The organism is Thiocapsa marina 5811 (assembly GCF_000223985.1).
GTDB lineage: Bacteria > Pseudomonadota > Gammaproteobacteria > Chromatiales > Chromatiaceae > Thiocapsa > Thiocapsa marina.
The window spans coordinates 1-57,671 of the sequence record NZ_AFWV01000020.1 but is presented as its reverse complement, the minus strand read 5'-3'; the positions used below and the strand labels follow the sequence as shown (position 1 = coordinate 57,671).

The 57,671-nt window shown below is 67.7% G+C and carries 43 protein-coding genes and 1 pseudogene (1 of these 44 running past the window's edge); 24 read left to right on the top strand and 20 right to left on the bottom strand.

Annotated elements, in window-relative coordinates; all coding sequences use genetic code 11:
- From THIMADRAFT_RS22110 to THIMADRAFT_RS22045, 15 genes are all read right to left on the bottom strand, one after another.
- Window positions 1–116, bottom strand: partial view of a phosphodiester glycosidase family protein gene (locus THIMADRAFT_RS22110; protein ID WP_007195355.1) — the 5' end (the start) only. The gene continues 700 nt to the left of window position 1, outside the view; 116 of the gene's 816 nt are visible here — the first part of the coding sequence; its start codon is at window positions 114–116; the stop codon falls past the left edge of the window.
- A 58-nt stretch (window positions 117–174) separates the two neighbouring features.
- Window positions 175–699, bottom strand: coding sequence for a GNAT family N-acetyltransferase (locus THIMADRAFT_RS22105; protein ID WP_007195354.1), 525 nt, complete (start codon window positions 697–699; stop codon window positions 175–177).
- Window positions 696–965, bottom strand: a complete 270-nt coding sequence (locus tag THIMADRAFT_RS22100; protein ID WP_007195353.1) for a type II toxin -antitoxin system TacA 1-like antitoxin — start codon at window positions 963–965, stop codon at window positions 696–698. The genes THIMADRAFT_RS22105 and THIMADRAFT_RS22100 overlap by 4 nt, the downstream gene beginning before the upstream one ends.
- 69 nt (window positions 966–1,034) lie before the next feature.
- Window positions 1,035–3,794: a conjugal transfer protein TraN gene (gene traN, locus THIMADRAFT_RS22095; RefSeq protein WP_007195352.1), complete on the bottom strand. Its 2,760-nt coding sequence runs from the start codon at window positions 3,792–3,794 to the stop codon at window positions 1,035–1,037.
- A complete protein-coding gene (locus THIMADRAFT_RS22090) occupies window positions 3,781–4,812 on the bottom strand; it encodes a TraU family protein (protein WP_007195351.1) in 1,032 nt (343 codons plus the stop codon). Before THIMADRAFT_RS22090 ends, traN begins: the two co-directional genes overlap by 14 nt.
- Complete coding sequence (locus tag THIMADRAFT_RS22085) at window positions 4,809–6,005, bottom strand: TrbC family F-type conjugative pilus assembly protein (protein ID WP_007195350.1); 1,197 nt, start codon at window positions 6,003–6,005, stop codon at window positions 4,809–4,811. Before THIMADRAFT_RS22085 ends, THIMADRAFT_RS22090 begins: the two co-directional genes overlap by 4 nt.
- Entirely contained in the window at window positions 5,992–6,522 is a 531-nt protein-coding gene (gene lepB / locus THIMADRAFT_RS22080; RefSeq protein WP_007195349.1) for a signal peptidase I, read from the bottom strand. Before lepB ends, THIMADRAFT_RS22085 begins: the two co-directional genes overlap by 14 nt.
- On the bottom strand, window positions 6,519–6,893 hold the full coding sequence (locus THIMADRAFT_RS22075) for a hypothetical protein (protein WP_007195348.1): 375 nt from the start codon (window positions 6,891–6,893) through the stop codon (window positions 6,519–6,521). The genes lepB and THIMADRAFT_RS22075 overlap by 4 nt, the downstream gene beginning before the upstream one ends.
- Window positions 6,883–9,297, bottom strand: a complete 2,415-nt coding sequence (gene traC / locus THIMADRAFT_RS22070) for a type IV secretion system protein TraC (protein WP_007195347.1) — start codon at window positions 9,295–9,297, stop codon at window positions 6,883–6,885. The genes THIMADRAFT_RS22075 and traC overlap by 11 nt, the downstream gene beginning before the upstream one ends.
- The gene (locus tag THIMADRAFT_RS27575; RefSeq protein WP_007195346.1) at window positions 9,294–9,455 is read right to left on the bottom strand and encodes an RRXRR domain-containing protein; all 162 of its coding nucleotides are present in this window, start codon (window positions 9,453–9,455) and stop codon (window positions 9,294–9,296) included. Before THIMADRAFT_RS27575 ends, traC begins: the two co-directional genes overlap by 4 nt.
- On the bottom strand, window positions 9,452–10,369 hold the full coding sequence (locus tag THIMADRAFT_RS22065) for a hypothetical protein (protein ID WP_007195345.1): 918 nt from the start codon (window positions 10,367–10,369) through the stop codon (window positions 9,452–9,454). Before THIMADRAFT_RS22065 ends, THIMADRAFT_RS27575 begins: the two co-directional genes overlap by 4 nt.
- Window positions 10,370–10,454: 85 nt before the next feature.
- A complete protein-coding gene (gene traA, locus THIMADRAFT_RS22060) occupies window positions 10,455–10,787 on the bottom strand; it encodes a TraA family conjugative transfer protein (protein WP_007195344.1) in 333 nt (110 codons plus the stop codon).
- Window positions 10,788–10,875: 88 nt separating this feature from the next.
- Window positions 10,876–11,286 carry a TraV family lipoprotein gene (locus THIMADRAFT_RS22055; protein WP_007195343.1) on the bottom strand — a complete coding sequence of 137 codons (411 nt, stop codon included), beginning with the start codon at window positions 11,284–11,286 and terminating at the stop codon, window positions 10,876–10,878.
- A 9-nt stretch (window positions 11,287–11,295) separates the two neighbouring features.
- Entirely contained in the window at window positions 11,296–11,541 is a 246-nt protein-coding gene (locus tag THIMADRAFT_RS22050; protein ID WP_007195342.1) for a hypothetical protein, read from the bottom strand.
- Window positions 11,538–12,305 carry a DsbC family protein gene (locus THIMADRAFT_RS22045; RefSeq protein WP_007195341.1) on the bottom strand — a complete coding sequence of 256 codons (768 nt, stop codon included), beginning with the start codon at window positions 12,303–12,305 and terminating at the stop codon, window positions 11,538–11,540. The genes THIMADRAFT_RS22050 and THIMADRAFT_RS22045 overlap by 4 nt, the downstream gene beginning before the upstream one ends.
- 1,137 nt (window positions 12,306–13,442) lie before the next feature.
- Between THIMADRAFT_RS22045 and THIMADRAFT_RS28315 the strand changes: the two genes are divergently transcribed.
- The 8 genes from THIMADRAFT_RS28315 to THIMADRAFT_RS28310 all read left to right on the top strand — a co-directional run bounded on the left by THIMADRAFT_RS28315 (window position 13,443) and on the right by THIMADRAFT_RS28310 (window position 21,545).
- The gene (locus THIMADRAFT_RS28315) at window positions 13,443–13,577 is read left to right on the top strand and encodes a hypothetical protein (RefSeq protein WP_267878416.1); all 135 of its coding nucleotides are present in this window, start codon (window positions 13,443–13,445) and stop codon (window positions 13,575–13,577) included.
- Entirely contained in the window at window positions 13,562–13,738 is a 177-nt protein-coding gene (locus THIMADRAFT_RS27215) for a hypothetical protein (protein WP_158308410.1), read from the top strand. Before THIMADRAFT_RS28315 ends, THIMADRAFT_RS27215 begins: the two co-directional genes overlap by 16 nt.
- A gap of 268 nt (window positions 13,739–14,006) precedes the next feature.
- Window positions 14,007–14,963: a PEGA domain-containing protein gene (locus tag THIMADRAFT_RS22040; RefSeq protein WP_007195339.1), complete on the top strand. Its 957-nt coding sequence runs from the start codon at window positions 14,007–14,009 to the stop codon at window positions 14,961–14,963.
- Window positions 14,960–15,304: a DUF805 domain-containing protein gene (locus THIMADRAFT_RS28675; protein ID WP_083829362.1), complete on the top strand. Its 345-nt coding sequence runs from the start codon at window positions 14,960–14,962 to the stop codon at window positions 15,302–15,304. The genes THIMADRAFT_RS22040 and THIMADRAFT_RS28675 overlap by 4 nt, the downstream gene beginning before the upstream one ends.
- A gap of 33 nt (window positions 15,305–15,337) precedes the next feature.
- On the top strand, window positions 15,338–17,653 hold the full coding sequence (locus THIMADRAFT_RS25085; RefSeq protein ID WP_139052960.1) for an SUMF1/EgtB/PvdO family nonheme iron enzyme: 2,316 nt from the start codon (window positions 15,338–15,340) through the stop codon (window positions 17,651–17,653).
- A 153-nt stretch (window positions 17,654–17,806) separates the two neighbouring features.
- Window positions 17,807–18,175, top strand: coding sequence for a diversity-generating retroelement protein Avd (avd, locus tag THIMADRAFT_RS22025; protein ID WP_007195337.1), 369 nt, complete (start codon window positions 17,807–17,809; stop codon window positions 18,173–18,175).
- Window positions 18,172–18,954 carry an RNA-directed DNA polymerase gene (locus THIMADRAFT_RS22020; RefSeq protein WP_007195336.1) on the top strand — a complete coding sequence of 261 codons (783 nt, stop codon included), beginning with the start codon at window positions 18,172–18,174 and terminating at the stop codon, window positions 18,952–18,954. The genes avd and THIMADRAFT_RS22020 overlap by 4 nt, the downstream gene beginning before the upstream one ends.
- Before the next feature lie 338 nt (window positions 18,955–19,292).
- Window positions 19,293–21,545 carry an SUMF1/EgtB/PvdO family nonheme iron enzyme gene (locus THIMADRAFT_RS28310; protein WP_050799661.1) on the top strand — a complete coding sequence of 751 codons (2,253 nt, stop codon included), beginning with the start codon at window positions 19,293–19,295 and terminating at the stop codon, window positions 21,543–21,545.
- 333 nt (window positions 21,546–21,878) lie between these two features.
- Here the strand turns inward: THIMADRAFT_RS28310 and THIMADRAFT_RS22010 are convergent, their stop codons facing one another.
- Genes THIMADRAFT_RS22010 through THIMADRAFT_RS22000 form a run of 3 tightly spaced genes read right to left on the bottom strand, consistent with a single transcriptional unit; the run spans window position 21,879 to window position 24,346 of the window.
- Window positions 21,879–22,688: a hypothetical protein gene (locus THIMADRAFT_RS22010; protein ID WP_007195334.1), complete on the bottom strand. Its 810-nt coding sequence runs from the start codon at window positions 22,686–22,688 to the stop codon at window positions 21,879–21,881.
- Between the two features lie 3 nt (window positions 22,689–22,691).
- Entirely contained in the window at window positions 22,692–23,321 is a 630-nt protein-coding gene (locus THIMADRAFT_RS22005; RefSeq protein WP_007195333.1) for a hypothetical protein, read from the bottom strand.
- Window positions 23,321–24,346 carry a hypothetical protein gene (locus tag THIMADRAFT_RS22000; RefSeq protein WP_007195332.1) on the bottom strand — a complete coding sequence of 342 codons (1,026 nt, stop codon included), beginning with the start codon at window positions 24,344–24,346 and terminating at the stop codon, window positions 23,321–23,323. Before THIMADRAFT_RS22000 ends, THIMADRAFT_RS22005 begins: the two co-directional genes overlap by 1 nt.
- 287 nt (window positions 24,347–24,633) lie before the next feature.
- On the opposite strand from THIMADRAFT_RS22000, the gene THIMADRAFT_RS21995 reads away from it, so the two are divergent.
- From THIMADRAFT_RS21995 to THIMADRAFT_RS25075, 8 genes are all read left to right on the top strand, one after another.
- On the top strand, window positions 24,634–25,275 hold the full coding sequence (locus THIMADRAFT_RS21995; RefSeq protein WP_007195331.1) for a hypothetical protein: 642 nt from the start codon (window positions 24,634–24,636) through the stop codon (window positions 25,273–25,275).
- Window positions 25,193–25,918 (top strand): hypothetical protein, encoded by a 726-nt coding sequence (locus THIMADRAFT_RS21990; RefSeq protein ID WP_158308409.1) that lies wholly within the window; start codon window positions 25,193–25,195, stop codon window positions 25,916–25,918. Before THIMADRAFT_RS21995 ends, THIMADRAFT_RS21990 begins: the two co-directional genes overlap by 83 nt.
- A 283-nt stretch (window positions 25,919–26,201) precedes the next feature.
- Window positions 26,202–26,465: a hypothetical protein gene (locus THIMADRAFT_RS26885; RefSeq protein WP_139052958.1), complete on the top strand. Its 264-nt coding sequence runs from the start codon at window positions 26,202–26,204 to the stop codon at window positions 26,463–26,465.
- A gap of 114 nt (window positions 26,466–26,579) precedes the next feature.
- Complete coding sequence (locus tag THIMADRAFT_RS21980; RefSeq protein WP_007195328.1) at window positions 26,580–27,080, top strand: NUDIX hydrolase; 501 nt, start codon at window positions 26,580–26,582, stop codon at window positions 27,078–27,080.
- Window positions 27,081–27,127: 47 nt separating this feature from the next.
- Window positions 27,128–30,142, top strand: a complete 3,015-nt coding sequence (locus tag THIMADRAFT_RS21975) for a RyR domain-containing protein (protein ID WP_007195327.1) — start codon at window positions 27,128–27,130, stop codon at window positions 30,140–30,142.
- Window positions 30,143–30,410: 268 nt separating this feature from the next.
- Window positions 30,411–30,758, top strand: a complete 348-nt coding sequence (locus THIMADRAFT_RS26880; protein ID WP_139052957.1) for a hypothetical protein — start codon at window positions 30,411–30,413, stop codon at window positions 30,756–30,758.
- Between the two features lie 94 nt (window positions 30,759–30,852).
- Window positions 30,853–31,434, top strand: a complete 582-nt coding sequence (locus THIMADRAFT_RS21965; RefSeq protein ID WP_139052956.1) for a hypothetical protein — start codon at window positions 30,853–30,855, stop codon at window positions 31,432–31,434.
- 63 nt (window positions 31,435–31,497) lie between these two features.
- Window positions 31,498–34,077: a MotA/TolQ/ExbB proton channel family protein gene (locus tag THIMADRAFT_RS25075; protein ID WP_007195324.1), complete on the top strand. Its 2,580-nt coding sequence runs from the start codon at window positions 31,498–31,500 to the stop codon at window positions 34,075–34,077.
- A 156-nt stretch (window positions 34,078–34,233) separates the two neighbouring features.
- Here the strand turns inward: THIMADRAFT_RS25075 and THIMADRAFT_RS25070 are convergent, their stop codons facing one another.
- Window positions 34,234–36,927: an SUMF1/EgtB/PvdO family nonheme iron enzyme gene (locus THIMADRAFT_RS25070; protein WP_007195323.1), complete on the bottom strand. Its 2,694-nt coding sequence runs from the start codon at window positions 36,925–36,927 to the stop codon at window positions 34,234–34,236.
- A gap of 317 nt (window positions 36,928–37,244) precedes the next feature.
- Here THIMADRAFT_RS25070 and THIMADRAFT_RS21950 point away from each other — a divergent pair, with 317 nt between their 5' ends.
- The 7 genes and pseudogenes from THIMADRAFT_RS21950 to THIMADRAFT_RS25060 all read left to right on the top strand — a co-directional run bounded on the left by THIMADRAFT_RS21950 (window position 37,245) and on the right by THIMADRAFT_RS25060 (window position 51,462).
- Complete coding sequence (locus THIMADRAFT_RS21950; protein WP_007195322.1) at window positions 37,245–37,871, top strand: hypothetical protein; 627 nt, start codon at window positions 37,245–37,247, stop codon at window positions 37,869–37,871.
- 219 nt (window positions 37,872–38,090) lie between these two features.
- Entirely contained in the window at window positions 38,091–38,333 is a 243-nt protein-coding gene (locus THIMADRAFT_RS21945; RefSeq protein ID WP_007195321.1) for a hypothetical protein, read from the top strand.
- Window positions 38,330–40,636: an AAA family ATPase gene (locus THIMADRAFT_RS21940; RefSeq protein WP_007195320.1), complete on the top strand. Its 2,307-nt coding sequence runs from the start codon at window positions 38,330–38,332 to the stop codon at window positions 40,634–40,636. The genes THIMADRAFT_RS21945 and THIMADRAFT_RS21940 overlap by 4 nt, the downstream gene beginning before the upstream one ends.
- A gap of 208 nt (window positions 40,637–40,844) precedes the next feature.
- Window positions 40,845–43,364, top strand: coding sequence for an SUMF1/EgtB/PvdO family nonheme iron enzyme (locus tag THIMADRAFT_RS28305; RefSeq protein WP_007195319.1), 2,520 nt, complete (start codon window positions 40,845–40,847; stop codon window positions 43,362–43,364).
- Between the two features lie 1,110 nt (window positions 43,365–44,474).
- Window positions 44,475–47,033 (top strand): SUMF1/EgtB/PvdO family nonheme iron enzyme, encoded by a 2,559-nt coding sequence (locus THIMADRAFT_RS21930; RefSeq protein ID WP_007195318.1) that lies wholly within the window; start codon window positions 44,475–44,477, stop codon window positions 47,031–47,033.
- Window positions 47,030–47,701, top strand: a pseudogene (locus THIMADRAFT_RS21925) (formylglycine-generating enzyme family protein). The gene THIMADRAFT_RS21930 and the pseudogene THIMADRAFT_RS21925 overlap by 4 nt, the downstream one beginning before the upstream one ends.
- Window positions 47,702–47,952: 251 nt before the next feature.
- Window positions 47,953–51,462 carry a DUF4062 domain-containing protein gene (locus THIMADRAFT_RS25060; RefSeq protein ID WP_007195315.1) on the top strand — a complete coding sequence of 1,170 codons (3,510 nt, stop codon included), beginning with the start codon at window positions 47,953–47,955 and terminating at the stop codon, window positions 51,460–51,462.
- 139 nt (window positions 51,463–51,601) lie between these two features.
- Here the strand turns inward: THIMADRAFT_RS25060 and THIMADRAFT_RS21915 are convergent, their stop codons facing one another.
- Complete coding sequence (locus tag THIMADRAFT_RS21915) at window positions 51,602–56,821, bottom strand: RHS repeat domain-containing protein (RefSeq protein WP_007195314.1); 5,220 nt, start codon at window positions 56,819–56,821, stop codon at window positions 51,602–51,604.
- A 194-nt stretch (window positions 56,822–57,015) separates the two neighbouring features.
- Between THIMADRAFT_RS21915 and THIMADRAFT_RS21910 the strand changes: the two genes are divergently transcribed.
- The coding region (locus tag THIMADRAFT_RS21910) for an SUMF1/EgtB/PvdO family nonheme iron enzyme (RefSeq protein ID WP_007195313.1) at window positions 57,016–57,671 on the top strand (656 nt) is incomplete at its 3' end.

Sequence of the window (57,671 nt, the reverse complement as noted above, 5' to 3'; positions counted from 1 at the left end):
CGCTGCGACTCCCCGGCAGGCGTCCAGTCCGCGGCGAGCGCGTTCGAAGCCGGCAGCAGAAGGGCCAGGAGGAGAATGCGCGGCCACGCTGGACGGGCGTTGAACGACCTGCGCATGCGACCGGCTCGCTCTCGTCGGATCGGCGTCTTCATCGACCCGGCTGCCGGAATCCTTTCACTGGTCCTGCATCATGGCGTCGAGCTGCTTCCAACTCAGATAGAGGCGTTGCCGGTATCCCGGCAGCTCGCGGAAGTCCCAGCGCCGATAGAACGCCTTGGCCGGCGCGTCGATGCAGTCGAGGATGACCGCCACGACCGGAAAGATTCGGCTCGCCAGGTGACAATCCAAGAGCGCCTTCGCGAGCAGGCGGTGCCCGAGACCCAAACCTCGGTGACCCACGTCCACGCCGAGCCAGGCCAACACCGCCACCGGTAGATCCCGGCGGGGCAGGTGTCGGATGAGCTCCGGCGGCAGGTCGGAGAAGTCGACCTGAGCGGTTGCGAGCGTATAGAACCCGGCGATGTCGCCCGGTGCTGCGATCAGCGCCTTCGTTGCAGACAGACGCTTGTCCTGATTCTGCAGCGCCTTGGTGGCGAGCCAGTCGTCGACCTGTGCTTGGCCGCAGCGGAACGCCGAGCGCGGGTGGCTCTTGCGAAGGGGCTCGAGACGGTAGCCGTCCGGGAAACGGACGGCGTTCATTCGCCCCGCATCAAGGCACCGAGTGCGTGCTGCGCCTCGGTGAGCCGAGCCGGCTCGTCGAGCGCTTGCCAGAAGGCGAGCTGCTCGTCGGCGGTCAGGGCGATGACGCGCTGCCGGGCGGCGCTCAGCTCGCGTTGCGCCTGAGCGACGACGACCATACGCACGTAATCGCTGATACTGACGTGGCGCAGCTTCGCCGCCCGCGCAACGCTGTCCTTGCTGACGGCGTCGAGACGGACCATGAGACTGGTCGACGGGCTGTTCATCGGCATCCTCGGATCGATCATGGTGCCGGAAAACGTATAGCGCTCTGCAATACATGTCAAGAGTCCCGCCTACTCGGCCGGCAGAGCCGGAAGCGTCTCGCGCCACAGCTCGGACTCGGCCTCCTTGCGGACCTCCTCGCTGTCGAGTCCTTCGCTGCGTTGCGTGGTGCGCGTCGCAGCGTCCGCCCGGCCCTCGCTGCGGACGGTCAGCGCGCTGCCCGCGCCGGTCAGGTCCTCGACGGTGAGGGTCCCCGGGGTCGGGAAGTGCCCGGTCTCGTAGAGGATCGCCAGCCACTCGTCGAGATTCACCCGGGTCCAGTCGACCCGCGCGAAATCCCGGATGTCGATCCCCGAGCACTCCGGTGATTGCGCCTCGCCCCAGTCGCGCCCGAGCTGCGGGCGGATCTGCTGGTTGAGGATCCGCGCGAGCGGGGTGTTGAAGCAGCAATAGCTCTCGCGCTTCTCCACGCACCAGGTCAGCACCTCCTTCCTGCAGTAGGAGCCGACGCGATGGCAGGCGCGCAGCTCCCGCTTCGCACCCAGCTCGAACTCGCTCTGCTCGCAGGTCCAGATGATGCGGATCAGGATCATCACGACCGTGTAGATCATGTAGGCATACATCGCCCAGGCCATCGCCGTGCCGAGCCAGGCCGTGCCGCCGCCGAGCTGCAGCACCGAGCCTTCCGCCACCACGCCCCCGGTGACCGCGACCCCGCCGCTCGTGGTCGAGAAGAGCGCATTGACCGCGGCATCGCCGAAGAGCTGCGCGGCCCATTCCGCGGTCTGCTTCAGAAGCGCTTGTTTGACTGCATTCAGGCCGACCTCGGCCGCGGCGTCGCTGGCGGCCGCCGCGGTCTTGCCGGTGAAGCTGTTGGCGACGCTGACGAAGGACTCCTTCACCGCGCTCCAGGTCGCGGTGACCGGCTGGCGCAGCGTCTCCCAGGAGCCGCGGATCATCGCCCCTTTGTCGAGTCCCATGATCGCGGCATCGATCTTCCCGAGTGCGAAGATCAGGCTGACGTAGTCCGCCAGCGACACGCCTTGGGGTCGCGTGCAGCAGTTGACGATCCCCCCGACCGCGCGTTTGCACTGATGGGCGCTGCCCGAGAACACCCGACAGCTGCCGCCCGGCGTGCACTGCATGTCCGAGACCGCCATCTGCACGGTCTGCAACGCCCCGACCGCCTTGGCGAAGTCCGCGGATTGCTCCTCGGGAAACTCCGCGCAATCCGTGCCGAGGCAGCGCACCGGACCGGCACAGTCCAGCGTGCGGTTGCGGTTCAAAAACGGGATGGTGCGGGAGGTGCCGCAGTCCCAGGTCTCCTCGAACAGAAAACAGATGCCGCGGTTGTCGACGGCCCCCTCCACACACTCGGACTTGATGAAGCCGCAGGCGGGATCTTCCTCCAAGGCGATGCAGTCGGAGGGTTGATCGCCGTCGTTGTAGGGACACTGCACCTGTCCCTGCGGATCGGTCCAGCACGGCATCGGCCCTTGGTTGAACCCCGAGCAGCTCGCGGTCACCTTGATCTCGGTACAGAAGGGGTTTTGACCGGCCACGGGCGGGGCGGCCATGGCGTCCGGGCAGATCCGCACGTCGGCGTTCTCGTAGCAGCCGTCCGCGGCGAGCGAAGGCGAACCCAGACACTCGACCGTGCCGCTGCAGAAGTCGCTGCCGAGGGTCTCGAGCAGGTCGTAGCAGCCGTCGTTCGGACCCCAGACACTGCGCAGCGGCCGGGAGCTGTAACGGATCTCCACCTCGAGCCGGATCCCGCCGGTCCAGGCAGCGTCGTAGACCTGCGGTATGCACCAGGCGCAGCCCGGCTCGGGCAGGGTGCCGTCGCCGAAGGTCCAGACATGGGCGTGGCGCAGGGCGAAATCGCCCCCATTGCGCAGCGCCTGCGTCATCGGCTGCGCCGAATAACCGAACGCGGTGCTCTGCACACGGTTCACGCCCGGAAAGGTCGCCGCGTACCATCCCTGATAGTGCTCGAAGAAGAACCCTTCGTCGGGCTCGGCCGGCGCCGGGCGCTCCTCGAAGGCAAGGGTCACCCGAATGTCCGTCACCCGCGACGGATCGCTGACGCCGAAGCCGCCGTTCAACGGCGTCTGCAGGGCCAGCACCGCGGATCCATGCCAGGCCCCGGCGCGCTCGAGCACGACCCGCTTGCAGCCGGGTCCGCAGTCTTCGAGTGCAGCACTGCCCGTCACGGTGACGAGGCTGTCCGGCGCAGGCAGTTCGTAATCGTGATACCAGGAGCAGGAGCCGCCTTGCGGGGTCAACCGATCGCAGGTGCGCAGGTCCGGGACGTGGACCTCGCGGGTCCCGTTGTCGAAGGTCGTCTCGGTCTCACAGTGCCCGAAGGTCTCGGCGATCGCCTCGAAGTTGTCGAGCACGTCGTCGGTCTGCGCCCAGAGCGGGTCGATGCGCATATCGGCACGGGAGCGCTCGACCGAGCCGCGCAGGGTGCGGTAGGCCTCGCCGGTCGCCGAGCCCTCGGTGATCAGCGCACCTTGGGCCTGTTGGCCTTGGATCAGGGTGCCGTGGTGATTGCCGTAGAGTCCGGAGAAGCGCGCCGGGTCGCCGCCGGCGGCGCCGGGGAAGAGCGCGTCGAGACGCAGGTCCCCACCGGGCAGCGTCAGTGTCTCGCCGGAGAGTGCCGGGACCGTCAGCGCGCCGGCCGCCTCGCGACCTGTTTCCTTGCCGGCGTCGATGGCGTCGGCGAAGTCGTCGCCCCACACCAACGCCCACGGGGTCCAGACCAGGGCGATGCAGAGGAGGCCGGTCAGGACCCGGACGGGGAGGGGATACCGCTCAGAAGGTTGCACAGCAGTCGTTCCAGCGCCACAGCAGATAGAGATGGTCCTCCCCGACCGCGGGGATGTTGCGCCACTCCCCCCAGGTGAACGGGCTTTCGCCGATCACGTGGGCGCGCTGCGTCTCGGGCAGAGGGTAGAACATCGAGAGCTTGTACTGGCTCTTCGGGAGGAAGGGCGCCATCGGGGAGCCGCACAGCGCGTCGTTGCCCATCGTGCGGCGGCTGAGTCCGCGCCGATGCAGGGCCGCGAGCGACCGGGCCGAGGCCAGACTGGTTTCGCGCGCGCGCGAGCCGACGGTGGGACCGCGCCCGGTGAAGGGATAAAGGTTGCCCCAGGTCCCGGCACACCAGAAGAGCGCATCGATCGGGGTGCCCGCGGTCGCCGCGGCGGCATCGGCCAGGCAGGCGGCCAGGGCGACCGGATTGGCGAGCCAGGCGGCCTCCGGGTTGGTGAAGAAGGCCAGCTCGTCGTGGTTCCAGGTCGGATCCAGCTCGGAGAGATAGAGCAGGTCCAGATCGACATAGCCGTCCGGGTTGCAGCGGTCGTCCCAGAACAGATCCAGCAGGATCAGCAGCGGGAAGGCGTACCAGTGAAAGTTGTAGAAGGACGTATCGCTCGCGTCGTATTCGGCTTGCCCCGCGGTTCCGAGCAGACGGCGACTGCCGAGCGGCAGGCGGATCCCGCCCAAGGCCGGCGCGCAGCGCGGCGCATGGACCAGCTCGATCAGGCGCGCGGGCTCCCACATCCCGACGGTGAAGCCCGGATGCGGCACGCCGAGGCCATCGTTGCAGGCGCAGAAGGGGGCGGAGGCCGCACCCGCCGGTGCGGTTCCGCCGAACAGGGGCATGCCGGCGATGCGGATCGGAAACAGACAGGCCCAGCAGACATCGGTGATCAGTTTGCCCGAGAACAGCTCGGCGTCCGGGCAGGCGGGGTCGGCGGCATCGGCTGCGCCGAAGGGGGCCGCCAGAAGGGCCGCGAGGAGCAGGGCAGGGCCGGCGAGGCGTCGCAGGGTGGGTGTCTTCATCGGGGTTCCTCCGGCGGATGCTCGCGCACCAGGAAGACACGATCCGCGGACTCGACGCTTGCCGGCACGCGCTCCAGGGCGAAGCGTTCGCGCACGTCCGCGGTGAGCAGATAGACTGGCTCGTCGAGCGCATCCTCGAGCGCGTGAAAGCCCTCCCAGCCGGCCTCGCGATCCAAACGGGTCGCCAGATAGACCGGGCGCAGCGCCCCGGCGCTCTCGCCAAGACGACGGGCCGTGCGGATCTGGCCCGGCTCGGTCGGATCGAACACCACCAGACGCAGCCCGAACGCCAGGCGATCGAGCGGATTGAGCCGCTCGCCGGAGCGCACCAGCAGGGTTCCGTCCGGCAGGGCGATGTCGGCCTTCGCCTCGATGATGGGATCGATCACCCGCGTGCGGGGCTCCCGCGCGGCCGGCAGATGTTCGAAGACCGCGCTTCTCCAGTAGCGCGCGAGGGCCTGCTCGCGCAGTGCCGCGAGATCCAATGCGGCGACCCGGCGCGCGATCTCCTCGAGCATGTCCGGCTCGGAGATCGTCTCGACCGGTCCGCGTACCCCCAGATCCCCGGTCCGGCCGGCCGCCACCTGCGCCTGCAGCCAAGCGGGATCCGACAGGCCGGCGACCCGCGCGATCTCCCCGTCGGGTCCGGAGAGGATCATCAGCGGGACGGCCGCGGCGCCGGCCTCGCGAAAGGGTGTCGGGTCGAGCGCGACCGCGGGCATCGGATCGAGCCCCTCAAGCTCCGCGTGGATCCCGCGCATGAAGTCCATCAGCGGTTCGCCTTCGGCCACGCCGCGAAAGACCACCCGTACCTCGGGTCGGGCCGCGCTGGCGAAGATGTCGCGCAGCGCGGCCGCGCCCAGCGCGCGCGAGACCAGGAGCGTGATGGTCTGCGTCGGCGTTGCGGTCGCGGTCGCTTGCGCGTCGGGGAGGGCGGGCATCTGCGCGGTGGCCAGCCGGTGCATCCGTTCGCGCTCGGCCGCGCCGAGCGCCTCGCCCGCACCTGCGGAGGCGTCGGGCGGATTCCGGAGCCAGTCCGGGAGCGCCGTGCCGGAGACCGCCTCTTGGATTGCTCCGACCTGATCGCGCAGCGCACGCAGGTCGGCGCGCTCGCTTGACTGGGCGGATGCCGTCGGGGCGGATAGGAGCGCGAGGACGAGCAGGGCACGGAACCGACGCTCAGAGCAATGCATAGGCCCGCCCGATGATCTGATGACGGGGCAGCGGACCCCAATAACGCGAGTCGAAGCTGTCGCGGGTGGCGCCCATGATCCACACCGCATCGGCGGGGACCACGACCTCGCGGACGAACTGCGCCGCGGGCGTGCCGAGGGTGCCGGCCAGATCCAGTCCTTCGCCGACCGTTCGCCCTTCCACCCGAGTGGTCTGTTCAGTGACCGAGACCGTCTCTCCGGGCAGGCCGACGACCCGCTTGATGACCTGCATTTGCATCGGAAAGAAAGGCGCCATGCGCTCGCCGGCGAGGAAGGCGAAGAGGCCGTCGCGCTCGACTGTCCGGTCGTGCCGATCCACCAGAAAGACGGTATAGGGCGGCAGGCACTTGTCGACCTGATCGTCGATCGCGATGCGATAGCGCGTCCCGAGATACAGCATCAACCCCAGGACGAGGAGCAGCGCCGGCAGGCCGCGCCGGACGGTGCGCGCCAGGCGGGCCTCGGGGGAAGCGGCGATGTCCGCGCGTGCACTCATGGCTGCTTCCCCGACAACACATAGGCGTCCTGCGGTGCCGCGAGCACGGCCTGGGCGTCCAACACCAGAACGCCCCCGTCGGCGAGACGCGCCGCGGTTGAACGGAGGTTCGCAATCGCCTCGCCGACGTCCTCCGGCGCGACGCCCTCCAGGGCGCCGGCGACATCGACGATCAGCACCGGCGGGCGGGTGGCGATGGCGTCGCGCAGCGGTCGGGCCGCGAACTCGGTGCCGAGGTAACCGCCGGCAAGGGCCGAGAGGGGGATCGCCGCGAGCAGCAGGAATCCGCCCGCACCGAACCCCATCACCGGCCTGTCTCGGAGAACGATCGCGCTCGGGCGGGTCGCGTCGAGATTGGTCTCAGGCGGCATCGGACGCCTCCGCCTCTGCCCCCGCCAGCAGCCGGTTGATCGCCTGCTCGACGCTCATCCCGCGCTCGCGCAGGCGCCGGATTGCCGCGACGTCCGCGGGCTTGGTGGAGTAGAGCAGCTGACGAAAGGGGTCGACCATCAGCCGGCCGATCCCCGCGCCGCTGTCGGCGAGGGTCATGATCTCGGAGTAGGCACCGGGAACGGTGTGCACGGTCTTGAGCATCTCCGCGCCCGCGGCGGTCATCGGCAGACGGTGATCGGCCTTGAGCCGATCGATCGCGTGACCGGGCTGGGCGAGCAGCAGGGTGTGGGCGCTGTTGTCGGCAATCGCCCGCCCGGTGGGGTTGGCGTAGAGGTCGGCGAGGGACTGGGTGACGGTGATCGCGGCCCCGTTGTACTTGCGAAAGCGCCGGTAGCCGTGCTCGATGAAGGTCGCGACATCGCCCTGGGTGAGCAGATCCCAGGCCTCGTCGATCAGCACCAGCTTTTGGCGAGAACGCTCGCCCAGATACATCGCCTGCTGGATCTGGAAGATCAGCTGCAGCAGGATGACCTGCTGGAGGTGTTTGCGGCCTTTGAGCTCTTCGAGCTCCAGAACCACCAGGTCCGCGCTGAAGTCCATGGTGTTGCGCCCGTGGAACCAGCGTCCGTATTCCCCGCGCGAGGTGAAGGGGTAGAGCTGCACGCCGACGTCCTGCAGGCGCTCGTCCGCGCAGGCGAGCATGGCCGCGGCGATCAGATCGACATTCATTGCCGTGCCGTGGGTGTCCCACAGCTCGCGCAGGGCGCGCTTGAGACCGGCGGTACGGTAGTCGCCGAGCGGCTCGGTCGGGGCGGCCATCGCCGTGACCATGGCGGCGATCACGTCGGCGTCTTCTTCCCACGTCTGCAGCAGCTCGAAGGGATTCAGCACGATGTCCGAGTCGGCGGTGAAGGCGACGAACTGCCCGCCGAGGGACTCGCAGAGGTTGGCGTAGCTGCGCCCGACGTCGATCACCCAGCAGCGCCCCCCGACACTCAGGTTGGTCGAGAGCAGCTCGTTGGCGAGGAACGACTTGCCCGAGCCCGAGGAGGCGGCGATGACGGCGTTGTAGTTGGTCGCCGAATCGAAGAGGCTCAGATCCACGAGCTGACCGGTGCGCCCGATCAGGTTCAGCACCGGGGTGCCGGTGCCCTTCCAGTCGCCGAAGACCGGCATCAGCGCGACGGCATGGGCGGCGGAGAGGGTGCGGTAGCGAAAGCTGGTGCGGATCGCCCCGCGATCGACGCCGAACGGCAGGCAGTTGAGAAAGAGCGGCAGCACGAAGAAGCGGTCGGTCAAGACCTGAAAGCCGAGCTCGCGCCAGTAGGTGCGCAGATTCGAGGCCGCGCCCGCGGCCTCTTCCGGGGCGGTGAAGAGCACGATCCCCAGGTAGGCCTGCAGCGGGCGGTCGCCGTGATCCAGCCGGGCGAACAAGGCATCGAAATCGCGCTTGTTGTGGGCCAGACGCGGCATGTAGTGGGAAAGATTGCCGCTCACCTGATGGGCCGCCCACTGCGCACGCGAGGTGAGATTCACCCGCGTCGCCTCGGGGTCCGGGAAATGCAGGTTCAGGGTGATCAGCGCATTGTGGCGCACCCCGCGCGAGCCCGAGAAGGGATCCCCGAGGAAGCGCGCGGCGAGCCCGAAGCCGGCCCGGTCGGGAAAGCGTTTGACCGAGAAGGTCTGGATGCGTTGCTCCCCGAGCGTGATCCCCTTGGCGTCGACATCGATGCCGACGTCGTAGTCCAGATACTGATCGCGGACCGGGCGCCGGGCATCGCACTCGGGCGTGATGCGGTCGCGCCACCCCGCCTGCGGTCCCCAATTGAGCAGGGTCGTCATGATCCGCACGTGACGGTCGGCGGTGAGGCTCGCCGGGCGCATCCCGGCGGTGACCAGCACCTGCAGGGCGGTCGCCTGCAACTCGCGGGCATCGCGCAACTCGTGCGCGCTCGGCTGCGGGGCGGCGAGCGGCAGCTTGGCCGTGACCAACACCTGCAGCTCGCGCAGCCGCAGATCCCCGGCCGGGGAGAGCGGGGCGGTGCTGCCGGCGCGCAGATAGGCGGCGGTGCGGCGCGTGGATTCGCGCAACAGCGCGGTGGCGGTCTCGATGCGCAGCCCTTCCATGCGCGCGACGGTCTCCTCGATATCGGGCGAGGTCCAGAGCGCGACCTGCAGCAGGGTCTCGGGTGGCCAGTCGAGATTGCCGAGCACCAGCAGCCGGTCGGCGTTGGACTGATCGGCGGCGGACAGAGGCTCGCACAGATAGCCGAAGGCGAGCGACTGGTCGTCGAGCAGAAACAGATGGCTGTCCGGGTCGTAGGCCAGGGTCGGGAAGAGCGCGTTGGCGCGCGAGCCGGTGAACCGGCGCGGTGTCGTCATGAGGGCTTCTCGGTCAGGCGGATGATCGGGGGTGATGTCGAGATCCAGGTCGCGCGACCGCGGCGGACCAACTCCCGGGCGCGGCGGCGGGCGCAGTCGCTCAGGGGTTTGCCGGAGGGCGAGCGCACCTGGACCGGGGCGGTGCGGGAGCGGCTCATGGTCGTAGCCCCTGCGCACGGTCGAACAGGCGGGTCTCCGCGAGGCGGAGCATCGGGGTGGGATCGCTCGGGTCGGCAGGCAGGGCGCCGAGCGACACCAGGGTCGGGCCGTCGACGGCGGCGATTTCGCGCGTGACGATCAGCACATCGTCGATGGCCGACGGATGAAGCCGGAAGACGGCGGCGTGTGCGTCGAGCCCATCCTCGTCGGCCGAGGCCGGCGCGAAGACCGGTTGCGGGTGGTGTCGGATGTGCGCCGCGCTCCAGGCGAGCGGGTCGACCGCTTGGGCGGTGAACAGCGCGCGTCCGTCGGGGAGCAGGATGGCCAGGCCATGTGCGGTCGTGGCGACGGCGAGGCGTCCGGCACCGTCGCGTGCGTGCGCGGCCCGCGCTTCGCCGGTCGGTTCAATGCAGTATTCCGCTTCGCTGCAGAGCGCCGTCGGCCCGGATCCCGCGGAGGATCCGAGGTCGGCCTCCCGGCTCGGGGCACAGCGGGTGACGACGAGCGTTCGGGACCGGGACGGAGCGCCGTCGGCGTGGTGGCGTGCCATCCGGTAGGCGACCACGAAGAGACCGTCCGCGCCGTCCGCGGCGAGGGCGATCGCGCGATCGAGCACCGCGATGTCCGGATCCGTCGGATAGAGCAGATCGGCGGTGCCCGCGAGCCAAGCGTCGCGATGGGCGAGCGCGCCGTCGATGACCTGTCGCGCGCTCGCGCAGCCCGCCGAAGCGCGCGCGGGGATGCGCCGGCAGACGTGGACCTCGCCCGAACGCGGATAGACGACGAGATCGCCGACGCCGGGCAACGCGGCCATCAGGGATTCGGGAAGCCGCGGGAGGTCGTCGGCGTGCGCGACCGCGACCGCCAAGACGAGGGCCACGCCGGCGACGGCGCGCCTGTCGAATTCGACCATGAAGACCTCGCGTGAAAGGGGGTCCCGTGGTCGGGACCCGGCAATGGACCCGATGGTCGGGGTCCGGGCGATCGGAACGCTCCGATCAGAGGACGGGCAGGGTGGCGGTGACGACGCCGTCGACGATCGCCGGGGCGAGGAACATGCCCACGCCGGCGGCGATGCCCAGGACGAAACCCATGATCGACTGGCGTGCGGCACCGGCGATGACGCCGATGATGATGAAGATCACGGCCACCACGCGGCCCAGAAAGCCGGTCATCCAGCCGGTGAGCAGGGTGTAGAGGGCCGAGAACTCGGTCCCGGTGGTGCCGGCCGTGGCGCTCGCGGAGAGCGCCAGGGCGAGCAGGGTCGCGGCGAGGCCCGCGAACAGCAGGGTCCGGCGGTCGCGACCGGACAACGGGGGCGGGGACAACATGACAAGCTTCTCCTGAAGGTTGAGGACCGCACGCCGCGCGCGCGGGTTCGAGTGGGCCGATCGTCCGGTCTGCACCGGACCACGGTGTTCAGGCGCCGCGCTTGTCCGCCCGCGGCAGGTGCATCGGTGCGTGCGCCGGATCCGGCGGAACCGCATCCGGGGGCATGGCCGGCGGTGCTGCGTCGCGTGGTGCGGGCGAGCGCGGCTGCACCTGCAGCGGCCGCAGCACGGTCAAACGCCCGTGTGCAGCGCCGTCGTACTGCCAGTGCTCGCGCAGGACCTCGATGTACACCGTGGAGGGCGGGTACAGATCGCCGGTCGCATCCTCCCAAGGGGCGATCCAGGCCTGCATCGACGCGGCGGCGGCGCGTGTGGGTCGATACTCGGCGGGGCGTTGGTCTTGGGCCGCCAAGGCATCCGGAGCAGGCGCTCGGGTGGCGCAGCCGCTCAGGACGGCGAGCGCCGAGAGCACGAGCGGCAACGTGAGGCGTGAGGTCATGGCGGTCTCCTAATCCCGCAGGCGTGTGGTCCAGGCCCAACCGGACCCGCCGGCAAACCCGCTTTCGGTTTCGGCCGGCAGGGCGCGTGCGACGGACGCGGGCGGTGGCCCGGCCCCGTCGCTGAGGCTGTAGACGGCACTCGGCGGCAGACAGAGCGGTTTGCCCGGATAGCCGGGACAGGCGTACCCGGGGTTGCCCGAAGCGCAACCCCCGAGCAGGGCCGCGCACAGCAGCAGGGGTGTGGCGTGGATCATTCGGCGCGCTCCTCGACGCCGCCGAGCCAGGCCGCGAGGTCGTCGGGGCGACCTTGACGCAGGCGTCCGTCCGGCGCGATCAGGAAGGGCGTGCCGCGAATCCCGAGGATTTGAGCCGCGATCAGCGTGCGTTGCGCAACCGCCTCGCCGCATCCCGCCGCGGGTTCCGGGAGATCCGCCGTCAGCCCGCCGAGCAGCGCCTCGCGCGCCTGCTCGGGATCACTCCCGGACAGACACGCCAGCGCGAGCACGGCGCGCTGCGAGGGCTCACCCAGCACCGGAATCGGGACTAGCCGGAAGCGATAGGTCGCGCGCAGCGGCGCCAGATCGTCATACAGTGCGGTGCAATGGGGGCAGAAGGGATCGACGAAGACGACCACTTCGGGGCCTTCGCCGACGTCGATTGCCCCCAGATCGGCCACGTCGAGCTTCAGTCGCGCCAGATCGATCCGCCCGGCGAGGCGTTGGGTCTGATCGAATGCGGTGAGCTTGGCCCCGTGCCAGAGATCCACGGCACTGCCGCGCAGCACGTAGCGCCCGTTCTCCGAGAAGAACAGCAGCTCCCCGTCGGTGGTCTCCACCGCCTGCAGAGCGCCGGACGGCAGCTGCGCCATGCGCGCGATCGACGCGCTCGGCAACGGCTCGGCCATACCGGGGGTCGCCAGCGACGCCGCCGCCAATCCGAGGGCGGCCAGCGAGGCGGCGAGGTGTCGGGCCAGACGCCCCGGCGTCTCGTCGAAGGATGAATCGAGGTTCTGTCGCATGCCGCTGGCCTGTCCGTGAAGGTGCGGACAGAGTGCCGGCCGACGGACGTGACGGCGATGGCGCTAATCGCTCGAAAACGCGGCTTTACTTGCAGGTCTGTCGGAAGCTGCGCGGACGGCGCATCGGGGAGGTCGTCAAGGTGCCGACGGCCTTTTTGTTCACAATCCCTGTGATCGGTCGTGTGGATAACCTGTGCTCGAGCGGGTTAAGCGCCGGACAGGGCTGGGCGGAATGCCGGCCGGTCGAAGAATGCCCGGGTCCGGACGGTCCCGGCGAGACCCTGCGCGATCGAGCGCGGTGGATCCGGGGAGGGTGGCGTGTGCGTTGTGCGAGTGGCGGGTGCCGACCGGCCGAGTCGAGCCCTTGTCCGCGTGCCGAAGCGTCTGCAGGCGCTGGATGACGGTGACGTCCCGACACCTGCGGTGCGCTCCGGTGTCGGACCGGGAGGCGACGCGCTCCTGGACCCGGCCGGGTGCGATGTCTTCTCGGCGGCCCGAGTCGAGACCCCTCGCCGGGTTCCCGGTCGGCCGGAATCGGGTGCGCCGGTTCGGGTCTGCGTTTCGAGGTGTCATTCGACAAGCGGGGTTTCGCGCGCGACGACGTCGATTCACTGACGGTTCAATGACGGTTCATATGACGGTTCGGGGGGCATGACGCCCCTACTTCCGGGGGCGTGACGCCCCTGGTCCGGGGGCATGATGCCCCTCGTCGTGAGGTATGACGCCCCTACCTCCGGGGGCATGACGCCTCTACCTCCGGGGACGTGACGCCCCTGGTTTGGGGATCCGGCACCGGTGCAAATGGAAGGGCGCCTGGCATACGTGGCCTTCCCCTGCGCCAAAGACATCCCGCCCGACGAGCGCTTCGATGCGGCATGGAAGGGGCACGAGTGGCGAGGCCCCGGAATCCCGCGCACGCCGGCCAGCCGTTTCGTCGTCGAAGCGCGACCCCGGACCGCGGTCCCGCTCGGGGGGCTCCTTGTCGAAACGGCTCTCCGGAACCGATCCGGATGCCAAGCTCCCCGATGCACCCGCCGACGCGAGCGGCTTACTGAATCGGTATCTGGGGGCGGTCGGCATCCCCGAACGCTATGCCTATGCCGCGCCGAAAGCGCAACCCACGGTGTCGAAAGGGGAATGGCTGGGGAGGGCTCGCTGCGTTGGGCTGTCAACGATCGGATCTGCCATCGGGTGATCGGCGAGGGGCGCATCGTCCGCGTGCGCGACAAGAACGTCCTCGACATCGACTTCGCCGGTTGGTCTCGGACCTGACCACGCTGATAATCGCCTCGCGCTGCGACGTCGAGATGTTCGAAGCGTTGAACGACGTGCTGGTACCGTTGTTGTCCTGCGAAGGAGCGATGGCGTTTCACTGGGTGGTGGCTGACGGCGCGGTGCCGGCGGGGGCGAGCGGTCCGACGCGCGCGCTTTAAGGGCTGCGCCGGCCGTTTGTTGTTGACCAGGGACAACCGGCGCTGCTGATCGGCAAATATGAGGTGACCGCGTTGCAGCATGCCGCCACGCAAGTGGCGGGAGGGCCTTGTCGACGCTCGATATCGACCTCGCCGCACCGATGCTGCACGGCTCCCGATGTGCATCGGCGTCGGCCGGCGTCGTCGTAGTCGATGGTGAGGCGGACGCGCTCGCCGATCGTCACGGCGCCGGGACGGTCTTGGTCGTCGTAGCGGTAGGCGATCGAGAGTGTTGATCGGAAAGTACGAGGTCAGCGTGTTGCAGCAGTCCGCCATGCAGGCCGCGGCGGCCGGGCCTTGTCCGTCGGTCGATGCGGCCGGACGACAGGTGCAGGGCCGGGTGGCGTGGCAGGATGCGGCTCGGGCGGCGGCACACTGGAGTAACTGGCTGGAGCGTCACGCCGAGGCCGAGCATCTCAGTGCCGGCCGGCGCAACGAGGTGCCGCCCTATGGTCCCGAAGGGGTGATCCGCGCGCCCGACAACGGGTACCGGTTGGTGCTCGATCGCGCCCCCGGCGCGGTCGCTCCGGTGGCGCTGGCGAGCGGCCTGACGGCCCCCGGTGCAGCGCGGACCCTCGCCGGTCACCTGCAGATCAACGTCGATGTCGCCTCGGCGCTCAGCCTGGACGGCCGAGGGGTCGGCACTGCCGCGCCGGGGGCGCCGTTGGTGCTGACCAATCTGGCCGTGGGCGAGTACCGCCTCGAACTCCTGTCCGAAGGCTATACGCGGGTCCAAGAGAGCCACCGGGTGGACGCCGATCGCTGGACGCAGGTGACGGTGGCGATGCAGCCGCGCATGACGGGGCCTGAACCTCAACCTGAACCTGAACATCAACCCCCAACCGAGCAGTTCCCGGGCTCGGCCCCGGCGTCGGGAGCCGACGCTCGAACCGGGGGAGCGGTGTCCTTGATGGAGCTTTTAGGATCTGTTGTCGGAGTGGCTCTGATGATCTGGTTGGCCCTGATGATCTGGGGCTTCCGCTTGATGTACGTCGGACAGCGGGCGCAGTCGTTTTCGAATCCGACCAGGGCCCGGGCATCCGATTCGCCGGGATCCGAAGATTCGATGTGGTCGACGAACCGGCAGTACGCCCGACAGGAGGCACCAAGGCTGCGATCCTCGACCAAGCCTTGTGTGCCGAAGGTTGACCTGACGCTCGTCCTAAGCCGGTATATCGATGCGTGACGACAGTACGTGAGCTTCAAGGGGCGCGCCGATCGCACGGAGTAGTGGTCTTTCATCTTGATCAATCTGTCGCTGCTGGTCTTTCTTTCGGGTCCCGAGGGGGACTTGGATCAGCGCTTTTTCTGCTCGCGATCTTGCTCCCTTCTCTTTCCGTGACCGTGCGGCGCATGCACGACAGCAGTCATCGCGGTTGGTGGTTGCTCGTTGCCTTGATCCCCGAGATGGGAGCCGTCCTTCTCTTGTTGGCGCTCGCTTACTTCACGCTTCGCCCCGGCACCCCGGGTCCGAACCCTTTCGGAGCCGTGCCTTGCCGATCGACCGGCGTATCGGGTGCGGATTAAGATGGCGTGCACAGCCGCGACGGTGAACAGTGGATGACCATTGAAGGTGAAGGCCATGCAACGAGCGTGCGACAGGGAACCCGAGCGATGCACCCGACACGCCACCTGATGGCGCATCCCTTCCTCTCGGTCGCCTTGGCGGCGGTGTTGCCGATCCTCCTCGGTGTCCCCGTGCTCGGCACGCCGGCGGAGCCCGCGGCGCTGGCGATCAGCTGGGATCGGGATCTGTTCAATCCCAAGCCTGCCTATGACGACGTGCTGGTGCCCTTGCCCTGCGGCGGGGCGATGGCGATGCGGTGGGTGGCGGCGTCCGGTGTGGTGCCGGCGGAGGTGCGCGGGGCGAGCCGCGCGCTCTACGCTCTGGAGGGTCCCTTCACCCGTCGCGATCCCGTCACCGGGAGGGAAGACCGCGCGCTGCTGATCGGCAAATACGAGGTCAGCCAGATCCAATACGCCGCGCTGCGGCATCGTGCGGGCGACGCCTGTCCTTCGCTCGACGCCGGCGGGCGGCAGGTGCAGGGCGGGGTGGGCTGGACGGACACGATGGCGGCGGCCGCGCATTGGAGCGGCTGGCTCGGCGCGCAGGCCGACGGGCTGACCGATTGCGCCGGGGCCCCGCTGCTGTGTCTGCCGCGGGTCCCCGGTCGGCGGGTGGTGGCGCGTCTGCCGACGGAGGCGGAGTGGGAGTACGCCGCGCGCGGCGGGCGGGCGGTGAGCCTCGCGCAGTTCGACGCGCCCCTGTCTTCGATGCCCGGGGGCCTGTCCGCGCACGCCTGGTATTCGATCAACGCCGAGGGTCGGCCGCGCCCGATCGGCTTTCGGGCGGCCAACCCGCTCGGGTTGCATGACCTCTACGGCAACGTCGAAGAGCTGCAGCTCGGGTTATACCGCAACACCCGCTATCCCGGTCAGCTCGGGGATGCGGTGATTCGCGGCGGGAGCGTGCACAGTGCGGCGGCGGATCTGAGTGCCGGGCGGCGCAACGAGGCCCCCTTGTATGGTCCGAGCGGGGTCGTCCGCGGCCCCGACAACGGGTTTCGGCTGGTGCTCGATCTCGCCCCGGCCGCCCCGGGTGGGGTGCTGCCGGCGCTGGCCGCGCTGGCGCCGCCACGCGCGGAGCGCACCCCGCGCGGTCATCTGCAGATCAACGTCGACGTCCCCGCGCGGATCCGCCTGGACGGGACGCCGGTCGGCGAGGCCGCCCCCGGCGCCCCGCTGGCGCTGCGCGGACTCACCGCCGGGGCGCACCGCGTCGAGCTCGTCGCCGAGGGCTATCAAGAGGTGCGCGAGCAGCCCGTCGTCGCCGCCGATCAATGGACCCAGGTGGTGGTCGCGCTGCCGGTGCGCGCCACACCCTTGGCCTGGGCCGAGGCCCTGTTGGCGCGGCTCGCCGAGTCCGGTCCAACCGGCGGGTGGTTGCCCGCGGTGGCGGTGGTGCTGCTGCTCGGCGGGCTGACGGTGCTGCGACGGCGGTGGCACGCGCGCGCGGCGTCCACCCCCCGGTCGACACCGACCGCGGGCGCCGCGGCGCCCGTTCCGAGTGCGGTCCCGAGCGCGGTCGCTCCCCGCGACTCCGGCGCGGTGCGGGCGGTCGCGCAACTGAGGCTACTCAAGCCGACCTATCCCTTCGAGCCCGTGATGATCGCCCTGCCGGGCGGTGAGTTCTGGATGGGCTCGCCGGAGGACGAGCCGGGGCGCAAGTCCAATGAAGGTCCGCGCCATCGGGTGTCGATCCGCCCCTTTGCCATCGGCAAGACGGCGGTGACCTTCAAGCAATATGACGCCTTTTGCGAGGCGACCGGACGCGGGACACCGATCGGAGGCTGGGGTCGTGGCGAGCGTCCGGTGACCGGCGTGAGTTGGCATGAAGTGACGGCCTATGCGCACTGGCTGTCGACCCGGACGGGCAAGGCCTATCGGTTGCCGAGCGAAGCGGAATGGGAGTATGCGGCGCGCGCGGGCACGCAGACCCCGTTCTGGACCGGGCGTTGCGTCCACACGGATCAGGCCAACTACTGTGGTAAGTCCGATTACAACGGCTGCGGTGCGAAGACGGGTGTTTTCAGGTGGAAGACCGTCCCGGTGGGCAGCTTACCCGCCAATCCGTGGGGTCTCCATGAGGTGCACGGCAACGTCGATGAGTGGGTGCAGGACTGCTGGCATGGGAATTATGTTGGCGCCCCGGCGGACGGTTCCGCATGGCAGGAAAACTGCGTTCACGCTGGCCGGGTGTTGCGCGGTGGTTCCTGGAGCAACGATCCGAGGTACCTGCGTGTGTCGAACCGTCACTGGGCCAACCCCGGCCTCCGTGGCGACAGCTCCGGCGTGCGTCTTGCCCAGGACCTTTGACCTTTTTCCGTTGAGGCTTTCACCCTTTATCTCTTTTTTCTTTTGTGTTTTTTCCCGTCCGAATCGCCGGGGCATCGGGCTGGGCCCGCCGACGCCCGCACCGCATCGGGGATCCGGACCGAGCGCCACATCACATTAGGAGTGAGCACGAGGATGTCTGAGTGTCCGCGACCCGGGGCGCCGACGACGGCCGGTGTTGTCGAGTCCTGCCACGCCCTCTTGACCTGGATCATCCCGCGTCTGGATGACTTTCCGCGCGCCAGACGCTTCTCCTTGGGGGCGCAACTGGAGCAAGGCGTGCTGGAGCTGCTCCGCGTGCTGGTGCAGGCCGCCTATACGCGTGACAAGGACCCGTTGCTGCGCCGCGCCAATCGGGATCTGGAGGTCCTCCGCCTCTGGCGTGCCGCCCATGAGTTGCGTGTGATCGGGATGCGCCAGTACGAGCATGGCGCGCGGCTGATGGACGACGTGGGCCGCCAGATCGGCGGCTGGCTGCGCAGCCGGCAGGCGAGCGCGTCATGAAGCGGCTGGGTGGGGTCTGGCCGCGCCTGGTGTCGTTTGAGAATCTGCACGCGGCCGTCGACCGCTATCAGGGGTGGGCGCGGCGCTATGCGTACGTCCTCAAGCTCGATATCAGTCGCTACTTTCCGAGCATCGATCATCGTCTGTTGAAAGAGGCCCTGCGCCGTCACCTCAAGGATGCGCGCACGCTGTCGCTGCTCGACGCCATGATCGACGGCAGCCCGCCTGCCGCCGAGCCGCCGGCCTATTTTGCCGACGACGATCTCTTGACGCCGCTGGAACGCCCACGCGGTATTCCGATCGGGAATCTCACCAGTCAGTTCTTCGCGAACCTCTATCTGGACCGCTTTGACCACGGGTTGTTGGACACCCGGAAAGTCCCGGCCTATATGCGCTATGTCGATGATCTGTATCTCTTGGGCGATGACCTGGCGGCGCTTTGGGAGCTTCGCGACGCCTGTGCCGCCGACCTGGCCGGCGAGCGGTTACGCCTGCACCCGCGCAAGGTGCGTGTGCACCGCACCAGCGAGGCGGTGGATGTGCTCGGCTACCGCGTCTCGCGCACGCGGCGCTGGCTGCGCAACGACAACGGCTATCGGTTCCGACGGCGGTTCCGACGTCTGCTCGGTCTGTATCGCGCCGGTCGGCTTGGCTGGGCAGATCTGATGCCGGGGATCCAAAGCTGGATCGGACATGCCCGTCACGCCGAGACAGCCGGTTTGCGCGAGTCGATCTTCGGACCGGTTGCCTTTGACCGTGATGGCTGGTACATCCGATGACGGGGATAGGCCGAAGCGCTCGCCGGGTGTTGCGCGGCGGTTCCTGGAACAACAAACCGAGGAACCTGCGTGTGTCGAACCGCAACAGGAACAACCCCGACAACCGCAACGACAACAGCGGCGTGCGTCTTGCCCAGTCCGCCCGCGCGGCGCCCATCGGCGGGCGTCTCGGCCCGGAGCCCCGGCGGTCAAGGTCGGCGGGGGTCTGGTGCGCGGGTGTCCATGAGCCTGTCTCCAGCCTGGTCAGGGCGGAGCGGACAAATAGTTGTGCCAGGACGGTGGGGGGCGGCGCGAGTAGCCCGGAGCGAAAGGGCCGCCCCGTTTCACCCGGCGTCGCGGTGCCGCGATCCTGGATCTCCGGGCGGCTGCCGGCGGTCCTGCTGTTGCTCGCCGCCGTTGCACCGGTCGGTGTCCTCGCCGCCGATCCGACCATTGCCGGCCCGGCCGCTGCCGATCCGCCGCCCGGTGCCGTCACCTGGCCGGCGGCGGCCTACAACCCGCAGGCCCAACCCGACGACCTGCTGGTGCCGCTGCCCTGCGGCGGTGCCTTGGCGTTGCGCCGGGTGAGCACGCCCGGCCCCGAGCAGGGCTACGCGGTGAGCGGCGCCTTCAGTGACGGCGCCGGCGCGACGGCCTTGTTGGTCGGCAAATACGAGGTGACGGAGCGCCAGGCGCGGGCGGGCGCGGGCGGTGCCTGTCCCGAGCCCGAGGTGTCCCCCGAGGCCGCGGGCGAGCGTCCGGTGCTGCTGAGCTTCGCCGAGGCCCTGATCCTGTCCGAGCAGGTGTCCGCCTGGCTGGCGACCCAGGCCGCGGTCCTGCCCGCCTGTCGCGATGCCGAGCCCAAGCCCGGGCCCTGCCTGCCGCGGGTCGATGGTGTCCCGGCCGCGCTGCGGCTGCCGAGCGCCGCGGAATGGGAGTATGCCGCGCGCGGCGGTCTGGCCGTGGCGGCGGAGGTCTTCGGAGCGGCGGACGCGCGCGCGGGGGCGGCCGAGGTCTGGAGCGCGGCCAACGCGCGCGGGGCGGTGCAGCCGATCGGCACCCGTCAGGCCAATCCGCTGGGTCTTCACGACCTGCTCGGCAACGCCGCCGAATGGGTGCTGGAGGCCGAGGATCCCGAGCGGCCCGGCCGGCCGCTGCTCGGTGTGGCGCGCGGCGGCGATGCGCGCAGTCCGGCGGATGCGCCGCTGCTGGCCGAGGCGCGGCTGTGGCCGCTCCTCGCGCGCCCGCCCGAGGCCCTGACCGGCGTGCGCCTGGTGGCGAGCGTGCCGATCTTCACCAGTGTCGAGAAGGTGCGCGCGGCGCAGCAAGGCGGTCCCGTCTCCGATACAGCGCCCCCCGAGCCGCCGCCGGTGCTCTTGACGGGCCGGTTGCGTGTGGCGGTGGACCGCCCGGCTGAGGTGTGGGTGGACGGGGTGCGGGTGGGCGCGGCGACGCCGGAGGTCCCGTTCGAGGGCGAGGCGATTACGGCGGGTGAGCGGCGCGTCGGGGTGCGTGGCAAGGGCTACACAGCGAAGGAACAGATCGTGGTGGTAAGCGTGCACCGTCCCGGGGCCGCCGGTTTCACGCTCCGCCCGCTGACGCCGGCGGAGCGCGAGGCCGCCTTGATGTTGGACGGGGCGGCGCGTGCGGTGCTCCGGGCGGAGCTTGAGTTGGTCGGTCACGCGGCGGGTGCGGGCGGGGATGGGCTTGCGGCGTCCGAGCGCGCGGCGGTGCGGGCGTTTCAGGCGCAGGTGGGGCTGGAGGCGACGGGCTACGTGGATGCGACAACGCGGACACGGCTGGCGGCGGCGGCCGAGGCTGCGGTCAAGGTCAAAGCGGAGGCTGAAGCCAAGGCCAAAGCGGAGGCTGAAGCGAAGGCTAAAGCGGAGGCTGAAGCCAAGGCCAAAGCGGAGATCTTGCGTGGCCTCGCGGACACGATGATCGAGATTCCGGGCGGCACCTTCCGGATGGGATGCAGCCCGGGCGATAAGAGTTGCTCCGAAGCTGAGAAGCCGGCCTATGAGGTGCGGATCGCCTCCTTCCGCATCGGCAAGTACGAGGTCACCCAGGCGCAGTGGCGCGCGGTGATGGGTAAGAACCCCTCCCGGTTCACAGGCGACGACCGCCCGGTGGAGAGGGTCTCCTGGAACGACGTCCAGGCCTTTCTCGGGCGGTTGAACGCGGGCCATGCCGGCACGCCCTATCGTCTGCCGAGCGAGGCCGAATGGGAGTATGCCGCGCGGGCGGGCACCCGCCCCCCCTACTGGTGGGGCGCGTCGATCGGGACGGGCCGGGCCAACTGTGACGGCTGCGGGAGCCGCTGGGACGCTCGGGTAACCGCTCCGGTCGGTTCCTTCCAGGCCAACGCCTTTGGGCTCCACGATACGGCGGGGAACGTCTGGGAGTGGGTGCAGGACTGCTGGCACGATGATTATGTCGGCGCCCCGGCGGTCGGTTCAGTGTGGCAGGAAAATTGCCCTGACCCTCGCCGGGTGTTGCGCGGCGGTTCCTGGAGCTACTCTCCGTGGTTCCTGCGTGTGTCGCTCCGTCTCAGGTACAACCCCGACTTCCGCATCGACGACCTCGGCGTGCGTCTTGCCCAGGACCTTTGACCTTTTTCCTTTGAGGCTTTAACCCTTTTTTTCTTTTTTCTTTTTCTCTTTCTCTCTTCTTCCTTCCCCGTCCGAATCGCCGTCGAGTCCGACACACCCGCGGTGCTCGCCGCGCGGTCGGCCCCGTTGGGTCGTTCCCGGGGCCTTCGGCGATGAGTCTCTCATCGGTTAGTAACGGCTCAAGAACCAGGTGTACCGATGCGTGACCGGCGTCGGATGTCGGCTGGGCAAAACGTAGCGTGCCCAACTGCTCCCAGCGATGCCGGGGCGGTTTGGGCACGCTGCTCTTTGCCGAACCTACCTGTTCATGTGGTTTTGAATCGTTCCTTGGCGTCAGACGGTGGTTGGCACCGGCGGCCTGATGCGCCAGAAGAGGCTGAAGGTGTCCTCGGAGCCATTGTGCTCGCCGATGGCGGGCCAGGCGAGGCGCGTCGCGTCCGGCGCCAGCAGGAGGGCCGTGCGATCGAGTAAGGCGGCCTCATCGGTGACGGCGTCAATCGCGGCCGCGAGGAGCTCCAGCCGCGCCCCGGCGGGCGCCGACGCCGGGACCTCGACCGCGACGTCCAGTCCCGGCTCGCGGGGGCTCAGCATGATCGCGAGGCCATCGCCGAGATCGAAGCGCCGCGGCTGATCGAGGGACAGTACGGCCGGGTCGGTCGGGCCTGATCGTCGTGGCTCGGTGAGCAAGACCGATCGGGTCGTGACCGGGCCGCCGGCGTGCTGTTCGAGATAGAGGACCTGCCCCTGTTGGAGCACGCGCGCGGTTTGGGTGTCGGCCAATCGCAGTCGGTAGGGCAGTCGATGAAAGGCGGCGATGACATAGCCCTCGTGCATCGGCAGTGCGCCGAGCGTCTGCCCCCGGGCATCGAGCGTCGGCAGGAACCAGAGCTGATCGGGCTGGGCGGCGGGGGCAACGGCCAGACGGATGCGGTTCCAGTCGGTCAGGCGATGACCGTGCGCATAGCAGGTCACGCGTATTCGCACGGCGTCGTCGGCCGACTGCGCGGTGGCGCGGACGCTGACCCTGTCGCCCTCGCGGGCGGTGCCGACGTCGGGTGCGATGTGCAGATCGGCCAGCAGGCGGACGGTCTCGTCGAGCAGGCGTCTACGGCCGGCCGGTTGGGTGTCGGGGTGTGCAAGCACGGTTCAGTCTTCCCTTGCGGGGGCAGGTGAGTCCGAGGCCATATCGGCGGTCGGGTCGGTCGCAATGGCGTCGTCGTCCGGTGTCGGGTCCCGCGGGTCCGGTGTCTGGTCGGCGATGCGATCCGTCAACTCGGTCGCCGCGTTACCGGTCGGGACATACACCCAGGTCGAGCGCAGCGGCAGGATGCTCGAGGTTGCCAGTTGGGTCGCGGCACAGATCGGGCACCAGCAGGGGGGCGCGAGTGCGGCGCCGCAGGTACGGCATCGCTTGCGCCGCTTGATGGCGGCGACGACCCGTTGGGCTTGGGCGAGCGGGGTCGTCGCGCCGGCGAAGATGTCCGCCAAGGCCGCGCGATCGAACAGGGTCGCCCCGCAGGTACACCGCGCGGCACGCGCCACGATCGGGGCGATGGCGGGCGGAACATAGAGCGCTTCGCAACTGCGGCACCGCCAACGCTCCTCGCGCACGAAGTCCGGACAGGCCGGGTCAACGACGATCAAGAGCGAGCGTGTGAGCCGGGGCGTGAGGACGCTCGTCGGGTGTCGGCACCGCGGGCAGTGTGGGCCGGTGTAGTCGAGCGCGCAGGGCTCGCAGCGGCGGTACTCGACCGTGGCGATGCGCATGCGGGCCATCAGAAACCCTCTCGGGACCAGAGCGCGAAGAGCATGCCTTGCGGAAAGGTGCCGGTCCGCAGGGTCCGACCCGGGCCCTTCACGGCCGAGGCCACGAAGCTGGCGAGCGAGATCTCCGCCGCGTCGGGCTGCCAACCCGAGAGGCGATGGCGCTCGGCGCATCGCCAGTGACCACAGGTGCATTCCAGGACATCCAGCGTGACGGGTCCCGCCAGCTCCAGGATCTCCGATGGGGCCAGCTTGAGCGTCTTCTCGCGGTTGCCCGCGGTGAGGGTGATGCGTGTCTCGAGATCCATGGCGGTCACTCGCAGGACGGATGCGTGATCCGGGGCGAGCGTCAAGGTGTTCTCGCCACGGCGGAGACGCGGAGGCCCCGCCTTGTCGTGCCGCACGTCGTAGACTGCCTTGGCACCGGCGGGGATCAGCTCTTCATGATCCTCGCCGCACGTAACCTGCGCGCCGTCTTCGGTGCAGGTGATGTAAAGCGCCTGCGCCTCATCGAGCGGTAGTGTGCTGAGAGGACGATAGAGCCGAATGATCAGCAGATCGGCGGCGAAGGCCGTGTCGGGCTCGTAGGGAAAGCGGATCCCGGCACGCTCGAGCTGTTTGGCAGCATCGCCGACGAAGCGCGCCACCAGCGCGTGCAGCGCGGCCTGTGCGCGATCCCAGCGCCCGTCCCAACCGGTCGCCGTCGGCGCGACCCTGCGCGCCCATCCACAACCGTATGCGGTGACCACGTCGAGCGGATGCGCGGCGGGTGCGGCGGCCATGTGGTGTTGGAGGGTCGCGACGACCTCGGCGGGCGGTGCACTGGTGTCCAGGCCGAGCAGAGAGAGCGCGACGGGCAGGGCGAGCTCGCTGGCCGTCGGGAAGCGCTCGATCGATGTCCCCGCGAACGCATCCAAGGCACGCGCCATCAGGCTGTCGAAGCCCGACCCTGTAGGGGGGAGCTTGCGAGCCGCGACAAGCAGCGGCTTCCAGACTCGCTCCAGGTCGTCGTCGCGCATCGCCGGAGTCCGATGCATCGCGGTCGTCTCCATCGAGGTTTCACCCTGAACGTCAAGATTCAGCCCACTACCGACGGGCGGAGGGGTCGCGAGTCCGAGACACCGGTGCTCGCGCGCACGACGCCTTCGATATCACAGCGGGGCCCTCTCGCACACGGCCATTAAACCACAGCTTGCCGCGGGTTGATCGGCCTCCGCAACGGTATCGCGACCGATGGAAACGTCCTCCCGTGAGAGCCGCGCCTTTCCAGCGCACTACCGAGGAGCGACAAGCCCTTTTCTCAACCCACAGGAGTCGTCGCGACATGAGTCAACCCAACAACGTTCGGCTCACCGCCTGTTTGCTGCTGTCGGGTCTTCTTGCGGCGGGATGCGCGTCCTCAGCGGTCGAGCGAGCGGAGGTCCAGAGGTATTCAGGTGGGATCGAGAAACTCGTTCTGATGGATCCATGGCTGGACATCATCGATTCGAATACCGGCAATGCCTTGCCGGCAAACGACCCGAAGGACGCCGAGCTTCGAACCCTTCTCCTGAGCTCGCTCGGATCGGAGCTCGCGACCCGGCCCCGCGCGCGCTCCGGGACAAGCGAGTTCACAGCCAACGCTCACCCATCCTTCGATGTCGCGCGCATGTATCGCGACATCCGAGTGCAGTCGGGTGAAGCACGCGATGAGCAGCTGCTGAAGCTTCGGGAATGGAATGCGAGCCGAGGCGCCTCTCATCTGCTGTTTTGTCGGTATCGGGTCTATGTCGGACCGGGCGGTTTATGGGATCCGACCAGCGGCGTGATCAAGTCCAATAGCTCGCGGACGCTTCTGGAATGCCACCTTTACGATCTCGAAGCCGACAAGGTTACCTGGAGTCATGCCGTCCAATCTCGTACAGCGAAAAACGGAGCCAAGTCTGCACTTGCGGAGTTGGTTCCTCGGCTTTTCGCCGCCTTCTAAAACATCATCCCACAATAGGAGTCAAGAAATGAATCAGACAAGAGGCGAATGGATCTCAGGTCGGGCCGGACTCATCAATCTGATCGCGACAATCGCAATGGTGTCATTGGTTTCCGGGTGTGCGACGACAAGACCAGCAGATTACTCGAGCGCGGGGTTCAATCCCGCCGCGGTGGATTCCGTCGCGTTGCTGCCGATCCTGGATCATCGGCTGAATCAATCAAAAGACCTAAAGCTGGATAAGAACATTACCCGACTGATCGAGCACGACTTGAAAAAGAAGGGCTATTCTTACGCGACGGAGCGAAACAGGTCGTTGTTATCGAAGGTCTCTCGCGAGTCGCTCGAGAATCCGACCCCGGAGTTCATCAGCGCATTGCCGCCGCCCTCGGCACGCTGGGTCTTGCTGTTCGTCGTGGAGGACAGCGCTTCGAAGCTCACCTTCGGCAGTACCGGAACCGCCGAGATGTCGGGTAATCTCTTCGACAAGGCTTCAGGCAGCGTCGCTTGGAGGAATCGCGAGGTCGCTCAAATCGGCTACGGCGGCATCGCGGGGATGCTGGTCAAGGGCGTGATGGAAGAAAGCGCGGTGCATCAGGCGACGCTGCAAATGCTGCAAACACTGCCGAGTCGGAAGCAATGATTCAGCATCGGCGGCTCCATCGGAGGACCGTTGCATGGAGGCCAGGGAGGCGGAACTGAGAGCATGGCTTAAGCGCGGAGGGATCGAGATGAGAGTATCGACGTGGTTGGCGGGCGCGATTGCGTTGCTGCTTGTACAGTGGAATTTTGCGGGGGCTATCGCTGGTTCGGAGAGGGAATCGGATTCTCGGGCCACCTCCGAGGAACCCGAAACCGAGTGGGTAGGCATCGATCCGAGCACCCCGGGGGTGTGTCGATTGCACCTATCGCCGGATAGTCTTCAGTTGGATATCGAGCCATCTCAGGATCGATTGATCCCCGCGTCAGTGGCGCGGGCTAAAGGGCCTGAGGCGCAGGATGGTCGGATCCAGATCGCTAAGATTGGGTTTTTGGTCGTCGACTCCGCCGCCAATTATCCCAGGCCGATTCGCGATATTGCCGAGCAATGGGACCTTGAGTCCGGCTGGTATGTCATGCGTCTCGATGCGTGTGACTCCGGCACGGGGCACACCGGTCAGAGCAACTGGATGCTGTTCGAGAGTCCTTGAGTAAGTGCGGACCGGAGCAGGGCTCGCCGTGGCGAAGCCGCGCGCCATCCTCTGGTCCTCCACCGCCTCGCGGAAGCCCTATCCCGTGCGAATTCCAAGCATCAGGTGGCCATCATGGAACCCGTCTCAAAATATGCCGCCAAGACCGCTTTCCCGGTCCCGATCGTGCGCATGATCGTGACCGACGACCGGGAGCGCGTCTTGATCCTTCGGCGCGACGGCACCGGTCATGCGCATGGTGAGTGGTGCCTGCCGGGCGGGAAGGTGGACTATGGGGTCACGGTCGAGCAGGCCGTGCGCGACGAGCTGAGGGAAGAGACCGGACTCGACTGTCTGGCGGCCGAGTTCTTGTTCTACCAGGACAGTCCGCCCTCGGAATCGGGGGAGATGCACTGTATCAATCTATACTTCGTGTGCCGCACCGCGGGCGAGATGAAGATCAACCATGAATCGAGCGCGTCGGCCTGGATCGCGCGAGATCAGCCGGACGCCCCGGCCCTGGTGTTCGGCAACGATGCGGCGCTCGGACGTTACTGGGCATCGGTCGATGCCGAGCGGGGACCTGCGCCGTGCGCTCATCCGGACGCCGGCGACAGGCCATCGGGTTGGACATGACCCTTCCGAAAGCGACCTCAAGCGGCCTATTCCCTCGGAGTCACACCATGCCTGAATCGGCGTCCCTCATCGCGAAGTACCAGGCGGATGTCGCGGCCTTCAAGGCCGTGCGGCCGGACTACCGGCTCTTTGCCGCGATCGTCGAGCGTGTCCTCAAGCGTGCCGCGGGCGAGCTCGGGATCAGCGCTATCGTGCAAGCCCGGGTGAAGGAGTTGGCCAGCTTTGCCGAGAAGACCATCCGCAAGCAGGCCAGCTACCGCGATCCGGTCAACAGCATGACGGATCTCTGCGGGGCGCGGGTGATCACCGAGTCCACCGACGCTATCGCCCCGATCTGTGCCTTCATCCGCAAGCACTTCCTGATCGACGAGGCCAACAGCGAGGATACGGCCGCGCGGCTCGGTGTCGGGGAGTTCGGCTATCGGTCCGTGCACTTCATCGTCGCGTTGAAGCCGGGTGAGCTGACCGAGGACATCGCCGCCGTTATGGCGGAGCAGGCGCAGGACCCGGAGGTCGCGCGCATCGTCGCACGTCTGCACGAGCGTCGTTCCCACGAGGAATGCGACGGCAAATCCTATGCGCCTGGACCGAAGTACCGGATGGAGATCCAGGTGCGCTCGCTGCTCCAGCATGCCTGGGCGAGCCTCTATCACGACCGGGTCTACAAGAGTGCCTTCAATCTCCCGGCCAACCTCAAGCGCGACTTGCTTCGCATCGCGGCCGTGCTGGAGGATGCCGACGAGAGCTTCGCCCGCGCCATCGCCGCCGTGGATGGCTATCGGGAGTATTTCGGCACCTATCTCCCGCCGGATCGCATGGGTGACGAGCTCGCGAAGGACCGTCAGGTGCTCGCGTTCGATCCCGGCAATCTCGGTCTGGCGCTGAAAGCGGCGCGTCTCGCCGTCTCGCTGGAGCGTTGGGCGGATGTGGTCGAGATCCTGGAGCCCTTCGTCGCCGCCTGGGAGGCCCTCCCCTGGCCGAAGCCGGACGGGCATTGGCCCACCCGCTCGGCCGCGTTGGACGCCGCGATCGCCGCGTACGAATCAGCCAAGACCCCGGGCGATCAGCGCCGCGCCCGCGCCGTCCTGGATGATCTGCGCGATCCGCGCGCCATGAACCTGCTGCTCGACTACGGGATCGCCAACTGGCGTCTGGGGGAGCGCGCCGTCGCACGCCGCGATCTGCTGCGGGCCACCGGCCTGGACCTGACCAGTGCCGACGCCGTCATTGCGCTGGCCGAGACCCGGGATGAAGAAGGGCGGAGGACGCCGGCGCGCCTCGGCTACGGCAAGGCGTTCGAGATCAACCCGGACGAGCCGCGGGCGGTCCGTGGCTTTCTCCAGCTCACCGCCGAGCACGACCACGATCTCGGCTTCGTCGCCCCGATGCGCCCGACCCTGGCCAAGGCCGTCCAACGCTGCCGGGAGCGTGCCGCCTTGGGGATCTATCTCCCCTGGGCTCATTACGATATCGGCTGTTTTCTGCTGTTCCTGAGTCGGCCTTTCGAGGCGCTCGCCGCCTATGCACGCGCGGTCGAGCTCAGTCACACGGAGACCCCGATCGAGACCGCCCTGGACCAGGCCCGGCGACTGCGCGAGGCACTCGACGAGGGTCCGGACGGCGCCTGGACTGCACTCGAGCGGTTTCTCGTCGTCGCCCGTGTCGTCAAGCTCGAGGCGCAATGGCGGGCGGCCGAGCAGGCGGTCATCGACCGGCGAAAGGACCTCGATGCCGCCGAAGAGGCACTGCAGAACGCCCTGAAGAAGGCCGAGACTCGCGAGGTCGGCCTCGAAGCCGAGCAGTCCAAGTTCGATGCCGCGCGAGCCGCGCTCGAGCGGGCGACCGCCGAGGTCCAGGTCCGACGCGAGGCCGCCGCGGCGGCGCAGCACGCGCTCGAATCCGAGGTGGGTCATCCGGACTGCCCGGTCCTCCGCGGGCCGGCGAGGGGGCAGCCCAAGCCCCAGACCGGGGTCCATGGCGAGTCCGATTCGAGCGAGCCGGCCCGCGATCAGGTCGTCATTGTCGTCGGCGGCTGCTCGCGGGAGGACGAGACGCGGATGCAAGAGTATCGGCCCTTGCTCGAAGATGCCTTTCGAGGCTTCTCCGGAACACTCTTCGGCGGCGGCACACGCAACGGCATTGCCGAAATGGTCGGGAACCTTCCCGAGACTCGTCCGGGCGCCATCCTGAAGCTGGCGATCCTGCCCGAGAGCATGCCGGCCGAACACGACCGTCATCCTGCCTATCGTCTCTACTATCACCCGGGCAACGGCTTCTCGCCCCCGGGTCCCGTGCAGGTCTGGGCGGATCTCCTGAGCCAAGGCGTCCGCCCGGCCGAGGTGCGCGTGATCGGCATCGGCGGCGGGACCGTCGCCGGACTCGAGTATCGGCTCGCCCTGATGATGGGCGCGAAGGTGGGCGTCCTCCGAGGCAGTGGACGCGCCGCCGAGGAGATCCTCGAGGACCCGGACTGGAGCGGGCACCCGAATCTGATCGCGCTCCCCTACGATCCGCAGACCGTCCGGCTCTTCGTCAATCGACCCTCCTCGGCGGCCGTCCTCACCCCGGACCAGCGCGAGGCGGCCGCCCGCATCGAGCACGCGCGCAACGCCGAGTCCAGGCGAATCAAGGCCGGTGCCGACGAGGATCGGAATCAACCCTGGGACCGGCTCCGCGAGGACCTGAAGGCCCTGATCCTCGATCGCGTCGACTTCAGCATCGAGCAACTGCGCGCCGTGGGGCTGCGTCTCGTCCCCTCCGACCAGGTCCCCGACGGCGTGGCCACGGTCGAGACCCTGACCTCCGAGCAAATCGAGATCATGGCCGAGATGGAGCACGGGCGCTGGTGCGTGCAGAAGCTCCTCGACGGCTGGCGCCTCGCCGAGGTGAAGGACGAGCCCAACAAGCGCCACCCCGATCTCATCCGCTGGGAAGACCTCGACGAAGAGTCGCGCGACAAGGACCGCGACTACGCCAGGCGGGTCCCGTCGGTGCTAAAGGAGCTGGGTTTTGCCGTGTTTGCTGTCGACGGGACCGCAGGGTTCGAGTGGTTGCGGCAGTAGAGCGGCCCGGCCGTTCGGCATCGTTGCAGAAAGCCCGCCGACCAGACCGTGCCGAAGCGATTGGATCAATTGACTCATGGGGGTGACGATGGCCCGTCTGGGAGATAGGGACGACCTTGGAATCTCGTTGTTTCCGATGTTCAACATCTTGATCGCTACGTTAGGCGTCTTGGTGTTCATCATGAGTGCATTGGCAACACTGTCGCTATCGAGTGGAAACGTCGTTATCGATGCAATGGTTTGCGGGACAGGTGACATCTCGTGCAACGTGAACAAGAAGATTCCCACATATCTCGAGTGGGATGGGGCGCGCTTGGTACTGCACCCTTCCAAGTCCGAAGTCCGTATCCATCGCAGCCTTTCGAGTATTCGGAATTGGGAGGAAACCTATCGCTATTTGGACAGATCGATCCAGGACTCCGAGTTGGAGCGCGAGATCAAGGAGATCGTCAAAGACTCGGAATCCCGCTACTTCGTCATCTTGGTTCGCCCCGAAGGTTTCGAGAGCTTTTCCAATCTGCAAGCGTATTTCAGCTCCCACTTGAACCTTGATCTCGGTTACGAGCCGCTTCTGAAAGAGTGGAAGACGATTCAGGTGAGAGAGCACAATGACTAGATCAATACGCCGGTCGAAGCGAAGTCAACTGCTTCAACTCGATTCTCTGATGGACATTCTGACATGCACCGTCGGAATCATGGTCGTTGTAGCGATGTTCAGTGCGATCGAAAGCTCGGACATCCAGTTTCAATTGTTTCGCCCGATCTGGAAAGAGCCCGATGAAGGGATGCGCTTCCGACAGGTCCTGGTTTCGGAGGAGGGTCTCCGCACCATGGATATCGATGCGCCGGTCGCCGAATTCGTCAAGCTGCTGAGCGAATCGGACGTAACGTATGAGACGATGCCGGAGTTGGCGGACGCCTTCAATAAGAAGAGGATCAGCGACGAATGGTTCAACTATTCGATGGAGGTCTCGACAACATTCAACTTTCCCGCAAGTACGCGATCCTGGGTGTTAATCGTGAACGAGAAGTCAAGCAATAGGGGTGTCGATCAAAATCCTACTGAGATCGAAACCTTACGGTTTCTCGAGAGACTGCGTCATATGGATTCCAAAGAGACCTGGGTCCGATTCTTGGTTGCGCCGGAGAGCATCGAGCTCTTCCGAGCGGCCCGGCAGGTTGCATTGGACGCGGGATTTCTCACGGGCTGGGACGCACTGGATTTCACTTTTCCAGCACGTGTTGGTCTGGGCGGCGGGGAGAGCGGGCCGCTGAAGGCGGGGATTCAGTGAGTCGGTCGTCGTGCTGAAGGGTATCGTGATATCACGGAGTTTTTTCATGCCGGAGGACTTTCGATGAAGAATGCAAAGCACCTAGGCGAGCGCGGAGCTCCGCAAGTACTGCTCGGGATTCTGAGTGTCATCGGCGCTTTCGTCGTCGCTTACTATGTTTCCATGACATTCGACTCCGGCAGCTTTTTGCGACGCCTCATCAGTCCGTCGGACTCGATGATCGAGAATGCGGTGCCTTTCACGATCATCCTCTTGTGGATGTGGACCATGCTGGATGTGGGTGTCAAGGCATTGCTGGATTGGATGAGGCAGCGGCAGTTGGGCGAGCTACGCAAGATCACGGAGGGCTGCCGGGATCAAGAGATCCATTGCGTCCTGAATGCGGTCGACAAGGATGCCTCTCGCGCGCGTTTTGCATTCGTGCGGATCGCCGATCTCGCCCGGCAACTGAATCTCCCGGGAAGTCGAGAGCGCGCGCATGAGCATTATCGCCATCAACTCGAGATCGATGCCGACCAAGCGGCCGGAAGCTATACGCTGGCGAAGGTCTACATTTGGGCCATGCCGATCGTGGGTTTCATCGGGACCGTGATCGGCATCGGGCTCGCGGTGGCCGAGTTCTCAAGTTTCCTCACGGCGGATATGGGCGTCGAGGACATTCAGAAGGTCAAGGGTGCCTTGGCCGAGGTCGCCGGGGGCCTGTCGTTCGCGTTCGACACCACGCTGCTCGGCTTGACGGCGAGTCTCGTGGCCATGCTGGTGATGTCGTTTGTGCAACGCAGTGAGGAGAGCTTTTTCTCCGGCCTCGAGGAGCTTGGCTTGGGCGTCATCACGACCTGGGGAGGCGGGCCGGCCGCGGGGGCGGTCGACATGGACATCGCAGAGCTCAAGGGTCGACTGCAGGAGACCGTCGCCGGGCTCGACCGGACCCTTACGGACTTCGGAGGGGGGCTGGTATCCCAGATCGATGGGCTGGGGCGTGCGATCTCCCCGTTGTCCGGCCGAGTCACCGCGAGCATGGAGATGCTGCGCGGCTCGGTGGAAGCGAAGGCCGCCGAGATCGAGCGCATCAGGCTACAAGGAGAGACCATCGGCGGTCGTGTGGAGCAGGGTGTTGCGGGCATGACACGTCAATTGGAGCAGCTCCGCGACATTCTCGCGGGTCTTCGCGAGGACCTGAACACCCGGATGCAGGCGGACCGCGGTCTCGCCGACGACACCCGAGCGCACGTCGATGCACGGATCGTCGATCTTCTGGATCGGATCGGGCACGAGCTCAGGACGAGTCTCGACACTGTTCGGCGCGATGCGAATCGCCTCGGGACCGGGCCTGTCGCCTGGCCACGCTGGGCAGGGATCGGAGCGGGCGTGGGCCTGCTGCTCCTGGCGACGGGCGCGGGAAGCATGGTCATCGGGCTGCAGCGGATCGAGGACATGACGCGCGTCGTCCATGATGGTGACCAAGCCTTGTCGTCCAGGATCACTGAATTGGCGGGTTCGCTCGATCAGATCGGTGGTTCGGGAACGATACCGCCCCCGACGATGCCCTCGGTGCCCGCAACGGTGTGGTCCAGTCCGGAAATCGGCATGGGCGCTGCGACGTCGACGAACGAGGCCGCCGAGCAGGGAGCGAGCGAGCCCGCGACGACCAGCATCTCCGAAGCCGAGGCGCGGCCGAACGAGACTGTTGGATCGGCTGTCTTGGCCGGCCTCGTTGCGGGGTCGCCCCGTCCGGCTGATCCGGGATCAACGGGCTCGGGAGTGACGCAGGCCGCGTCGGTGGTGCCCCCGATCGAGAGGACGGAGTCCAACGACCCTGCCTCGACAGACCCGCAACAGGTGCAAGCGCTTTCAGAATCGACTCTGATCCGCGCGCCCGCTCCATCACCGATCGCGCCCGGGAGCGAGTCGCCGCCCCCGGGCAGCCGGGGAGCTGCCCCCGGCGGCACGACTCAGGTCGCTCCCGAGCTCGCGCAGCCGCAGGACCATCCTGCCGCTGGCGCGTCGTCGGAACCCCTGACCCTCAATGCCGTGCCGGCCGCTGTGCCGACCGAGCCCGATCCGTTCGAGACCCCGATCGCTGCTTGGCTTCAAGAGGCGCGTTCGGCATTGGAGAAACAATACCTCCTGACCCCTGCGGATCAGAGCGCCTTTCACTGGACCAGCCGCGTGCTGGATCTCGATCCGGCGAACGCGGAGGCGCTCGCGCTGCGCGGCGAGATGCTGCAGCGGTATCTCGGCTGGGCAGAGACGTCCATCGGGCGGGGGAGTCTCGACGCCGCCCGCCACAACCTTCAGAAGGCCGACCGGCTCGCCGACTACGGCTCCGACAACCAGCTCGCGAGCCTCGGGCGTCTCAAGAAACAAGTGTCGGAGCTGAGTCGCCCGAGACCCAAACCCGCGCCGGCCCGAGCTGAACAGCCGAGGACGGCGAGCAGTACTCCTGTGGAGTCAAAACGGCAGGGCGAGGCCATGGCCGCCTTGGAGCCCCCGACGTCGCCGACGTCGTCGAGAGCCCCGGAGACATCGCCGCCACGGCAGAGCGAGCCCGCGAATCCGATCAAGGCAGTGACGGATCAGGTGCGCGCCGCGGGCGGGGAGATCAAGCAAGCCTGGAAAAGGGTGATGGAGAGCATGCCTTGACGGCGGGATGGGCCGGCGCAATCGGACAACGCGATATCGCCGGTGATTCGTTCGGAGCCGAGCAGCAACGAGCGCGCGCTCGGTTCACGGGACGCGGGGGGCGTCGCAAAGGTGCGGAGAGGTCGCGGCGAGACAGGCCGAGTGCGGGCAATGCGCTCAGAGATCAGGCGCCGACGCATCCGCGGCACCTCTGAAACCCACTTCCGACCCGCGATAGGTCGGGCTCGCGATCGGGCCGCGGTAAGGGATCAGGGCATTCAGGATCCCCGGCTCCGCCCAGCTTCCACCTTTCAGGACCAGTGTTCGCGACTCCTTGGAGCTGTTCTCGCCTTCGGTGGAGGTCCATTCCTGGACATTGCCGGCGAGATCGAGAACGTCGAATGGCGACCTGTCACGCTCGGCCGAACCGACTGAAGCGGCTTGCGTGGCTCGAGACTCCCGAACAACCGTCCAGGATGGATCGAATCGATCGCCCCAGGGGTACCAACGATGGTCCGACGAGCGCGCGGCGCGCTCCCACTCGTTGGCCGTCGGCAGACGTTTGCCGATCCAACCGAGAAAGGCGTAGGCGTTATACCAGTCGACCCCGACAACCGGTTGATCGGATGCATTGTGTCTATGGTCGCCCCAGAGCTTCGGCTCGTGATCATGCTCGACGGGTTGCTCCGGATGCGCAAATTCCATTGTCTCCGTCGCTTTCAAATAATCCAGGAAGGCACCGTACTGTCGATTCGTGACCTCGTGCTGATCGATTCGATAGGCCGAAAGACCGACGGATCCCGGTGTCGCGGCTTGCATGATCCCGGCGGACACATCGATTCCGAAGTCATCGCGCAAGCGACCGAGGAAAGCGAGCACGATCGATTCGGGTCCACCGAGCCGATAGGCGCCTGCCGGGACCTTGATCATTGGTCTGCCTTGTTTTGCTGGCGGTTTATCCGACGCACACCGAAAGCCGACGTCCAGCATCGGGCTCGAGGGCGGCATCGCATGGCGGACGTAGGTCAGCGCCGAGGTTCTGCCCTCGATCGCGCTTGCGACCCACCCGGCACCCTTCATGGCCTTCCTGCCGCCGGGGACGTCGGTGCTCGTCCATTCCGCTAGATTTCCTTCCATGCCGAAGGGTGCACCCTCGCGGGGTCGTTCCAGTGTCGAGACCGCCTGGGGACCGTTCCGAGCTCCGTTGTTTCGATTGAAGAAGGCCTCGTCGAATGAATCGCCCCAAGGATAGAGGAGACTGTCCGAGCCTCGCGCGGCGGCCTCCCATTCATCCTCGGTCGGCAGGCGCCGATCCGCCCAGTCGCAGTAGGCGTAGGCATCGAAGAAATCCACGCTCGATACCGGTTGATCCGGCTGCCCCAATGATTGCTTGAGCATCGCGTCGCCTTCGCTCCAAGCCGGATCGCGGTCCGATGGCGCCGGGTCCTGCGGGTGCTTGACGGTCGATCCCGATTTCAGAAAGGCCGAATAGTCGGCGTTGGTGACCTCATACGCGTCGATATAGAAGTCGGGGAGGGTCACCGTGCGCGGGGGACGCATGAGCAGAGCCGCGATCGACCCCTCGTCGAACTGAATATCGGGACCGAATCGTGTGTTGAGATCCTGGTACTCGCGGATCAGTTGCATGGGAAAGGAGTCGTCCTGGATACCCTTGTTCAAGACCCCGGCAGGGATGCCGACCATCGGGGGCATCGGCACGAGGGTCTTGGCGTCGAGGTCCACGCGATGGCGGCACCCGGAATCGGCGAACCCTGGAACAGCCAAGGGTAGGTAATCGATCGGCGCGGCGATATCGATGGCGACGGCAGTGACCCCGTCAAGCTCGCGTGTCGGGATCGTGACCCGAGATTCGGAGCCGGATTCGATCGTGAAGGCTCGAGACACCCGGCCGTCTCGATAGAGTCTGACGCTCGCCGACTCGACCGGCTGGTCGGACACCAAGACCTCCAGGGTGCTCCGGTTCAAGATCCAGCAGCACCACGGCAGCCAAAGGCAGGACAGTGCCGCGATCGGCACCAGGACCAGGAGCAGCCAGTAAGGCGAGGGCCGGTGCCGCGGACGCGTGTTCGATTGCGGGGACGGGGCCGAGAGCACTCCGTCAGGTCCGGAACCGCCGGGCGGCATGCCCGACGGCCCTGGGCGGCCATCGTCACCGGAAGGCTCGCTCCTCCCGGCGCCTTCCCGCGACGGGCGCTCGGGGGAGTTCGAGTGTTCTTGACGACGCTCATCGTCCGAAGAAATGTGCCGGTCGGCGATCCGGCGCCTCTCCAGCGTCTCGCGGACGGTCTTCACCAGGTCCTTGAGAAAGTAAGGCCGCTGCTGCTCGTTGAGATCCGCGTAGGCCCAAGTCGGCCTCGCGCCCCATTGGATCACGCCGTTCGGGCTGAAGTACTGGATGCGCCCGTCATACAGGCAGCCCGTCGATTCCCGGTCCATCGGCCTCGCCTGAACCGGAATCAGGACACACGAACCATCCTCGGCGCGACGACAGAGCATCGGAAGCTCATGCCGAGTGACGAAGGACGAGGCGAAGAAATAGGGCGACACCAGGAGGATCGCGATATCGGCTTCCCGAAGATGTCGCTCGATCTCGTGCTGGTAGTTCCTTCCGGCGTCGATCGATCGGTCCGACCAATAGTCGAACCGACCCATGTTGACCTCCGACTGAAGATAGAGATCGATCTGCGTCTTGAGGTTCTCGTCTTCGCGGGCGTAGGAGACGACCACCAGGGGCTTGGAGCGCCGCGGCGACGCCCTGTCCGACGGACGCTCGGTCTCCGAGGTCGGCGCGGGATCGGATGTCCGGTCCTCTGCCGACTCGGTCGATGTGATGGGGTCGGTCTCAGGCACTGCGCACAGCCCTCTCCTGGTGCGGATGCGTTATCGCGTCGCGCGTTCAGACGTCGCCGGGGCCGTCTAGTATACCCCTTGATCGGAAGCCATTTGCGGACCACCGAAGCCGCGGCATCGCCACAAGCTCCACCACCATGGCGCTGATCCGCATCACTTGATCGTGTTTCTTCGATTTCGCGACCCGGTTGACGAACCCGTATCGGTTTCAGCCCACTACCCGGGGTTTAGGGCGCCGGTGAATGTCGGTATGCGCCACCGTCGCGGCGACCGCCAGCAGGAAACCTCTTTGCGCGCACCGAATACAGAGAGCAACAATGAATCTCTTAGAAAAACTGCTCGACAATCAGCAATCCGAGCGACCCAGTGCTGACACCGCCCAAGCGAGCGCCATAGCCGCATCCGGAGACTATTTTGACAACATCTTCGAGATTGCTTATTGGGAAAATCATATGGTGAATACCATTGGGCCACAGCTCGATGAAGTCCCGCTGGCGCGCCGCGCTGAGATCTTCCCGTTGGGCTACCGGGCATTTGTTTCGGGTCGCGACGGGATTGTCGAGAGCATGCGCCGGACCGCCGAAACCGGCGAGATGGAAGTCGCATTGTTTCACGCTCTTGGTAGCAGCTTCGTCTTTCTGGTGACTGGGCTGCCTTGGGCGACACGGGACGTCACGAACCTACTGGAGCGGTCGGCCGGAAAGGCAGCCTTTGGTTACGGTGCCTTTCTGAACTCGGCGTTGATGCTCATGAAACCAGGAAACGGCGTCACGCATTGGCTACAGATCTCGCTAACGATGGGGGATGGTCGCTTTCATCTTGCAGCCGGAGAATACAATCGTGCCGGTGGTTGGGCGGCATTTTGTCATCCTGCTCAACTTTGCGGAGCGGAGGATGAAGTCTACTTCAAGGGTAGCACCCCGCTCGTGGCAATCGAACTATGACGCGATGCAGTAAAAAATAGGGGGACGTCACCCGCAATCTTTGGTCGGGATCGGGTCGTGCGGCAGGTCCCCGCCGCCCTGCTCACAGCCTCGTACGATGCCCACTGCGGCCAGGGCCGGGAGGCGGACTTCACGCCAAAAGGCCCTAAGCTGCGATGCGCGTGGCGGAGTTTTTCCTTAGAGTAACGGGATCATCCGCAGCCTAGGAGTGGTCCCCTCATGAAGCCATCCACGCTCAACGACATAAATCCGATTTGGCTCGACCCGGCCGCGCCGGTCTTGAATGCAACCGCTAAACCCGACGCGTTTTATTATCCGGTACGGCGGGTGGAGGGGACGCCTATCCGGCGCAGTCCGGATTGGAAATCGGCGGCCAAGGTGCAGGCGCCCGCCCAGCCTTTGGATGCCGTGGCCTGGGTGGAGGCGCTCGCGGGCTTCGCGCAGCCGGTCGCGCGGTCATGAGCCTGCCGCTCGACCCGGAGGCCCGCGCGGCGCTCGACCTGGCCAAGCGCTCGGTGCCCGAGGGCGGCGAGTTGGACGTCGGCCTGCTGCTGGCCGCCCTCTATCACGCCACCGACTTGAAGGACCGGCTGCCGGAACGCTTGAGCGCCTGTCTTGAGCGGCCGTCGGGTGAGCGGCCGACGGTGCCCGAGAAGGTGCCGCTGGCGAAGCCCTTGCAGCCGTTACTGGCACGTGTAATCGAGCACGGCGTGGCGGTGACGCCGGCAGCGCTCTTAGGGCTGTTGCTCGACAGTGACGCCGCGCGGGAGTATCTGCGCGCCGCCGGTCTGAGCGATGCGGAGTTGGCGGCTGTTTCCGGGATCCTGCACGCGGCGGCTGCCGAGTCCGCCCAGACCACCGCGCCGCCAGCCGGCGAGACCGATTGGCGTACCAGTCCCGAGCGACGGGCCGCGTTAGAGGCGCTCGACGCCTTCGGCCGCATGCTCACCGCCACCGAGCCGCCCGACAAGGGGCTGTTCGGTATGGATGAGACGTTGCGGGCGCTGGTGCGGACCCTGAGCCGGATGAAGCGTCGCAACGCCATCATCATCGGCCCGTCCGGGGTCGGCAAGTCGGCGGCCATCTACGAGCTGGCGCGACGGCTCTATCATCGCGACCCGTTGCTCCCGCCGCATCTGCGGGACCTCGACCTGTTCGAGCTGTCGCCGGTCTTCCTGCGCTCCGGCGCCTCGATGGTCGGTCAGTACGAAGAGCGCATCAAGGCACTGCTGCAGGTGCTGGAAGCGCACCCGAAGATCCTGCTCTTCGTCGACGAGATCCACTCCTTGCTGCGCAGCGGGATGCATGACCGCGGGCCCTTCAGCGATGCCAACGAGGCGTTCAAGGTGGCCTTGTCGAAGGGGATCATCACCTGCCTCGGGTGCACCACCCCCGCGGAGTATCGCAACGCTATCGAGCCCGATGTCGCGCTGGCCCAGCGGTTCGCGACCATTCGCGTCGCGGCGCCGACCCCGGCGGTCACGGTCGACATCCTCAAGACCCGCCGACCGCGATTGGAGCGCTATTTTGCCCCGCCACCGCTGGCCATCCCGGACGCCATTCTCGAGCACTGCGTCGCCCTCACCGAGGAATACCTGCCCGCGCGCTTCCAGCCGGCCAAGTCCCTGCAGTTACTCGACGAGGCCTGCGCCTGGTGCGTGACCAGCGACCCGCGCCCTGCCGCAGTGACCGATGAGGCACTCTGGGCGGCCCTGGAGAGCACGATCGGGCATGGTCTGGTGCGTGCCGGCGATCTGACTGAAGACGACCTGCGCACCCGGCTGCAGGCCAAGATCATCGGTCAAGACGACACCCTGGCCGCGCTCGCGCGCTCGGTCGTCGCCGGTCTGGGTGGCTGGATGAAGCGCAGCGCGCCGCGCGGCGTCTTCTTCTTCTGCGGCCCGACCGGGGTCGGCAAGACCGCCACAGCGGAGCTGCTGGGGCGGCTCCTCGGCGGCGGCAGCGAGGCGCTGATCCGCATCAATTGCAACACACTACAAGGGTCCGGGCACGATAGCGGACCCGCGACCAACCTGCTGCTCGGGCCGCCGCCCGGCTTCGTCGGCTATGTGCGCGGGGCCGGTGGTCTGCTCTCGAAGATCCGCGATCTGCCGGAAAGCATCCTGCTGTTCGACGAGATCGAGAAGGCCGACCCCGGTGTCGCCAAGCTGCTCTTGCAGGTCATGGACGAGGGGCGGGTAGAGGACAACGACGGCAACCTGCTGGACTTCCGACGCGCCTTCATCGTTTTCACCACCAATGCCGGAGCCGTCTACGCGCATCGCTCGATCGGTTTCGGCAGCGTGATGGAGGAGGCGCCCGACACCCCGGTCGTCGAGGTGGACGCGGTGAAGCAGGCCTTGCGCGCGATCGGCTATGGCGAGGAGTTCCTGGGTCGGATCGACGCCTTCTTCGTCTTCCGGGGGCTCGCGTCGGAGGCGATTCGCCGCATCGTCGCGCAACAATTGGAGCGGTTGCGCACCGGGGCCGATGTCCAGGGCTATCGGCTGGCCTGGGATCAGGCGGTGGTCGACTACCTGGCGGAGCGCTGGCAGCCGCGCTTCGGTGTGCGCCACCTGACGACGATCCTGCGCAACCGAATCGTCGAGCAATTGTCGGTGGCCGCGGCCCAACGCGAGCTGGACGGGGTCAACGCGATCCGGCTCCGGGTGCTGGCGCTGACCAGCGCGACACCCGGCGGAGACTTGGCGGGTCTGGCCAGCCGCGCACGCGACGGCGAGACCCTGTGGATCAATCTGACCTGAGCGGCGAGTCGGGGGCGAGGAGACCCCGGACTGCGGCGGTGACGATCCTGGGCGCAGGGTTATCTAAGGCAATCAACATCCTAAGGTGCTCACCGGACCCTGCCCATCCTGCGGTTTCGTAGGATGGGCAGAGCACGGCGAGTCCCATCGTGCACGCTGCGGCGTTATCCTTCTCGCCTGGCGGCAACAGCATGATTGGAGATGTCGGATGCAAGCGGAGCAGCGAAGGAATGACCGAGACCGAGATCCTGCCCGGGGCTGTGGCCCGTGGCCGGTCGGTCGGATCGTCGCCGCCGCTGTTCCGCTGGTGTTGGTCATCTGTGTGCTCGGGCCGGCGCCGGCCGCCGCCGCGGCGCCATCGGTGACCTGGGATGCCGCGGTCTACAACCCCCGACCCGCTCCCGCCGATTGGCTGCTGCCCTTACCCTGTGGTGGTGCGCTGGCGTTGCGCGCGGTGGCGACACCGGGTGCCGAGGCCGGCTATGCGGTGAGCGGATCCTTCACGAACGGCGCAGGCACCCCGGTGTTGCTCGTGAGCAAATACGAGCTCACGCGCCGTCAGGCGCAGGCGATCCGGGCCGGGGTCGCGGGGTCGACCTGTCCGCCGTCGGAGGGCGGCGGACCCGAGGCCGAGCATCCGGCGGTGCTCGACTGGGTCGAGGCGATCGGCTTGGCGGACGGCTATTCGCGCTGGTTGATCGGGCAGGCCTCGGCGTGGCCGGTGTGTGATCCCGGCGGTTCCGGGGCAGCGCCCGCGCCCTGTCTGCCGTCTGCCGACGGTGTGCCGGCGACGGTGCGGTTGCCGAGCAGTCTGGAGTGGGAATATGCCGCGCGCGGCGGGCTGGCGGTCGGCGTCGAGGTGTTCGCCCGCGCGCAGCCGGCGGATCCCGAGCGAATCGCCTGGATCGATGCCAATGCCGGGGGGCGGGTGCAGCCGATCGGCACGCGTGCGGCGGATGTCCTGGGTCTGCATGACGTGTTCGGCAATGTCTCCGAATGGGTGCTGGATGCCGAGGCGGCGGACCCTGCGGCGGGGGTGCCCGTGGCGGTGACGCGCGGCGGGGATGCCGGCAGTGCGCCCGGAGATCTTGAGCTTCAGTCCGCCCGGGTGTGGCCGTTGGGCGCGTGGCCCGCGGACGCGCGCACCGGGGTGCGATGGATGCTGGGGGTCCCGGTCTTCACCTCGGTGGAGAAGGTGCGCGCGGGCGGGTCCGCAGATGCCGAGGGGGGTGTCGCGGGAGATGGCGAGCCTGCGCCGATCGCGTTCACGGGTCGATTGCGGGTGGCGGTGGACCGCGCGGCCGCGGTGTGGGTGGACGGGGTACGGGTGGGGGAGGCGACCCCGGCGGTGCCGTTCGAGGGCGAGGGGATCGCGGCGGGGGAGCGTCGGATCGGGGTGCGCGGTGCCGGCTACACCGCCGAGGAGCAAGTCATAGCGGTGAGCGTGCACCGTCCCGGGGAGGCCCGCTTCAAGCTCCGCCCGCAGACCCCGGCGGAGCGGGAGGCGGAATTGGATCTGGACGGCGCGGCGCGTTCGGCGATCCGGGCGGAGCTGGCGTTGGTCGGTCATCCGGCGGGCGGGGGCGGGGATGCCTTTGCGGAGTCCGCGCGTGCGGCGTTGCGGGCGTTTCAGTCGGCGGCGAGGCTCGAGGCGACGGGGTATGTGGACGAGCCGACACGGGCGCGGTTGGCCGAGGCGGGGGAGGAGTCGCGGCGTGTCCGGGAAGAGGCGGAGCGGACGGCGCGTGAGGAGGCGCTGGTCCCGGGATCCGCGGAGCGAGCGGGAATCCGCGCCGAGTTGGGCCTGGTGGGTCACCCGGCGGGAGCGGGTGGGGCGGACTTCGATGCGGCGGCCCGCAAGGCGCTGAGTGCGTTTCAGGGCGCGCAGGGGTTGGCGGCGACCGGCTACTTGGATGTTGAGACCCGTGGGCGGTTGGCTGAAGCGGCTTCGGCCGAGGCGGCGCGGCGTGCGCGTGAGGCGGCGGAGCGGGAAGCGCGGGTGCCGGGCGGTGCGCCGGCGATGGTGGTGATGCCGGCGGGGTGTTTTCGGATGGGCAGTCCGGCGAACGAGGCGATGCGGGACAGCGACGAGGCGCCGCATGAGGTCTGTCTTGACGCCTTTGCGATCGGCAAGACCGAGGTGACCTTTGCGCAGTACGACGCCTTCTGTGCGGCGACCGGGCGTGCCAAGCCCGGCGAGGCAGGCTGGGGACGTGGGGCGCGCCCGGTGATCAACGTGAGTTGGGACGACGCGGTGGCGTATGCGGCGTGGCTCTCGCAAGAGACGGGTCTGACGTATCGGTTGCCGAAGGAGGCGGAGTGGGAATATGCGGCGCGTGCGGGGACCGAGACACCGTTTTGGACCGGGCGATGCATTCACACGGATCAGGCGAATTACAACGGGACCCACGATTACGCCAACTGCGGCGCCAAGACCGGGCTATACCGGAAGCAGACGGTGCCGGTGGGGAGTTTGCCGGCGAATCCCTGGGGGTTGCATGAGGTGTTGGGGAACGTTTGGGAGTGGACCTGTTCGGAATACACGGAGTCCTATGCCGGTGCGGAGCAGCGCTGCGCAGACGGAGCCAATCGTGGCGCGCGGGCGTTGCGCGGCGGCTCCTGGTACTTCGGACCGAGGTACCTGCGCGCTGCGCTCCGCAGCTGGAACTTACCCGGGTTCCGCGACGTCATCCTCGGTTTTCGTCTCGCCAGGACCTTATCTCCTTAGTTCCTTACCCCTTTACCCCTTGATCGCGGAGTCGTCCCGGGCATGAATCGACAGGTTGAGACAGGGTGTTTCGGGGGTCCAGGGGGCGGAGCCCTGGTCGGGCGTGTTTTTTACGCTGCCGCATGCCCCCGGCTGAGTCGGACCGCCGCATGCCCAACCCCGCCCGTTCGACCGGCCCGGCCCGGCCCTCGAGGGGATGTACCGGTTCATCCTCTGGCTGATCCCGACGCTGGAGCGTTTTCCGCACTGACAACGGTTCCTGACGGGCAGCGCGTACCGTACGTCGTAGGATGGGCAGAGCGGTAGCGATGCCCATCTGACCCTGTCCCTCGCCAAGGACGAGATCCCAGGCGCCGCGATGAGCGTGCCTCGACCGTTCGGGCGCGTTCGGCGAGAGGTTTGCGGCAGGTGCCGAGGGCCAGCGGGCGCCGTAGCGTCACCTCGGCGGGAACCGCATGGGTGATTGGCGAGCCGCTCGGGTTCGGACGTGGGTGGCAGGGAATGATGGGCATCGCCCTCGCTCTGCCCGTCCTACGGGTCTACGGTTCCGACTGGAGCCCGCCGGGGTTCATTTCCCGCCGTGCCCCGCGCGGGCGATGCTTCGAGAACAGGTCCCGCCGACCGCGCTGCCGGACCCGCCGATGGCCGCCTACGATCCATCCGATAAGCTGTTGTTGCCCCATCGTGATTTGGTGGCCGATCGGCCGCGCGGCGTCGTACGGGAGGATTGGGTTGCCGAGCGTATTATCGGTCGGATTCTAAAAGCCCGTGCGGGAGATCATCATCAAGGGTTGGCGGCGTGCTTATCATTGCAAATCCGGATGGGCAAAGTGCCCGCCGGGACCCTCCGGGTTCGGTGCGCGCGCCCATCGTTCAAGCTTAGGCGCGGGCAGGGCGGGCACGCCCGTCCACCGTCGCGGCTCGCCTTCAAGCCGCTCACGCTCACGCGGGCCTTGCCCACCCGACGCGCGTGCCGATCGGTTCCAGCGGAGGACAGGCGCTCGTCATCGGGGCGCCACGGTTTAAGATGCACACTCCGATCACCGCACCGCGCAATGCCGAACGGTCGAGCTGACCGGCACCTGTCGCGGACGCTCCGAGACCGACGCCATGCTCAGACTCCGCGCCCCTGGGTTTGCCCCGCTCTGCGCGCCGTGCGCGCCGGTTCCGGGGTTGCTGCGCGCGCTGCGCGGGCGGCTCCCTGCCTCGGGCATGCGGCCGGTCCTCCGGCGGCTGCTCGCGGTGGCGCTCGTCGCCGCGCCGATCCCCGCGGCCGCGGCGAGTGCGGCCGAGGCGTTGCGCATCGCCTGGGATCGCGATCTCTACAACCCGCAGGCCGAGGTGGACGACGTACTGGTGCCGGTGCCCTGCGGCGGGGCGATGGTGTTTCGCTGGGTGGCGGCGGACGGGACGGTGCCGGCGGGGTCGAGCGCGGCGACACGCGCGCTGTATGGGCTGCGCGGTCCGTTCGCGTATCGCGCCCCGGGCGAGGGGACGGGGCAGCCGGCGTTGCTGGTGGGCAAATACGAGGTGACCGCATTGCAGCATGCGGCGCTGCAGGCAGCCTCGGGCGGGTCCTGTCCGGCGGTCGATGCGGCCGGTCGTCGGGTGCAGGGTCGGGTGGCGTGGCAGGACGCGGTGCAGGCGGCGGCGGGGTGGAGTGTCTGGCTGGCCGAGCGGGCCGCGGGGGTGCCCGACTGCGCGAGCGCGCTCGTGCTGTGCGTGCCGCGGGTGGCGGACGGGGATCGGGTGATGGCGCGCCTGCCGACGGAGGCGGAGTGGGAGTATGCCGCGCGCGGCGGGGTGAAGGTCACCCCGGAGCAGTTTGCCGCGCCGCTGTATCCGATGCCCGAGGGGCTGCGCGGTCACGCCTGGTTCGCCGACAATGCCGACGGGCGGGTGCGCCCGATCGGCTATCGCGCGGCCAATCCGCTGGGTCTGCATGATGTTTACGGCAACGTCGAAGAGCTGCAGCTGGGGCTGAATCGCGACCGGCGTTATCCCGGTCAGGTGGGTGCGGCGGTGATTCGGGGCGGGAGCGTGCACAGCGGGGCCGAGGACCTGCGTGCGGGTCGGCGCAGCGAGGTGCCGCTGTACGGTCCCGGCGGGGTGATTCGGGCCCCCGACAACGGTTACCGGCTGCTGCTCGATCGCGCGCCCGGGGCAGTTGGTCCCATCGCACTGGCGAGCGGACTGGCGGCCCCTGGCGCGGCGCGCACGCAGCCCGGACATCTGCAGGTCAACGTCGATGTCGCCGCCGAGGTCCGTCTGGACGGTCGCGCGGTCGGGCGTGCCGTGCCCGGTGCGCCGCTGGCGCTGCGCGGCCTGGCACCCGGGGAGCATGCGCTCGAGGTGTCGGCGCAAGGGTATGGTCGGGTGCGCGAGTCTCCGACGGTGGGGGCGGCGCGCTGGACGCAGGTGGCGGTGGCGTTGCCGGCGGCGCGCGGTTTGTGGGGCTGGTGGGCCGATCTGTCTCTGGCGTCCGAGCGGGCCGGGCTGCCGTCCTGGCTGCCGTCGGGGGTGGGGTTGTTGGTGTTGACGGGCGTGACCCTGCTGTGGCGTCGGGTCGTGGCGCGTGTCGGCGCGGGCGGCGGGGAGGGCACGGCGCCGCCCGTGGTGCGCGCGACCGAGCCGGAGGTGGCAGAGCGGCGCGCGCCGACTGTCCTGAAAGCGGCGGCGCTCGAGCAACCGACGCTGATCCCGCCCACGCACGCATTCGAGCCGGAGATGATCGCGCTGCCGGGCGGAGAGTTCTGGATGGGCTCTCCCGAGGACGAGTCGGGTCGCCGTAGCGACGAGGGGCCGCGGCATCGGGTACGGATCGAACCCTTTGGGATCGGAAAGACACAGGTGACCTTTGGGCAGTATGACGCTTTTTGCGAGGCAACCGGTCGGGTCAAACCGGAAGATCGCGGCTGGGATCGCGGGGAGCGCCCGGTGATTAATGTCAGTTGGCACGATGCGATGGCCTATGCGCAGTGGCTGTCCAAAGAGACCGAACGCAGCTATCGGTTACCCACCGAGGCGGAATGGGAATATGCGGCGCGTGCGGGGACGCAGACGCCGTTCTGGACAGGTCGGGACATTCACACGGATCAGGCGAATTACGACGCCGCCTACGATTACAATGACTGGGGGCGGCGTATCGGGGTGTACCGCGGTAAGACGGTGGTGGTGGGGAGTTTGCCGGCCAATCCGTGGGGGTTGCACGAGGTGTTGGGGAACGTGTGGGAGTGGACCTCTTCGGAGTACGCGGAGCGGTATGCGGGAGCGGAGCAGCGCTGCGCCGAAAGCAAGGGTGCTGCCGGGCGGGTGTTGCGCGGCGGATCCTGGTACCACGAGCCAGGGCTCCTGCGCGCAGCGGCCCGCATCTGGTACCCACCCGTGATCCGTAACGCCTACAGCGGTTTTCGTCTCGCTAGGACCTTGGGCGGTTTTCGTGAGGATCTCGTTCCGGTCACGCCGGTCGAGGGCGGTAAGACCGATCGCATCGACGAGCCTGCCGGCGCGCCGGACGTCACGGCCGATCCGGCGCCGCGCGAGGATCTCATCGACACGCCGCGCCCACCGACACTGCACGCATCCGCACCCACGCAGGCCGAGCCGCGTGTCTCAGAGATCACCGCCCCGACGCTGTTCTGCCCAAGCATGCCTTCGAGCCCGCGATGATCGTGCTGCCGGGTGGGGAGTTCTGGATGGGCCCGCCGGAGGACGAACTGGAGCGCTCGTTCGACGAAGGTCCGCGGCATCGGGTGCGGATCGCGCCCTTTGCGATCGGCAAGACGGCGGTAACCTTTGGTCAGCACGACGTCTTTTGCGAGGCGACCGGTCGGGTGAAACCGGGAGATGAAGGCTGGGGACGCGGCGAGCGCCCGGCGATCAATGTCAGTTGGCACGATGCGATAGCCTATGCGCAGTGGCTGTCCAAAGAGACCGGACGCAGCTATCGGTTACCCACCGAAGCGGAATGGGAGTATGCCGCGCGTGCGGGGACGCAGACGCCGTTTTGGACCGGTCGGTGCATTCACACGGATCAGGCGAACTATAACGGGAACTACGATTACAACGGTTGCGGTTCCAAGACCGGGGTGTACCGGAAGCAGACGGTACCGGTAGGGAGTTTGCCGGCGAATGCGTAGGGGTTGCACGAGGTGTTGGGGAACGTGTTGGAGTGGACCTCTTCGGAGTTCGCGTCCCCGTATGCCGGGGCGGAGCAGCGCTGTGCCGAAGGCAACAGTACTGCCGCGCGGGCGGTGCGCGGCGGCTCCTGGGGCAACATACCGGGGAACCTGCGCGCGGCGTACCGCTTCAGGTTCCAACCCGAGTTCCGCTACTAAATCCAGGGTTTTCGTCTCGCCAGGACCTTATCTCCTTGAGTCTTTACCCCTTTACCCCCTGATCGCGGGAGCGTTTCAGGCCTGCGCCGAGTGCGTGAATTCGAATGGATCGGGGGTCCAGTGGGCGGAGCCCCCTGGTCGGCGTCTCGCGTACAGCCCGTCTTGTCTTGCGTAGGCTTGGCGGTGGGGACGGGTGATCCGGATTGCAATCGTGGGTGGGGCGGGCGTGTCGGTGGGCTTAGGGGGAGAGGATGAACACGGCGATCAGTTGGCAATCCCGTCCGGTCTTCGTCACCAGCACCTTTCGCGACTTCCAGGCCGAGCGCGATCACTTGCACCGCTTCGTCTTTACCGAGCTGGAGGAGCGCCTCAAGGCCCGCTATCACTATCTGGAGCCGATCGATCTGCGCTGGGGCGTGGACACCGCCGCGGCGGGTGAGGAGGAGACCCGCCAGCGGCTGGTGCTGAAGGTCTGTCTGGCCGAGATCGAACGCTCGAGGCCCTTCCTGATCGCCCTGATCGGGGACCGCTACGGCTGGGTGCCGCCGCTCGAGCGCATCCGGGCGGCGGCGGAGGAGGCCGGTCATCGCGGGGCGCTGGAAGGCACCAGCGTGACCGCCCTGGAGATCGAGTACGGGGTGCTCGACAACCCCGCGCAGTGTGCGCGCAGTCGGTTTTATCTGCGCGAGCCTTTGCCCTATGCCGAGATGGCTGCGGCGAGCGCGGCGCTCTACAGCGAGGGGTACAGCACCGAGCCGGGGGCGGCGACCGCGGCGATGCGACTGGCGGCGCTGAAGGCGCGTATCCGCACCGAGCAGCGCGGGCGCTGGCGCACCTATCGGGCGGAGTGGGACGGGGCGCGGCGGTGTGTCACCGGTCTGGATGCCTGGGGCCGGCAGGTGCTCGAAGATCTTTGGAGCGATCTCGCGGCCGAGACCGCGGCCTGGGCGGTGGCGGCGCCGATCACCTGGCAGGCGCAGGAAGCGCGGCTGCTCGAGCAGCTCATCGCGCTCAAGTGCCGCGATTTCGTCGGCCGGGAGGGGCTGTTGGGAACCCTCGTGCGCCACGCGACCGACCCCGCGGTGGGCTGCGGGGACGGCCTCGAGCCCACCCCGGAAGGCGCCTGGGGGATCTGCGTCACCGGCCCGGCCGGTGCCGGCAAGACCGCCCTGTTCTCCCGCCTGCATCGGTTGCTGAGTGCGCAAGAGGTCGTTTTGCTCGCCCATGCCGCGGGGGCGAGCCAACGGGCCGGCCGTCTCGAGGACCTGATGCGGCGCTGGATCGGCGAGCTGGCTGCGGCGTTGGGGCTTCCCGACCCCGCGCCCGATCTGACCGAGCGCGAGGCGCTGCAAGACACCTTTGCACGGCTGCTCGGGCAAACCGCCGCCGGCCGTCGGGTCGTCTGTCTGCTCGATGCACTGGATCAGCTCGAGGCGACCCCGGCGGCACAGCAGCTCACCTGGCTGCCGCGCTTGTGGCCGAGCAATGCCCGGCTGATCGCCACCGCCATCCCGTGCGTGGCGAGCGCCGCCCTGCTGGCCCACCCCGGTGTCGGCGAGCAGGCCCTGCCGCGGCTCGATGACGGGGAGGCCGGTGCGCTCGCCGACAGGCTCTGTCGGCGCTATCACAAGACTCTGCCCGAGCCGGTGCGGGCCGCGCTGCTCGCCAAGACACGCGTCGACGGCAGTTCCGCAGCCGGTCTGCCGCTATGGCTCGCGCTGGCGGTGGAGGAGTTGTTGCTGCTCGATGCCGACGACTTCGCGCGGGCGCGCACCCTGCCCGGAGCCACTGCCGGGGAGCGGATGCGCGCGCTGCTGTGTGCCGAGGCTGCATCCTTCCCGCCCGAGATCGATGCGCTCTACGGGCGACTTCTCAAGCGCGCCGAGCAGGTCCACGGACGCGCCTGGACGCGGGCCTTTGTCGAGCTGACCGCACTCGGTCGCGCCGGCTGGCGCGAGTCCGATCTCAAGGTGCTGCTGCCGCAGGTCAGCGGCCAAGCCTGGGACGACCTCGCCTTCGCGGCGCTGCGCCGCACCCTGCGCGCGCATCTGGTGCAGCGCGGCGAGCAGGCGCAATGGGACTTTGCCCATGGCCAGCTGCGAGCGGCCGTGCTGGCGCGCAATCTGGATGATCCGGCGCGGCGGCGGGCCCTGCATACCCGGCTGGCCGATCATCTGGAGGGCGTCTCCGCCGAAGATCCGCTGCGCCATACCGAGCGCATGTATCACTTGATTCACGCCGACGACCGGGCGCGGGTAGCGGCCTATTCCGCCGGCTTGACGCGTCCGAGCCCGGAGCTCACCGGCGCCATGCGCACCCTGGGCGAGCATCTGCTGGCCGGCGAAGGAGCGACCGCGAATGGACATCTCCACTGGGCGCTGGGGTTGCTCGATCTGCCGGGGCAGGCGCCGGCCCGGAGCGGTGCGCTCTGCAACCGGTATCTGTTCGACCTACGCGATGCCTTGCAACAGGAGGCCCGGGTGGAGCTGCGCCTGGGCTTGTTCGAAGGCGTCCGCGACGTCCTGAGGCGACTCGCCGCGGCTGCTCCAGAGCAGGTCGCGTGGCGGCGCGACCTCGCGGTCAGTCACAACCTGGTCGGCGACTTACGGCGGGCGCGCGGCGATCTGCACGAGGCGGAGCGGGCCTACCGGGCCGAATTGCAGATCAGCGAGCTCCTGGTCGCGGCCGATCCGGGCAATGCCGAGTTTCGGCGTGACCTGGCGCTCAATCACGAACGGCTGGGCGACGTGCGGCGCGCGCGCGGCGATCTGGACGGTGCGGAGCGGGCCTACCGGGCGAGTTTGGCGATTCGTGAGCGTCTGGTCGCGGTCGATCCGAGCGATGCACAGTGGCAGCGCGATCGAGCGGTCGGTCATGAGCGGGTCGGTGACGTGCGGCAGGCGCGCGGCGATCTGGACGGCGCGGAGCGGGCCTACTGGGCGGAATTGGCGATCGGCGAGCATCTGGCCGCGGCCGATCCGCGCAACGCCCAGTGGCAGCGCGACCGGGCGGTTGGTCACGACCGGTTGGGCGACCTGCAGCAAGCCCGCGGCGATCTGGACGGGGCGGAGCGCGCCTACCGGGCGAGCCTCGCGATCCTCGAGCGTCTGGTCGCGATCGATCCGGGCCAGGCCCATCGGCAGCGCGACCTCGCCGTCAGTCACAACAAGGTGGGCGACATCCTGCGGGCGCGCGGGGACCTCGACGGGGCGGAGCAGGCGTACCGGGCGAGTCTCGCGATCGCCGATCGCCTGGTCGCGGCCGATCCCGGCAACGCCGAGTGGCAACGCGACCTGGCGGTCAGTCACGACCGGGTCGGTGACGTGCGGCAGGCGCGCGGGGACCCGAACGGGGCGGAGCGGGCGCACCGGGCGAGTCTGGCGATCCGTGAACGATTGGCGGCCGCGGATCCGCGCAATACCGAGTGGCAGCGCGATCATGCGGTCAGTCACAATCGGCTCGGCGACGTGCGGCAGGCCATCGGAGACCTCCCGGGGGCACTCGCGTCGTTCCATGCCGCTCTTGCGCAGGTCCAGGCACTCGCGGGGGTCGATCCGAGCAACTATCAATGGCGGATCGACCTGTGGGAGGGCTATTGGAGGATCGCGGACGTGCTCGAACGCACACGTGAACCCGCCGCATCGATGTATTGGGCGAAGGCGCAGCGCGTGCTTGCCGACCTGGGCGGTGTGATGCCCGCGCTGCCGGAAGCCGACAGGCGCATCCTCGAGCGGCTGGGCAAGACGCTGGGGACAGAGTGAGATCCCGGCAGGTCTGCGCGCCACGAGGCACCTGGGCGTGTAAGAGCCAAGGGCAGGCAAGGATCGGCATTGAGTAGGATGGGCATCGCTGTCGCTCTGCCCATCCTAAGGGTGTGTAAGATTGCTGGGTGTGTCCTCTTCAGGGTTGTGCATAGCGCCAGGCGGTTGGTCGGCCGGCGTCGTCGTAGTCGATGCTGAGGCGGGCGCGCTCGCCGATGGTCACCGCGTCGAGGCGGTCTTGATCGTCGTACCCATAGGCGATCGTGAGATCATCGGGGGTCTCGAGGGTCTCGAGCAGGTCGGCTTGCGGGCCGTCCTTGACGTAGCTCAGTCGCGTTTCGCCGCCGTCGAATTGGCGGACCCGTGTCGGTTTCCCGGCCTCGAAATGGGCCTCGGCGGCGGCATCGCCCTTGGTCGCCTTGATGGTCTTGAGGGCACCCTCCGTGTCGTAGTCATACTTTTCCTGCCCCCATGACGAATCGATGTGCTGCACGCGACCGTCGTCGTCGCGCTCGATCCGATAGCCGTAGTTGTGGCCGCTGCTGCGGTCGACGAGCGTGCTCAGCCGGCCTCGATCATCGTACCGGATGACCACGTCTTGTCCGCGGTGATCCTTGATCTCCAGGGGGCGCCCCTCGGGATCGAGCCGCGTGCTTTGCCAGGTGTCGAATGGTCCCTGGGCGTTCGGAGGCGTCCGGATGACCTTTTCGACGAGACCCTCGTCGGAATACTGAAGGTGCTCGGCCTGTGCTTGCGTCCGCGTGGTTTGCAGGCGACCGTCCGGGGTCCACTCGTTCTCGACAAGGGTCCGACCGTTCTCGGCGAGGCTGGTCAGGCGACCGTTCTCGTCGTACTGCTCCTCCATCCGGTAGCGATCACCGAGGGCCACCTGTCGTGTGCGTCCGTCCGGACTCTCGGCGAGACGGATCGGTGCGCGCAGATCCGGGGCGTCGATCTCGACGGCGGTCGCGCCGTCTTCGCCGTAGTCCCAACGCGCGTGTGTGCCGTCCGGATAGCGCGCCTCGGTCGGACGCTGACGTTGATCATATTCGAAGGCGGCCTCCTCGCCCCCCGTGTCCAGGGTGAGGGTGCTCCCGGCGGCGCCGGCTTGGACCCGATAATCGATTTCCCCGGCCAATCCGTCACGCTCGCGGAGCAGGTGCCCGCGGTCGTCGTACTCGAAGGCGTGCAGCAGGGTGCGCCGATCATCGGCCGGGTCTTGCTCGGCCGGACGGAAATCGACCTCGCTGACCCAGCTGCCTCGGTACCGATAGCCGAGTGTCCCGACCTCGGACGCGACGGTGGCCAGACGACCATCGGCCCCGTAGGCATAACGCAGCGTCAGGCGCTCGCCGGGGGTATCCATGCGCGTGCCGGTTGCACGTTCGAGCCGGCCTTCGCCATCGTAGGCGAGCTCGATCGCGGCGACGGGTTTGCGCCCGAGCAGTCCGAGGATGCGGCTGATCCGCCCTTGGGTATCGCGTTCGTAGAGGGTGACGCGACCCCGGCCCTCGATCCCGACGAGATCTCCGTTCTGACTGAAATGCCAGGACTCGCCATCCTTGCGGATCAACTTGCGTGTCGGCTGCGAGAGGAGATCGGGCGGCGCATCCGCGAGTCCGAAGAAGTCCGAGTCGGCGTCATCCGGGACCATCAGTCGGCCATCGCCGAGCGTCGGCACCGGCGCGATTCGCGAGAAGCGCTGATAGAGCCGATTCAGCGGGGTGATCAGCTCGTAGGCGGTGTGAAACGCGACCCGATCGCCGGTGCGCTCGACCGGCACGCGCATCTCCACGAGCTGTGGAAGGTCAAGCGTCCAGCCCTTGCCCCAGGGACCTGTCGTATCGAAGAAGGAGTTGGAATGCCGGGTCAGACTGATCGCGGCATCCCCGGTGATGGGGACCGCGAGATCCACCTCGTCGAGGCGACCGGGTGCGAGCGCGCGGGTCTCCGCGCCGGGGACTGCGGCGGTCTGGTAGGACTGGCCTTGGTGGGCGAAGCGACGGACTTCCAGGGGCTTCGCGGTGGCGCTGGTCTCTCGGGCGAGGGGAGCCAATTCGGTCGCAAGGGCGAGCCGTTGGGCAGCCACCATCGCCTCGTCGGGCGGCAGAGCGCCGAGGTCGCTTTCGAGGCCGATCTCGTGCACGGCATCGGCCGGCGGCGAGAGCTGCACGCCGCCGAACACCCGCGCGTGAATCCGTTCATTCGAGCGCGTGACTTCGAGCGCCGGTGTCCGCTCTTCGAACGGAACCTCGGTCACCGCGTAGTCGCGCATCCAGAACGGCAACGGGACGCCCCGGTCGCGCAGGGTCTCGGCGATCGCGGTCATGAGTGCGATGCGGCGCAGCTCGGTGAACACCGGGACCGGCTCCGTGATGCCCGACTCGGGGGGCGGCGTGAGCCAGCGCTCCGCGGCAATTCCGTCGTAGTGCTCGGTGAACCAGTCGACGAAGGCACTGGCCCCGGGAGAGGAGACGCCCTGCGGATCATCGACCAGCTCGCCGCCCTCCCATGTCATCGATTGGGTCCGCACCTTCAGCGGCACATCGAAAAGGGTCAGGGCGCGTCGCGCGCCGCCGATGCGGTTGGACTCTGCCGGTACGATCCAGAACCGCTCCCAATGCCCCTCGCCGAGTCGGTTGTGGCTGGTTCCGCCGAAATAGAGGAGATCCTGAATCCGGGCATAGCCGGGGACGCGCGTCTCGACCTCGCGCCCGGAATCATTGTCCACGCCGAGGGTGTAGCCCTTCATGAGGCGATCGGCCTGGAACAAGACCCACCCGACATAGGTGCCCGCGGTCGCCTCGCCGTGACGCACGATCATCGCCGCGTCCTCCGGAGCATCGGGGTCGGGATCGATGGTGACCGTGGGGCCTTCGCCGTGCAGGTAGACCGAGCGGAAGACCGTGACCAGATCATCCAGACGCAACGGCGGCAGGGCGATCGCATCGCCGCTCTGCTCGATCAGCAACAGGTTCTGATTGTCGTCGACGCTGATCCCGCTGATCAGCCCGAGGCCATCGAAGGCGCGACCTGCGCCGCCGAGGTAGACGCCGCCGACGGGGGTCGGATCGACGCGCATGAGGTATCCAAGCGTCTCGCCGACGTTCTTCGCGCCCCACTCGATTGTTTTATTTGCACCCAGTGTTACCGTTTCGTCCCACGGCCACCTGATTCGAGTCTGATAACGATCGACGTGACGGATAAATGTCAATTGACCATCGGGAAGCACGTCGAAATTCGAACGCAGTACAACGATCTCGTTACCACGCCAAATCTTGTCGATGCGAACCTTGGACAGGACCGATGAAACGTCGGTGACCAGTTTCGCAGTCGACAGCACGCCCGTCGTCTTTCGGAATGCGCTTGTCTGTGCATCCGTGATATTCCCGGCGCGAGTACGAATCTCGTCGGTCCAACGGTCGACATTGCCTACGATCAAGCCCTGAACGAGTGGCACCACCGGGCCGGGGAGTGCCCAGCCGACCGGCTCTAGCGCCAGCGTCGCCAGGTTTCCCGCGGTGATCCCGACCACCCTTGGATGGACGAAGAAATAGTCGTCGCGAAACCTCAATGCGCCTTCGAGTTGCCGCTGACCGACGCCTTCGACCCGCGCGCGCATCTGCTGGAGACGCTCGCGTTGTTGCGACATGGCATCGCGCTGCCGGGCCTGTGTCTCGGCCATGCGCCGCATCATCTCCTGCTGTCGCGACATGATTTGCATCTGCCGATCGCGTACCTCGGAAAGATCCGGCGCGTTGGATGGCCGAATCAAGGCAACCTTCTGTCTGCGTGCTTCCTCGCGTGCCCGAATTTCCGAGGGCGTGCGCGCTGTTCCGACGAGATCCACGAAATTCAGCGGGTCCTGCCCGCAATAGGCATAGAGTGCAAGATCCTCCGCGGAGCCCGTCGCGATGCGATGCTGCGGATCGACCTGAAGAAAGCGACCGAGGCTCGGCGAATAGACGCGCACACGGGTGTGATAAACCCCCCCGGCCGGATCCCAGAAGAGGCCGGCGAAACGCGGGGCGAAGTCATTGGCGTCGGCGTCGCCCTCGATGACGCCGAAGGGGTCGTAGTGGATCCGGCGAACAACCTGTCCTCGCGCGTCGATGACGAGCCGAACCGATCCTTGATGATCATGGAGCAGATATTCGGGGCGACCATCGCGCATCCAGATCAGCGGCGCATCCCCATCCCAGACCAGTGCCGACGAGGCGCCGCCCACGTCATCGATGATCAAGGGGCGCCACTCCATCGCCAGCGGGTCCGGGATGAAGGCCGTAGTGCGTCCGGGGATTTCGCGCCGAATGAGTGCGCCGTTGCCGTCATAGGTGTAGCGTGCCTGTCCGGCGTCGACCGCACTGAGCCGATTCTCGGCATCGAAGCCATAGGTCCGGCGCACGCCGTCGTGGCTGACCGCGGTCAGGTTGCCCGCCGGGTCGTGCGACGTCGGCGCGCCCGCGATCGCGAGCAGGCGTCCCGCCCAGTCGTAGCTCAGCACGCGCTGCGGCGTAAGGCTTGATAGGGTCCGAGTCCGGTTGCCGAGCGCGTCGTACCCGTAAACATACTGCGGGCGCGGGGCGCCCTTGACGCGGGTGAGTCGACCCCGGAGGTCGTATTGGTGCTGCCGCCTCCATTCACCGGCGGGGGACCGTTCGGTGATGGTGTCGATGAGGCCATCCGGGCGATAGCTGTAGCGATAGTCCGCCAAGACGCTCAAGCGATCGCGGCCAGCTCTCCCTGCCAGCGCATGAGTGATCCGCTCCAAGCGGCCCTGCCCGTCATAGTCACGGGTTGTCTTCAGATCATTGGGGAGCGTGCGAACAACGCGATTCGGACTGGGGTAGTCGTAGCGGATGCGCCCGGCTGGCGTGTCCATCTCCGCCAGGCGGTCGAGGAAGTCGTACCTGTAGTCCAGCCAATAGCGATCCCCGACCTCCAGGCGCGTGATCCGGTCCTGCGTGTCGTACTTGTATCGGATGGGGAGGGAGCCGGTGCGCTCGATGCGCGTGAGGCGGTCGAGATCGTCGTAGCCGTAGATCACCTCGCCCTGCGCGTCGGACATGCGCGCTAGCCGACCGAGCGTGTCGAGTTCGCGCACGACCCGAGTGCCGTCCGCGGCGGTGCGGGTCAGGCGCAGCAATTCGCCGTCGTCGTCGAAGCCGTAGGCCAGACGGGTCTCGCGACCGGCCGGATCACGGATAGAGGTGATCCGATCCGCCTCGTCGTAGGTCACTCCCCAGCGCAGATCCGCGCCGGCCTGCGAGCCTGTGTGAGTCGCCGCAAGCGCCTCGCCCATGCTTACGCACAGCGACAAGACGAAGACCCGGAACAAAACTCGTTGAGACGATGACATGCGAAAACTCCCTGGCGATCGGTCGCTCTGCAAGCATAGGTGATTCGCGGCCGCTTTTTCCCGGTCGGGTACCGATTGCGACCCCGGAGAAATCCTCCGGTTTTGTAGCATGGGCAGAGCACGGCGATGCCCATCTTCCGCCTGCCGGCGCTATCCTCCTCACATGGTGGCAACAGCAAGGTTGGAGATGTCGGATGCAAGCGGAACAGCGAAGCGTTGATCAAGACCGAGATCCTGCCCCGGGCCGTCGCCCGTGGCCGGTCGGTCGGATCGTCGCCGCTGTTCTGCTGGCGTGGGTCATCGCCGCGCTCGCGCCGCCGCAGGCGGCGGCGGGGCCGTCGGTCAGCTGGGATGCAGCGCTCTACAACCCCCGACCCGCCCCCGACGATTGGCTGCTGCCCTTACCCTGTGGTGGTGCGCTGGCGCTGCGCACGGTGGCGACACCGGGTGCCGAGGCCGGCTATGCGGTGAGCGGAACCTTCACGGACGGCGCGGGCACCGCGGTGTTGCTCGTGGGCAAGTACGAGCTCACGCGCCGTCAGGCGCAGGCGATCCGGGCCGGGGCCGCGGGGTCGACCTGTCCGCCGTCGGAGGGCGGCGGACCCGAGGCCGATCATCCGGCGGTGCTCGACTGGGTCGAGGCGATCGGCTTGGCGGACGGCTATTCGCGCTGGCTGATCGGGCAGGCCTCGGCGTGGCCGGTGTGTGATCCCGGCGGTTCCGGGGCAGCGCCCGCGCCCTGTCTGCCGTCTGCCGACGGTGTGCCGGCGACGGTGCGGTTGCCGAGCAGTCTGGAGTGGGAATATGCCGCGCGCGGCGGGCTGGCGGTCGGCGTCGAGGTGTTCGCCCG

Excerpts from the sequence above, each read along its gene's own strand:
- THIMADRAFT_RS22105 (WP_007195354.1), bottom strand. The coding sequence starts at position 699 with ATGAACGCCGTCCGTTTCCCGGACGGCTACCGTCTCGAGCCCCTTCGC.
- THIMADRAFT_RS22100 (WP_007195353.1), bottom strand. The coding sequence starts at position 965 with ATGAACAGCCCGTCGACCAGTCTCATGGTCCGTCTCGACGCCGTCAGC.
- THIMADRAFT_RS22090 (WP_007195351.1), bottom strand. The coding sequence starts at position 4,812 with ATGAAGACACCCACCCTGCGACGCCTCGCCGGCCCTGCCCTGCTCCTC.
- THIMADRAFT_RS22085 (WP_007195350.1), bottom strand. The coding sequence starts at position 6,005 with ATGCATTGCTCTGAGCGTCGGTTCCGTGCCCTGCTCGTCCTCGCGCTC.
- lepB (WP_007195349.1), bottom strand. The coding sequence starts at position 6,522 with ATGAGTGCACGCGCGGACATCGCCGCTTCCCCCGAGGCCCGCCTGGCG.
- THIMADRAFT_RS22075 (WP_007195348.1), bottom strand. The coding sequence starts at position 6,893 with ATGCCGCCTGAGACCAATCTCGACGCGACCCGCCCGAGCGCGATCGTT.
- traC (WP_007195347.1), bottom strand. The coding sequence starts at position 9,297 with ATGACGACACCGCGCCGGTTCACCGGCTCGCGCGCCAACGCGCTCTTC.
- THIMADRAFT_RS27575 (WP_007195346.1), bottom strand. The coding sequence starts at position 9,455 with ATGAGCCGCTCCCGCACCGCCCCGGTCCAGGTGCGCTCGCCCTCCGGC.
- THIMADRAFT_RS22065 (WP_007195345.1), bottom strand. The coding sequence starts at position 10,369 with ATGGTCGAATTCGACAGGCGCGCCGTCGCCGGCGTGGCCCTCGTCTTG.
- traA (WP_007195344.1), bottom strand. The coding sequence starts at position 10,787 with ATGTTGTCCCCGCCCCCGTTGTCCGGTCGCGACCGCCGGACCCTGCTG.
- THIMADRAFT_RS22055 (WP_007195343.1), bottom strand. The coding sequence starts at position 11,286 with ATGACCTCACGCCTCACGTTGCCGCTCGTGCTCTCGGCGCTCGCCGTC.
- THIMADRAFT_RS22050 (WP_007195342.1), bottom strand. The coding sequence starts at position 11,541 with ATGATCCACGCCACACCCCTGCTGCTGTGCGCGGCCCTGCTCGGGGGT.
- THIMADRAFT_RS22045 (WP_007195341.1), bottom strand. The coding sequence starts at position 12,305 with ATGCGACAGAACCTCGATTCATCCTTCGACGAGACGCCGGGGCGTCTG.
- THIMADRAFT_RS28315 (WP_267878416.1), top strand. The coding sequence starts at position 13,443 with ATGGCTGGGGAGGGCTCGCTGCGTTGGGCTGTCAACGATCGGATCTGC.
- THIMADRAFT_RS25085 (WP_139052960.1), top strand. The coding sequence starts at position 15,338 with ATGACCATTGAAGGTGAAGGCCATGCAACGAGCGTGCGACAGGGAACC.
- avd (WP_007195337.1), top strand. The coding sequence starts at position 17,807 with ATGTCTGAGTGTCCGCGACCCGGGGCGCCGACGACGGCCGGTGTTGTC.
- THIMADRAFT_RS22020 (WP_007195336.1), top strand. The coding sequence starts at position 18,172 with ATGAAGCGGCTGGGTGGGGTCTGGCCGCGCCTGGTGTCGTTTGAGAAT.
- THIMADRAFT_RS22005 (WP_007195333.1), bottom strand. The coding sequence starts at position 23,321 with ATGGCCCGCATGCGCATCGCCACGGTCGAGTACCGCCGCTGCGAGCCC.
- THIMADRAFT_RS22000 (WP_007195332.1), bottom strand. The coding sequence starts at position 24,346 with ATGCATCGGACTCCGGCGATGCGCGACGACGACCTGGAGCGAGTCTGG.
- THIMADRAFT_RS21995 (WP_007195331.1), top strand. The coding sequence starts at position 24,634 with ATGAGTCAACCCAACAACGTTCGGCTCACCGCCTGTTTGCTGCTGTCG.
- THIMADRAFT_RS21990 (WP_158308409.1), top strand. The coding sequence starts at position 25,193 with ATGCCGTCCAATCTCGTACAGCGAAAAACGGAGCCAAGTCTGCACTTG.
- THIMADRAFT_RS21980 (WP_007195328.1), top strand. The coding sequence starts at position 26,580 with ATGGAACCCGTCTCAAAATATGCCGCCAAGACCGCTTTCCCGGTCCCG.
- THIMADRAFT_RS21975 (WP_007195327.1), top strand. The coding sequence starts at position 27,128 with ATGCCTGAATCGGCGTCCCTCATCGCGAAGTACCAGGCGGATGTCGCG.
- THIMADRAFT_RS21965 (WP_139052956.1), top strand. The coding sequence starts at position 30,853 with ATGTTCAGTGCGATCGAAAGCTCGGACATCCAGTTTCAATTGTTTCGC.
- THIMADRAFT_RS25075 (WP_007195324.1), top strand. The coding sequence starts at position 31,498 with ATGAAGAATGCAAAGCACCTAGGCGAGCGCGGAGCTCCGCAAGTACTG.
- THIMADRAFT_RS21950 (WP_007195322.1), top strand. The coding sequence starts at position 37,245 with ATGAATCTCTTAGAAAAACTGCTCGACAATCAGCAATCCGAGCGACCC.
- THIMADRAFT_RS21945 (WP_007195321.1), top strand. The coding sequence starts at position 38,091 with ATGAAGCCATCCACGCTCAACGACATAAATCCGATTTGGCTCGACCCG.
- THIMADRAFT_RS21940 (WP_007195320.1), top strand. The coding sequence starts at position 38,330 with ATGAGCCTGCCGCTCGACCCGGAGGCCCGCGCGGCGCTCGACCTGGCC.
- THIMADRAFT_RS28305 (WP_007195319.1), top strand. The coding sequence starts at position 40,845 with ATGCAAGCGGAGCAGCGAAGGAATGACCGAGACCGAGATCCTGCCCGG.
- THIMADRAFT_RS21930 (WP_007195318.1), top strand. The coding sequence starts at position 44,475 with ATGCTCAGACTCCGCGCCCCTGGGTTTGCCCCGCTCTGCGCGCCGTGC.
- THIMADRAFT_RS25060 (WP_007195315.1), top strand. The coding sequence starts at position 47,953 with ATGAACACGGCGATCAGTTGGCAATCCCGTCCGGTCTTCGTCACCAGC.
- THIMADRAFT_RS21915 (WP_007195314.1), bottom strand. The coding sequence starts at position 56,821 with ATGTCATCGTCTCAACGAGTTTTGTTCCGGGTCTTCGTCTTGTCGCTG.